The 57,671-nt window shown below is 58.9% G+C and carries 48 protein-coding genes (2 of these 48 cut by a window edge); 24 read left to right on the forward strand and 24 right to left on the reverse strand.

From position 1 onward, the window contains the following. Positions 1-101, reverse strand: the beginning of a protein-coding gene (locus GSQ81_RS14790; RefSeq protein WP_158911454.1) for a folylpolyglutamate synthase/dihydrofolate synthase family protein. It extends 1,414 nt beyond the left edge of the window; 101 of the gene's 1,515 nt are visible here — the first part of the coding sequence; its start codon is at positions 99-101; the stop codon falls past the left edge of the window. 477 nt (positions 102-578) lie between these two features. Here GSQ81_RS14790 and GSQ81_RS14795 point away from each other — a divergent pair, with 477 nt between their 5' ends. From GSQ81_RS14795 to GSQ81_RS14825, 7 genes are all read left to right on the forward strand, one after another. After that, complete coding sequence (locus tag GSQ81_RS14795) at positions 579-1,127, forward strand: PEP-CTERM sorting domain-containing protein (protein WP_254060212.1); 549 nt, start codon at positions 579-581, stop codon at positions 1,125-1,127. 164 nt (positions 1,128-1,291) lie between these two features. Next, positions 1,292-1,867 (forward strand): PEP-CTERM sorting domain-containing protein, encoded by a 576-nt coding sequence (locus GSQ81_RS14800; RefSeq protein WP_158911456.1) that lies wholly within the window; start codon positions 1,292-1,294, stop codon positions 1,865-1,867. A gap of 286 nt (positions 1,868-2,153) precedes the next feature. Continuing rightward, positions 2,154-4,193 (forward strand): threonine--tRNA ligase, encoded by a 2,040-nt coding sequence (thrS, locus tag GSQ81_RS14805; RefSeq protein WP_158911457.1) that lies wholly within the window; start codon positions 2,154-2,156, stop codon positions 4,191-4,193. Positions 4,194-4,425: 232 nt separating this feature from the next. Next, positions 4,426-4,902, forward strand: a complete 477-nt coding sequence (locus GSQ81_RS14810; protein ID WP_158912257.1) for an SRPBCC family protein — start codon at positions 4,426-4,428, stop codon at positions 4,900-4,902. 251 nt (positions 4,903-5,153) lie between these two features. Next, complete coding sequence (locus GSQ81_RS14815) at positions 5,154-6,062, forward strand: NADP-dependent oxidoreductase (RefSeq protein ID WP_158911458.1); 909 nt, start codon at positions 5,154-5,156, stop codon at positions 6,060-6,062. 331 nt (positions 6,063-6,393) lie between these two features. Then, positions 6,394-6,903 carry a cell division protein gene (locus GSQ81_RS14820; RefSeq protein WP_158911459.1) on the forward strand — a complete coding sequence of 170 codons (510 nt, stop codon included), beginning with the start codon at positions 6,394-6,396 and terminating at the stop codon, positions 6,901-6,903. A gap of 312 nt (positions 6,904-7,215) precedes the next feature. Next, positions 7,216-8,073, forward strand: coding sequence for a hypothetical protein (locus GSQ81_RS14825; protein WP_158911460.1), 858 nt, complete (start codon positions 7,216-7,218; stop codon positions 8,071-8,073). A gap of 258 nt (positions 8,074-8,331) precedes the next feature. Here the strand turns inward: GSQ81_RS14825 and GSQ81_RS14830 are convergent, their stop codons facing one another. Further along, positions 8,332-8,946 (reverse strand): R3H domain-containing nucleic acid-binding protein, encoded by a 615-nt coding sequence (locus GSQ81_RS14830; RefSeq protein WP_158911461.1) that lies wholly within the window; start codon positions 8,944-8,946, stop codon positions 8,332-8,334. A 40-nt stretch (positions 8,947-8,986) separates the two neighbouring features. Between GSQ81_RS14830 and GSQ81_RS14835 the strand changes: the two genes are divergently transcribed. Both GSQ81_RS14835 and GSQ81_RS14840 read left to right on the forward strand, forming a co-directional pair. Beyond that, on the forward strand, positions 8,987-9,175 hold the full coding sequence (locus tag GSQ81_RS14835; RefSeq protein ID WP_158911462.1) for a hypothetical protein: 189 nt from the start codon (positions 8,987-8,989) through the stop codon (positions 9,173-9,175). Between the two features lie 59 nt (positions 9,176-9,234). Continuing rightward, positions 9,235-9,594 (forward strand): GIY-YIG nuclease family protein, encoded by a 360-nt coding sequence (locus tag GSQ81_RS14840; RefSeq protein WP_158911463.1) that lies wholly within the window; start codon positions 9,235-9,237, stop codon positions 9,592-9,594. Between the two features lie 222 nt (positions 9,595-9,816). On the opposite strand, the gene yidC is transcribed toward GSQ81_RS14840, so the two are convergent. From yidC to GSQ81_RS14860, 4 genes are all read right to left on the reverse strand, one after another. Beyond that, positions 9,817-11,628, reverse strand: coding sequence for a membrane protein insertase YidC (gene yidC, locus GSQ81_RS14845; RefSeq protein WP_158911464.1), 1,812 nt, complete (start codon positions 11,626-11,628; stop codon positions 9,817-9,819). Positions 11,629-11,836: 208 nt separating this feature from the next. Further along, positions 11,837-12,106 (reverse strand): membrane protein insertion efficiency factor YidD, encoded by a 270-nt coding sequence (yidD, locus tag GSQ81_RS14850; protein ID WP_158911465.1) that lies wholly within the window; start codon positions 12,104-12,106, stop codon positions 11,837-11,839. 155 nt (positions 12,107-12,261) lie between these two features. After that, positions 12,262-14,931: an ABC transporter permease gene (locus tag GSQ81_RS14855; RefSeq protein ID WP_158911466.1), complete on the reverse strand. Its 2,670-nt coding sequence runs from the start codon at positions 14,929-14,931 to the stop codon at positions 12,262-12,264. A 1-nt stretch (position 14,932) separates the two neighbouring features. Next, positions 14,933-15,262 (reverse strand): PadR family transcriptional regulator, encoded by a 330-nt coding sequence (locus tag GSQ81_RS14860; RefSeq protein ID WP_158911467.1) that lies wholly within the window; start codon positions 15,260-15,262, stop codon positions 14,933-14,935. Positions 15,263-15,625: 363 nt separating this feature from the next. Here GSQ81_RS14860 and GSQ81_RS14865 point away from each other — a divergent pair, with 363 nt between their 5' ends. The 4 genes from GSQ81_RS14865 (at position 15,626) to GSQ81_RS14880 (ending at position 18,160) form a co-directional block, all read left to right on the forward strand. After that, positions 15,626-16,630 carry a DUF1080 domain-containing protein gene (locus GSQ81_RS14865; protein WP_254060213.1) on the forward strand — a complete coding sequence of 335 codons (1,005 nt, stop codon included), beginning with the start codon at positions 15,626-15,628 and terminating at the stop codon, positions 16,628-16,630. A 12-nt stretch (positions 16,631-16,642) separates the two neighbouring features. Then, positions 16,643-17,047, forward strand: coding sequence for a DUF1801 domain-containing protein (locus GSQ81_RS14870; protein WP_254060214.1), 405 nt, complete (start codon positions 16,643-16,645; stop codon positions 17,045-17,047). A 44-nt stretch (positions 17,048-17,091) separates the two neighbouring features. Continuing rightward, positions 17,092-17,631, forward strand: a complete 540-nt coding sequence (locus GSQ81_RS14875; protein ID WP_158911468.1) for a DUF6438 domain-containing protein — start codon at positions 17,092-17,094, stop codon at positions 17,629-17,631. A gap of 133 nt (positions 17,632-17,764) precedes the next feature. Then, on the forward strand, positions 17,765-18,160 hold the full coding sequence (locus tag GSQ81_RS14880; protein ID WP_158911469.1) for a VOC family protein: 396 nt from the start codon (positions 17,765-17,767) through the stop codon (positions 18,158-18,160). Here the strand turns inward: GSQ81_RS14880 and GSQ81_RS14885 are convergent. The 6 genes from GSQ81_RS14885 to GSQ81_RS14910 form a co-directional block, all read right to left on the reverse strand. Continuing rightward, positions 18,157-20,877, reverse strand: coding sequence for an ABC transporter permease (locus GSQ81_RS14885; protein ID WP_158911470.1), 2,721 nt, complete (start codon positions 20,875-20,877; stop codon positions 18,157-18,159). The two genes, GSQ81_RS14880 and GSQ81_RS14885, sit on opposite strands and share 4 nt — an antisense overlap. A gap of 10 nt (positions 20,878-20,887) precedes the next feature. Then, positions 20,888-21,217, reverse strand: coding sequence for a PadR family transcriptional regulator (locus GSQ81_RS14890; protein ID WP_158911471.1), 330 nt, complete (start codon positions 21,215-21,217; stop codon positions 20,888-20,890). 181 nt (positions 21,218-21,398) lie between these two features. Then, positions 21,399-21,839: a ribonuclease P protein component gene (rnpA, locus tag GSQ81_RS14895; protein ID WP_158911472.1), complete on the reverse strand. Its 441-nt coding sequence runs from the start codon at positions 21,837-21,839 to the stop codon at positions 21,399-21,401. Positions 21,840-22,269: 430 nt separating this feature from the next. After that, entirely contained in the window at positions 22,270-22,440 is a 171-nt protein-coding gene (locus GSQ81_RS14900) for a hypothetical protein (protein ID WP_158911473.1), read from the reverse strand. A 265-nt stretch (positions 22,441-22,705) separates the two neighbouring features. Next, positions 22,706-22,861, reverse strand: coding sequence for a 50S ribosomal protein L34 (rpmH, locus tag GSQ81_RS14905; protein WP_013582097.1), 156 nt, complete (start codon positions 22,859-22,861; stop codon positions 22,706-22,708). A gap of 174 nt (positions 22,862-23,035) precedes the next feature. Then, positions 23,036-23,992, reverse strand: coding sequence for a serine hydrolase (locus tag GSQ81_RS14910; protein ID WP_158911474.1), 957 nt, complete (start codon positions 23,990-23,992; stop codon positions 23,036-23,038). Positions 23,993-24,139: 147 nt separating this feature from the next. Here GSQ81_RS14910 and GSQ81_RS14915 point away from each other — a divergent pair, with 147 nt between their 5' ends. The 3 genes from GSQ81_RS14915 to GSQ81_RS14925 all read left to right on the forward strand — a co-directional run bounded on the left by GSQ81_RS14915 (position 24,140) and on the right by GSQ81_RS14925 (position 28,441). After that, complete coding sequence (locus GSQ81_RS14915; RefSeq protein ID WP_158911475.1) at positions 24,140-25,003, forward strand: aldo/keto reductase; 864 nt, start codon at positions 24,140-24,142, stop codon at positions 25,001-25,003. 670 nt (positions 25,004-25,673) lie between these two features. Continuing rightward, positions 25,674-27,113: a chromosomal replication initiator protein DnaA gene (dnaA, locus tag GSQ81_RS14920; RefSeq protein WP_158911476.1), complete on the forward strand. Its 1,440-nt coding sequence runs from the start codon at positions 25,674-25,676 to the stop codon at positions 27,111-27,113. A gap of 311 nt (positions 27,114-27,424) precedes the next feature. Continuing rightward, a complete protein-coding gene (locus tag GSQ81_RS14925) occupies positions 27,425-28,441 on the forward strand; it encodes an acetylserotonin O-methyltransferase (protein WP_254060215.1) in 1,017 nt (338 codons plus the stop codon). A gap of 142 nt (positions 28,442-28,583) precedes the next feature. On the opposite strand, the gene GSQ81_RS14930 is transcribed toward GSQ81_RS14925, so the two are convergent. Continuing rightward, on the reverse strand, positions 28,584-29,477 hold the full coding sequence (locus GSQ81_RS14930; protein ID WP_158911477.1) for an NAD(P)-dependent oxidoreductase: 894 nt from the start codon (positions 29,475-29,477) through the stop codon (positions 28,584-28,586). Positions 29,478-30,286: 809 nt separating this feature from the next. Here GSQ81_RS14930 and dnaN point away from each other — a divergent pair. Continuing rightward, the gene (gene dnaN, locus GSQ81_RS14935) at positions 30,287-31,444 is read left to right on the forward strand and encodes a DNA polymerase III subunit beta (RefSeq protein WP_158912261.1); all 1,158 of its coding nucleotides are present in this window, start codon (positions 30,287-30,289) and stop codon (positions 31,442-31,444) included. A gap of 806 nt (positions 31,445-32,250) precedes the next feature. Continuing rightward, positions 32,251-32,943 carry a hypothetical protein gene (locus GSQ81_RS14940; protein ID WP_158911478.1) on the forward strand — a complete coding sequence of 231 codons (693 nt, stop codon included), beginning with the start codon at positions 32,251-32,253 and terminating at the stop codon, positions 32,941-32,943. A gap of 521 nt (positions 32,944-33,464) precedes the next feature. Here GSQ81_RS14940 and GSQ81_RS14945 read toward each other — a convergent pair. Further along, the gene (locus GSQ81_RS14945; protein ID WP_254060216.1) at positions 33,465-34,295 is read right to left on the reverse strand and encodes a hypothetical protein; all 831 of its coding nucleotides are present in this window, start codon (positions 34,293-34,295) and stop codon (positions 33,465-33,467) included. 205 nt (positions 34,296-34,500) lie between these two features. Here GSQ81_RS14945 and GSQ81_RS14950 point away from each other — a divergent pair, with 205 nt between their 5' ends. Beyond that, entirely contained in the window at positions 34,501-35,955 is a 1,455-nt protein-coding gene (locus GSQ81_RS14950; protein ID WP_158911480.1) for a PLP-dependent aminotransferase family protein, read from the forward strand. A gap of 64 nt (positions 35,956-36,019) precedes the next feature. Here the strand turns inward: GSQ81_RS14950 and GSQ81_RS14955 are convergent, their stop codons facing one another. Further along, positions 36,020-36,610 carry a hypothetical protein gene (locus tag GSQ81_RS14955; protein ID WP_158911481.1) on the reverse strand — a complete coding sequence of 197 codons (591 nt, stop codon included), beginning with the start codon at positions 36,608-36,610 and terminating at the stop codon, positions 36,020-36,022. Positions 36,611-36,676: 66 nt separating this feature from the next. Further along, entirely contained in the window at positions 36,677-37,231 is a 555-nt protein-coding gene (locus tag GSQ81_RS14960) for a TetR/AcrR family transcriptional regulator (RefSeq protein ID WP_254060217.1), read from the reverse strand. A gap of 451 nt (positions 37,232-37,682) precedes the next feature. Here GSQ81_RS14960 and GSQ81_RS14965 point away from each other — a divergent pair, with 451 nt between their 5' ends. Next, on the forward strand, positions 37,683-40,922 hold the full coding sequence (locus GSQ81_RS14965; RefSeq protein ID WP_158911483.1) for a carboxypeptidase regulatory-like domain-containing protein: 3,240 nt from the start codon (positions 37,683-37,685) through the stop codon (positions 40,920-40,922). 31 nt (positions 40,923-40,953) lie between these two features. Next, on the forward strand, positions 40,954-42,447 hold the full coding sequence (locus tag GSQ81_RS14970) for a sulfatase (RefSeq protein ID WP_158911484.1): 1,494 nt from the start codon (positions 40,954-40,956) through the stop codon (positions 42,445-42,447). A 284-nt stretch (positions 42,448-42,731) separates the two neighbouring features. Here the strand turns inward: GSQ81_RS14970 and GSQ81_RS14975 are convergent, their stop codons facing one another. The 3 genes from GSQ81_RS14975 to GSQ81_RS14985 are packed head-to-tail and all read right to left on the reverse strand — an operon-like array spanning position 42,732 to position 43,949. Next, complete coding sequence (locus GSQ81_RS14975; RefSeq protein ID WP_158911485.1) at positions 42,732-43,148, reverse strand: DUF1801 domain-containing protein; 417 nt, start codon at positions 43,146-43,148, stop codon at positions 42,732-42,734. 55 nt (positions 43,149-43,203) lie between these two features. Continuing rightward, complete coding sequence (locus GSQ81_RS14980) at positions 43,204-43,629, reverse strand: SRPBCC domain-containing protein (RefSeq protein ID WP_158911486.1); 426 nt, start codon at positions 43,627-43,629, stop codon at positions 43,204-43,206. Then, a complete protein-coding gene (locus GSQ81_RS14985) occupies positions 43,626-43,949 on the reverse strand; it encodes a helix-turn-helix transcriptional regulator (protein ID WP_158911487.1) in 324 nt (107 codons plus the stop codon). The genes GSQ81_RS14980 and GSQ81_RS14985 overlap by 4 nt, the downstream gene beginning before the upstream one ends. 236 nt (positions 43,950-44,185) lie before the next feature. Here GSQ81_RS14985 and GSQ81_RS14990 point away from each other — a divergent pair, with 236 nt between their 5' ends. After that, positions 44,186-44,653 carry a GAF domain-containing protein gene (locus GSQ81_RS14990; RefSeq protein WP_158911488.1) on the forward strand — a complete coding sequence of 156 codons (468 nt, stop codon included), beginning with the start codon at positions 44,186-44,188 and terminating at the stop codon, positions 44,651-44,653. On the opposite strand, the gene GSQ81_RS14995 is transcribed toward GSQ81_RS14990, so the two are convergent. The 5 genes from GSQ81_RS14995 to GSQ81_RS15015 form a co-directional block, all read right to left on the reverse strand. Further along, positions 44,650-45,000, reverse strand: a complete 351-nt coding sequence (locus GSQ81_RS14995) for a CHY zinc finger protein (protein ID WP_158911489.1) — start codon at positions 44,998-45,000, stop codon at positions 44,650-44,652. The two genes, GSQ81_RS14990 and GSQ81_RS14995, sit on opposite strands and share 4 nt — an antisense overlap. 58 nt (positions 45,001-45,058) lie before the next feature. Further along, entirely contained in the window at positions 45,059-45,664 is a 606-nt protein-coding gene (gene msrB, locus GSQ81_RS15000; RefSeq protein WP_158911490.1) for a peptide-methionine (R)-S-oxide reductase MsrB, read from the reverse strand. 71 nt (positions 45,665-45,735) lie between these two features. Further along, entirely contained in the window at positions 45,736-47,472 is a 1,737-nt protein-coding gene (locus GSQ81_RS15005; protein WP_158911491.1) for a cytochrome c biogenesis protein DipZ, read from the reverse strand. Positions 47,473-47,541: 69 nt separating this feature from the next. Next, positions 47,542-49,437: an alpha-amylase family glycosyl hydrolase gene (locus tag GSQ81_RS15010; protein ID WP_158911492.1), complete on the reverse strand. Its 1,896-nt coding sequence runs from the start codon at positions 49,435-49,437 to the stop codon at positions 47,542-47,544. A gap of 93 nt (positions 49,438-49,530) precedes the next feature. Beyond that, complete coding sequence (locus GSQ81_RS15015; protein WP_158911493.1) at positions 49,531-52,998, reverse strand: TonB-dependent receptor; 3,468 nt, start codon at positions 52,996-52,998, stop codon at positions 49,531-49,533. Between the two features lie 248 nt (positions 52,999-53,246). On the opposite strand from GSQ81_RS15015, the gene GSQ81_RS15020 reads away from it, so the two are divergent. Then, the gene (locus tag GSQ81_RS15020) at positions 53,247-55,421 is read left to right on the forward strand and encodes a winged helix-turn-helix domain-containing protein (RefSeq protein ID WP_158911494.1); all 2,175 of its coding nucleotides are present in this window, start codon (positions 53,247-53,249) and stop codon (positions 55,419-55,421) included. 139 nt (positions 55,422-55,560) lie between these two features. Beyond that, positions 55,561-57,671 carry the 5' portion of a TIM-barrel domain-containing protein gene (locus tag GSQ81_RS15025; protein WP_158911495.1) on the forward strand. Its footprint extends 394 nt past the window's final position, so only the first 2,111 of its 2,505 coding nucleotides appear in the window; it begins with the start codon at positions 55,561-55,563; the stop codon falls past the right edge of the window.

A 57,671-nucleotide genomic window follows, 5' to 3' on the forward strand; every position in this document is an offset into this window, starting at 1 on the left:
ATGTGGGCGAGGTCGAACTTGCGGCGCGGCGCGGTGGGAGAGGGCTGTGTAAGCTCGTGGCCGAGCGCGTAGAGGTGATCGACCGCAGCGATGTAGGACATGGAGGTATTTTAGGCGATGAAAGGAAGGCTTAACACCGATTGCCGCCGATGATCACCGATTTAAGGCGGGCGACCATGGATGGGTGCGGATCAAGGACAAATACAGGGGTCTCTCCGCTGCGGCGTGCGGTGAAGCTGCACGCCTTCGGTCGAGATGACGTGATCTTTGCTGATCCGACCAGGATCATGTGTGTTTTTTGGAGCGAGTGGGTCTGTCGAGATGACGTGCGGTTGGGGCGAGGTCGCTCGGTTGAGAGGATGTGTCTCCTTGCCGATCAGATTGCAATGATGTGCGGGGCAGGACTTTCCATCTTTGTGTGCATGAATTTGCATCGTCATCGTTGGTACCTCCGCAGCGATGGGCAGTTATGCCGGGCTTTGCTATGTCCCTTGTATGGAAGGAAACGTGCAGCTATCTTCCGTACCTCTACGAGCTTTTATTTTAAAAGGACCTTCCCCATGCGCTTCCGCCATCTTATGGCTGCCTCAGTGCTTCTCCTGTTTCCGATTTTGGCTCGTGCCGACAGCTTTACTTACACCTTCAATGACACCTTCTCTGGCTTCAGCGTCATGGGAACGATCACGACGGATACGAACTCCGGTGTGGTGGCGACGAGCGACATTACCAGTTACGACATCATGCTGAACGACGGCACCTCCACGCTCTCTCTGACGCCTGCCGATTCTGGTTTCGCTGTCGTCGGCAACAGCGTGACGGCGACCGCCTCTGGGCTGTTCTTCAACTTTGACAACGTGAACAATGACCAATTGATCTTTCAGAGTCCTGCGGTCGGCACGGGCACGAACTATCTGTGCTATCAGGGCGTGGACGGCGGCTGCGATGATTTCCACGGCGCTCACGAGTCGGTCTCGATCGGCAATGACGGGCAGATCGTGGAGCCTCGGAGCGGGAACCTGGCGATTGCCTCGATACCGGTCGCGCAGACGCCGGAGCCGGAAAGCTTTGTCCTGCTGGGTACGGGGCTGCTGGGGCTGGCTGGCGTGGCGCGGCGCAGATTGATTTAAGCCGGGCAGGATTTTATCGACCCCGTCCTTGCGGTTTGCAGGATGGGGTCGAGAGGATTGGGTGTCGTCAGAAAACGGCCCCATTACTAAAGATCAATCGAGAGGTGACTGTAACCGCACAGGATTTGGACTAAGCTAGGTGCGCCTCTTGAAGGGGGATTCCGATGCGAATCAAGCTACTCGTCGCTGCCGTCGCTTTGCTCTCAGCCAGCCTTGCCGCCCATGCCACTACGGTTACTTACGACTTTACCTACTCTTCTACAACTGGGAGCCTGGCAGGTGAAACCGCCTCCGGAAACGGCTCCTTCGCCGTGAGCTATCCCTTCGGCACGAGAGGCGGGACACTCACCGCGTTTTCGTTCACCAATACCATCGACTCTTCCATCGGCGATTCGACCTTTGTCTATCGGTTCAATGATATTGATGCCGCTTCGAGCAACATCGTTCTCACCCTCGGCGGCGAGTCCATCGCGCTGGCAACGATTACAGCAGGAGCGCGCGGAACGAACACGAGCTGGGGTGCTGTTGACTTTGTGTTGAACATTGCTACCGATGGAGTGGTCACTGGCAGCACGTACTACGTGGGCAATGGGAATGCCCATTCTGCTGCCGACGGTACCACTGGCACAGGGACCGTCACCTTCGTAAGCACGGACGTTACCCCCGAACCTTCCAGCTTCGTTTTGCTGGGGACTGGCTTGCTTGGGATGGGCGGCCTCATCAAGCGGCGCATCGCCTGAGCGCGATGTGACTTTGATGGCGCTTCGTAAACCCACGTCCCAGAAGCGGGACGTGGGGCACCCTGGCCAGAGGGTTTTCCTCCGGATGTGGTTTTGGTGGTTCGAGCAAAACGCAGATTCCCTTCGGGAATGACAAACAAAGGATGCGTGCGGTTGGGGGTGGCGTGATGGGTGGTGGTGCCCCATGTCCCAGAAGCGGGACATGGGGCACCCGACTCAGTTGCTGGACATGCGCTGGTGTGGGTTGGTGTGGCGGGGGTAAAGCAAATATGCTGTAGATACCGATATGAGCGAGCAGATTAAGATTCAGCTTCCTGATGGTTCCGTGCGCGAGGTTCCGCGCGGTACGACTCCTTTTGATATAGCGACGAGCATCTCACCGCGGCTGGCGGCGGTGGTGGTGGTGGCGCGGGTTAAGCCGCTGCGGAAACCCACGTCTCAGAATCGAGACGTGGGGCACCCGGTTTCGGGGGAGGAGTCGGAGGCTTCGATGTATGGGGCGGCGGCTGGTGGGGAGCGGCTGGTGGATTTGTCGGCTCCGCTCGATGAGGATGTTGCGCTGGAGTTGTTGAAGGAAGGCGATGAGGCGTCACTGAAAGTCGTCCGGCACTCGGCGGCGCATGTGATGGCGACGGCGATTCTGGAGCTGTTTCCTGAGACCAAGCTGGGGCATGGACCGGCGACCGATGCCGGGTTCTTCTATGACGTCTATCGGGAGACCCCTTTTAGCGATGAAGATTTAGCCGCGATTGAGAAGCGCATGGCTGAGGTCGTGGCGCGTGACGAGAAGTTTGTGCGCGAGGAAGAGCCGCGCGAGAAGGGGCTGGACGACTACGCGAAGCAGGGCGAGTTCATGAAGGTCCACTTCATCGAGCGGTTTACGCAGCCCGGTGATGAGATCTCTTTGTATAAGAACGGCGGGTTTACGGACTTTTGCCGTGGGCCGCATGTGCCTTCGACGGGGCGGGTGAAGGCGTTCAAGGTGACGAGCGTTGCCGGTGCTTACTGGCTGGGTGATGAGAAGAACAAGCAGTTGCAGCGGATTTACGGCACCGCGTTTTTTAATGCAAAGGATTTAGATGCTCACTTCAAGCGGCTGGAAGAGATCAAGGCTCGCGACCATCGCGTGCTGGGCAAGCAGCTCGATCTTTATTCGATCCAGGAGGTGGCGGGCTCGGGTTTGATCTTCTGGCATCCGAAGGGCGGCCTAATTCGCAAGACGATGGAAGACTGGATGCGCGATGAATGTATCCGTCGCGGTTACGAATTGGTTTATACGCCACACATCATGCGGCGCGAGATGTGGAAGATCAGCGGGCACGAGGAGAACTACGGCGAGAACATGTATCCGGCCATGGAGCTGGACGACGCGGAGTATCGGCTGAAGCCGATGAACTGCCCCGGCCACATCCTTATCTATAAGAACTCGCCGAAGAGCTACCGTGATTTGCCTGTGCGTTATGCGGAGCTGGGGAACGTTTATCGGTATGAGCGCAGTGGCACGATGCATGGCCTCTTGCGCGTGCGTGGCTTTACGCAGGACGACGCGCACATCTTCTGCACGCCGGAGCAGATCGAGGGCGAGATCGCAGGCTGCATTGATTTTGCGGAGTCGGTGCTGAAGACGTTTGGATTTGAAGAGTTCAAGGTGGAGCTTTCGACGTGGGACCCGATGGACAAGAAGTTCATCGGCAGCGCGGAGCGGTGGGACGGCGCGGTGGGCTCGCTGACGAAGGTGCTCGACGCGAAGGGAATACCGTACAAGATCATTCCGGGCGAGGCTGCGTTCTATGGGCCGAAGATCGATATCAAGCTGGTGGATGTGCTGGGGCGGATGTGGCAGTTGTCGACGGTGCAGTTCGACTGGAACCTGCCAGCTCGTTTCGACCTGCACTACAAGGGCGAGGATGGCGAGCTGCATCAGCCGGTGATGGTGCATCGTGCTTTGTTTGGGAGCGTCGAGAGATTTTTCGGCGTGCTGATTGAGCACTATGCCGGTGCGTTTCCGATGTGGCTGGCTCCGGTGCAGGTGGGGCTGGTGCCGATCTCGGAGAAGCATCTGGAGTATGCGAACGCGGTGAAGGCGAAGCTTGAGGCCGCCGGGATCCGGGTGGAGCTGGATGCTCGGAATGAAAAGATGAATGCGAAGATCCGCGAGTTCACCTTGCAGAAGGTTCCGTTCGTGCTGGTGATGGGCGATAAGGAAGCGGCGAGTGAAGCAGTGAGCGTAAGGACGCGGGGCAAGGGCGATGAGGGCAGCGTTTCGCTCGATGCGTTTATCGAGCGGGCACTTGGGTTGGTGACGGGGCAGGGCGTAGCTTTGTAGATGTGCTTTTGTTGCTGGCTTCGGTCGCGAGGACTTGCGGTTGCAGCTTTGGATTGGTTGATGCGGATCATCAATAAAGGTGATGCCGTAGCCGTCCTGTAACTCTCGCGTGAGATAGTACGGTACTGATCCGATAAAGTCTGCGTCTAATCACTCATACTGCAAAGCTTCGTCGCGCAGAGCACGGATCAGGCGGGCTGGTGGTTTCTACTCCCCAGGAGGCGTGATCGGAATGTTTGTGGTCAGCGACAGGATTCATGTCAATGCGCCCATCGAGCGATGCTTTCTGCTGTCTACGAATCTGGAGCTGGTGAAGCACTCGCTGAGGATGAAGCTGGTGCCGCACCAGTCGAGCAGGGCGGGCGGGCTTGTGGAGAGCGGCGACCGGCTTATGTGGCAGGGGTGGGCGTTTGGTCTGCCGCATCAGCATGAGAGCCTGATCACACGGTACGAACGGCCCGATTTCTTTCAGGACACGATGGAGCGGGGACGGTTCAAACGGTTTCAGCACGATCATTTCTTCGCCGAGATCGGCGGACGGACGCTTCTGAGTGACAAGGTCCGGTTCTCTTTGCCGCTGGGAGGGGTGACGCGGCCGCTGGGACGGTTCCTGGTGACGCCTTATGTTTCCAAGCTGCTGCGACACCGGCTGGAACTGCTGAAGCGGGTGGCGGAGAGCGATGAGTGGAAGCAGTATCTGCCTGGATAGAGTTGAGTCTGCGGCTGGAACAACGACAAATACAGGGGTCTCTCCACTGCGCAACGGACGATAACGCTGTCCGCTGCTCCGGTCGAGATGACGTGCCTTTTGTTGTGTGCTCCGAAGAAACGAGGTGTTTTGTTACTGCGTTCCGCGTTAGTCATGCCTTGTCGCAGCTTTTATGTCTCCATCGATGTAATCTCGCCGTGGCGAAGCCATGAAGGCCGGTGCAGGCATCTCACTGAGATGAGGTGTTGCGAATGAAGGCAATCGTTCTGCATGAATACGGCGGGCCGGACAAGCTGAAGTATGAAGACGTGGACGATCCGGTGGCGGGCGAGGGCGAATTGCTGGTGCGGCTGGCGGCGACCAGCGTCAATCCGATCGATTACAAGATGCGGAGCGGAGCGGCGAGGGAACACTTTCCAGTGGAGTTTCCAGGCATTCTTGGCAGAGATATCGCCGGAATTGTGCGTGCGGTGGGGCCGGGCGTGAGCGGGTTCGCGCCGGGCGACAAGGTGATCGCACTGGGCAAGCGATCTTATGCGGAGCTGGCCGTGGTGAAGGCGCAGGACGCTACGCTTGCCCCCGAGGGACTGGACCTGGTGGAGGCGGCGGCGCTGCCGCTGGTGACGCTGACCGGGGAGCAACTGGTGACGCGCGGGACGGGGATCAAGTCGGGACAGACGATTCTGGTTTCGGGCGCCCTGGGCGGCGTGGGCCGAAGCGCGGTGTGGACGGCGAAGAAGGCTGGGGCCACCGTGATTGCCGGGGTGAGGAAGGGCCAGTTGAAAGAGGCGCAAGGCATCGGGGCCGATGAGGTGATTGCCTTGGACGATACCTCCGCGATGGAGGAGCTGGGCTTTGTGGATGCGGTGGCCGATACTGTAGGCGGCAAGACGGCAGAGATGCTGCTGGCCAAGGTGAAGCAGGGCGGCGTCTTCGGCTCGGTGCTGGGGCCTCCAGCGAATGCGAAGATGCACCCGACAGTGAAGGTGACGCCGGTGATGGCGGTGCCGGATGCGGCGGCGCTGCGGTCGATGGCGGAAGATGTTGCGGCGAAACGATTTTCGATTCCGATTGACCGGATGATTCCGCTGGAAGAGGCCGGGGAAGGGCAGGCGGCGGCGGAGAAGGGCGGGATTGGCAAGGTTTTGCTGCTGGCTTAGTGGCTGGGATTGCGCCGGAAGGGCTGGGGAAGGGAGTGCAAATACAGGACTCACTCCACTGCGCCACGGACGATAAGCTGTCCGCTCCTCCGGTCGAGATGACGTGTTTTTTTTGCTTGCTGCTCGGGTCGAGACGGCGTATTTTTGCTGCTTCCTATAGATAAGACGGGCCTTGAGGGTTGGGTTGGTTGCGAGGATGGGGTTTTAGGTATTTGATAGATTCTTCAGGGGTCAGATTGCTTTTGGGCCGTTCAAGCTGTCTAACAAGGTACGGGGACGGGCTGACAGAGCTATGGAAACAATTCGACTGACAACTTGGATGGATGCGCCGATGGAACGGTGCTTCACACTGGCGACGAGCATCGATCTTCTCCTGGCGGCAGCGGCAGAGACGCAGGAGAAGGCGATTGGCGGCGTGACGTCGGGCCTGATCGGCGAAGGCGAGTCGGTGCGGTGGCGCGGGCGGCACCTTGGCCGGTGGCGGACCCACACCTGCAAAGTCGATGGCTGGCGGCCTTTCAGCTACTTTCGCGAGGTGATGACGGACGGACCGTTCGTGCGGTTCGAGCATGAGCACCACTTCGCGGTGATGGATGACGGGACGCGGATGCGGGACGAGATCCACTTTGCCGCCTCGGGCATGATGGCGCGGATGGTGGAGAAGGTCGCGCGACGGCATTTGATCTCCATCCTGCGGAGGCGGAATGCGCTGATCAAACGCACGGCCGAGTCGGAGGAGTGGCGCAGGTATCTGGAGGGGAACGCGGTGACGCCGAGCACGGATCGCGTGCAGAACGAGAGCCGCGTTGAACGATGGGACAAGAGTGCTGTGGGCGGGTGAGTGGGGTGTGGGTTGGGTGGGAAGGACAGGCAACGACAAGGGCAAAATACAGGGGTCTCTCCACTGCGGCTTCGCCTTCGGTCGAGATGACGTGAAGTTATTGTTGCTGCCTGGGTTTTGCCTTCAATCGAGATGACGCGCGTTTCCTCTCGGCAGATGAGAGATATATCGCATTAAGCATATTTTTTATTGCTGGACCGCTGTGATCTGCTACCCTATTTCCGCACCTCGAAAACCTGCGCTAAGACTTGAGGGAGCTAGGTTTAAGCCTCGCTCAAGCCAAAATATTTTATCTTCTTCAGGAGCTAGTGAATGCTGATTCGCTCGTCGTACGTTCGTAAACTTACTCTCGGAATCTTGTCTGCTCTAACCCTCGCTTTGAGCATGGCCCCTGCCGCCGTTGCGCAGGACGACCTGGCTGCGGGACTTAAAAAGAGGTTCCGGATTACCGAGATCAATATGCAGGGAGTCGCGGCCAATCCGGGAACGGTGATGACCATCGAGGCCGACGGCATCAACGCCGAACCCTATCCTACGATGATGACGTTTGAGAACCCTGTGGTGGATGGGCAGGTGAAGCAGCGCTCCAAGGGCCTCGGCCTGCTGCGGAGCAATAATTCGCAGGTGCTGCAGCCCGGCCAGAAGGTCTATCTCACCAAGATCAACATCAGCAGCCAGAGCCATGACGACGATCTGAAGGTCACCTTCCTGACGTGCGATGCGGTGCTGGCCACGTTTACAAATGGAACCTACGGCGGCCAGTATCAGGCTGCGAAGCGGTATTCGGGGACGCTGGCGTTCAAGCTGCCTAAGGGCGCGCTGGCGGAACTGTCGGTGGACGATGCGGCAAAGATGATCGAAGCGGTTCTGTCGGAGAATGCCGCGGACCAGGTGCGGGCGCGTGACTCGGGCACGGTTGCCCGCTCGTGCGAGCCGCATTGCGCCGTTTCGACGACCACGGGCACCGTTGTAGGAAACGCAATTGTCGCTCAGCCCGGCGCGCCGGCTCAGGCTGCCGCTCCGACGATCGCACTGGGACAGACGATCGATCAGGTGACCGGGACCATGGGTGCGCCACAACAGATCATCGATCTGGGTGCGAAGAAGATTTATAAGTATCCCGATATGAAGGTTATTTTTATGAACGGCCAGGTCAGCGACGTGCAGTAGCGTTGCTGAAATGAAATCAGGACGCCCTGTCTTTTCGCGAAGTTCGTCGCGAGATGGCAGGGCGTCTTTGTTTCTCTGGCGGGATTTTGTCGTCGCGCGAAAAGCGAAATACAGGGGTCTCTCCACTCCGCTTCGCTCCGGTCGAGATGACGTGCTTTGCTTGCTGCTGCCTTTTCGCAGCGGTCGAGAGGACGTGGGTTTTGTGGTTCCCTTCCGGCTGGATAACCCGTCCGTCGCCCTGCTCCCTAAGCCCTATTTTTAGCGGCGGCGGAAGGTCTTGCGGATGGCGTGGGTGCGGTCGTTGGTGGAGGGGCGCTCTGGCTCGATGGGCTGCTGGCCTTCGGGGTAGGCGACGACGAAGCGGCGCGGGCCGTCGCTGCTGGAGGCGGTGGGCAGGCCGCTGGCGGCAAGGGCGAGGTGGAGCAGGCGGCGCTCGCGGGAGTTCATCGGCGGGAAGGCGTAGGAGCGATTGGTGGCGCGGACACGCTCGGCTCCGGTCTGGGCGATGAGTTCAAGCTCGGCGTTGCGGAGGGCCTTGAAGTTTTCGGCGTCGAAGGAGATGCGGTCGTGCTGGTCGGGCTCGAAGCGGAGGACCTTGGCGGCGAGGTGCTCGATGGAGTGGAGCAGCTCGGCGTTGCGGGCGGTGAGCAGCGGGGTGTCGGGGCCGGTGAATTCGACGGAGATCTCGGGGGAGGGTGCGGGGGGTTGCGTTTCTGTTTGTGCCGGGGTTTGCACTTCTGTTTGCACTTGGCCGTTGCAGGCTAGAATTTTAAATTCGAGGCTCAGACCGCTGGAGGTCAGGAGGGCCTGCAGGAATTCTTTTATCTTTTCGATCTGCTCGTCTGTGTGGCCTGGGTCGTTGATTGAAGTCATCTCCGTACTCTGTCGAGAATTATCGTCTCATGCCGACTGCATGGCTTGCCAGTCTTTGCGCCGCGGAGGGGACGAACAGGCAACGGCACGGGCGAAATACAGGGGTCTCTCCACTGCGCTGCGCTTCGGTCGAGATGACGTGGTTCAGGCAGGCACCCGCAAAACGCCCTCCGAGGTCCACCCCAACGGTACGTCATCTCGACCGGAGGCGGCGCACTTGCCGCTGTAGTGGAGAGACCCCTGTATTTTGTCTTTGCTGGTTGTCCGGAAGCTGGCATACTTTCTGCCATGCCGGAGATCTCTTATGTCTACATCCTTGCCAGCGGTTTTAAGCACCTCTACATTGGCGTGACAACGGAGCTTGAGGTTCGCGTTCTCCAGCACAAAAATGGCTCTTTTCCCGGCAGCTTTACTGAGAGATACAACATCAAGCAGCTTGTTTACTTTGAGCGCTTCGCCGATCTTCATGCGGCGATTGCTCGGGAGAAACAGTTGAAGCGGTGGTCACGGGTGAAGAAGATTCGGTTGATTGTGGGGAAGAATCCTGCTTGGCGCGATTTGAGCGAGGAGTGGGGTGGGCCGGTTGAACCGTTTCGGGAGGAAGAGCTCAGGGCGCCGGTTACGTTTTCTTCGGGGTCGGGTGGGTGAGGGCCAAAGGCAAGGGCGAAATACAGGGGTCTCTCCACTCCGCTTCGCTTCGGTCGAGATGACGTGCCTTTTGCTGCTTCGGTTGAGGTGACGTGCTTTTTTTGCTGTTCCGGTCGAGATGACGTGCTTTTTTGCGAGGGTGAGCGGTTGAGGTGACGTGCTTTTTTGGGGGTGCCTCGTTGCAGTGAAAGACGGCGTGGTTAGGACCACGCCGTCTTGAAACTACTGCTTGCCCTGGATGACTTTGCCGGTGCCTGCCTTGCGGCGGGCGCGCTTGGCGGCGATCTCGCGCATCTCTTTGCCGAGGCTGGTGCGGTTCATCACAGCCTGCTGGATGATGCCGATGAAGTTGCCGACCGCCCAGTAGAGGGCGAGTCCGGCGCCGTAGTACCAGGTGAACCAGCCGGAGATGGCAGGCATGGTGAAGGCCATCATCTTCTGTTGCTGGGGATCGACGCCGGGAGACGGGGTGTACCACTGCACCAGGAACTGGCTGACAACCATGAGGATTGGCAGAATGTGCCAGGGGTCCGGCGCCTGCAGGTCGGGGATCCAGAGCCAGTGAGCGTGGCGCAGCTCGACCACGCGGGGCAGCATGCCGTAGAAGGCATAGAGCAGCGGCAGGGTGATCAGCGTCGGAATACAGCCGCCGAACATGTTCACACCGTTGTCCTTCTGGAGCTTCATGATCTCGGCGTTCATCTCGGACTTTTTGGGGTCGGTGGCCTTGTACTTCTTATAGCGCTCCTTGATGACGTTCATCTGGGGCTGGATGCGCTGCATCTTCAGGCCGTTCTGCATGGTCTTGATGCGGAAGGGCAGCATGAGGATGTTGATCAGGACAGTAAGGATGATGATGGCCCAACCCCAGTTGGAAACTCCGGCAGAGTGGATGTACTGGAGGCAGATGAAGAGGGGCCTGGCGATCACGCTGAAGAAGCCGAAGTCAACGAGCGACTCCAGGTTGGGGCCGTTATTGGAGGCCTTGATGGCCTTGAGAACGCTCATGGCCTTGGGGCCGACGAAGACGCGCGTCAGCGTGTGGCCGCCGGTGTCGGCGATTCCCGCGCCGAGCACAGGGACGTTGACCGGGCCCTTGGACATGCTGATGCCGGATTTGTGGATGGTCTTGCTGACGTCGATCTCGTTCTTGGTGGTGGCGAGGACAGCGGAATCGGGCGAATCGGGCAGGAAGACGGCGGCGAAGAAGGCTTCGCTGGAACCGGCCCAGGCGATAGGCCCGGCGGCGGTGCCGCCGTTGGTGACCTTCTTCTGCGCGAGGTGCTCGGTCTTGCCGTCGATGCTGGAGTCGATCTGGGCGCTGGCGTAGCCGGTGGAGTCGACCTGGTCGCCGAAGCCGCCGGGCCACATGAGATAGGCGCGGACGGGCTGGCCGTTTTGCGTGACCTCGACATCGGCGTGGAGGACGTAGGTCTCGTCGAAGGAGAAGGTCTTGGTGACGGTGAGGTCGCCTGCGGAGTATTTGAAGGTGAGTGTGGCAGGAGCGGCGAGGTTGCCGGTGGCCGAGGGAACGTAGAGCGCGTTGGCGAGCGTCGTGGTCAGGGCCGGGTCGGAGGTGTAGAGCGAGAGCGGATAGCCGTACTTCGCGGCGGCCTGCTGGTGAACGATGTCGAGCGGCTGGCCCTTGTCGTCCTTGAAGACTCCGCCGCCGGGCTTCTTCTTGAGGATCCAGCTTGTGACCTCGCCACCCTTATTGGAGAAGGTGATGCGGTAGAGCTCGTTCTCGATGACGGTGGTGGAGGCGGCAGTGGCCTGAACGGCAGGCAGAGCGGCTTTGGCCTTGTCAGATTTGGCGGCAGCACCGGCAGCGGAGGAGGACGAGGTGGGCTGCGTTGCGGCGGGTGCGGCGGCGGCCGGGGCGCTGCTCTGGGTGGCAGCGGGAGATTCCGGTTTGGTCTTGGACGTGTGGAAGTATTGAATGCCGAAGAAGACTGCGATCAAGACGAGCATCATGAGGAGGAACGAGTTGTTGTCCTGTCCGCCCTGCTGATTGGGGTTTTTAAACTCTGCCAAGGAGATTTCCTATTCTTTTGCCGAAGCGATGGCTTGGGGCAGCGCTGAGGCTGCACCTCGCTCTATGGTAAATGGTCTGTGTGAATGGAGACGGAATTGAGCTGGCTGAAAGTTGCGGGAGTGGGCTTCGTAAACCCACGTCCCAGAATCGGGACGTGGGGCACCCGGGGTTTGGGAGGGGGAAATCCGCTGCGGCTTCGGCCTGCGGTCAGTGGGCTGAATTTGGAGGCCTGGGGTTCCGGGTGGGGACGGGATCGAGGCCTCCTTTGGCGAAGGGGTGGCAGCGGGCGAAGCGCTTGAGGGCCAGCCAGGAGCCTCGGACGGGGCCGAAACGGACCATGGCGACGTAGGCGTATTCGGAGCAGGTGGGTAGATAGAGGCACTGCGAGGGGCTGAAGGCGTGCAGGATGGGCGAGACGACGGTCTTGTAGAGGCCGAAGGCAAAGCGGATGGCGAGGCTGGGTTCGGGTTCGGGCATGGAGGAACGGCGTCTCTATCGATTTCGCCTAATTGCTATAGCGATTTTCGCCGATTTGGGGGATTCATGGCGATAAAGCTAAGGCGAGTTCGTTGAAAGGGGAGTGAGAATTCGATCACCCGCTGCAATTTTGCACATCAGTAGGACTCGGCCTCTCATTCCGCGCGCAGGACCTCGGTGGGGTCGGTCCTCAGCGCGCGAAGCACGGCGGGCAGTGTGGCAACCAGCGCGGTGAGCAGAATGGCACACGTTGGCAAAGCGATCATGTCCGCATCGGTTGCTTTGACCTGGTAGAAAAGCGACTCGACATAACGCGCCGCGCCGAGTCCGAGTGCGATGCCCGCGCAACCTCCGAGCGCGATCATCAGGAAAGCATCGACGGTCACGATGCGCACGATGCCGGCACGAGTCGAGCCAATCGCCATGCGGATACCGATCTCGCGGCGGCGCTGGAGGACGGAGTAGTTGAGCACAGCGTAGAGTCCGATGCCGGCGAGGAGCAGAGCGACGACGGCAAAGAAGGCGGCGAGCATGGCGATCAGACGCTCGCGAATGGTCTGGTCGCGGAAGAGGTCGAGCTGCGTGGTGATGTTCGAGACGCGAAGGCCGTTGTGGCGCTGGGCGATGAGCTGGCGGAGGGAACCGGCGAGGGCGAGCGGGTTCTGGGTGTCGGTGTGAATGGTGAAGGTGGCAAAGTCTACGGCCTTAGGAACGGATTGGTTGTCTACTTTATCGATTTCGGCGAAGGGAACGCAGAAGACGGGTCGGTTGGGCTCGCGCAGGTCGCGGTAGGGAACGTCAGGGGTGACGCCAACGATCTGGTTGGGAGGTTGATCGGCGGCGCCACGTGCAAAGGTGTGGCCGATGGGATTTTGGCCGGGGAAGAAGGTTTTGGCGAAGGTTTGGTTGACGATGGCGGCTCCCGGCGAGGTGTCGTCATGACTGAAGTCGCGGCCAGAGATGAGGGGGATCCTCATCGTCGAGAGCCAGCCGGGGGAGACGCTCAAAAAGAAGGCGGGAATTGGGCCGGGGAGCGCGTTGTTGATGGAGATGTTGCTGTTGATGGCGATCCGCCCGAGAAGGGGCCAGCGCGCGATGGCGACCGAGTTGACGCCGGGTACGGCACGGAGCGCCTCGGCAGTTTGATTCCAGACGACAGCGAGTTGGCCTTTACCGGCAACAGTTTCGAGCAGGAGGATGCGGTCGGTGGAGAAACCGAGGGGGCGATTTTGCAGGCGCTGGAACGATGCGACGAAGAGCGAAGACAGAAAGAGGACAAGGCAACAGAAAGCGACCTGAAGAGCGATGGCCCCGCGCAGGAGACGGCGTGGCGAGTGGGGATCTTCGCCACCTTTGAGGGCGGCGACGGGCCGGACGGCAGAGGCACGGAGAGCAGGAAGCAAGCCAAGCAATAGAACGACAAGGATCATGAGCCCGAAGCCGAAGAGGAGGACACGCCAGTCGGCGGGAAGGGCGAGGCGGGCCGGATTGTCGGGCGGATTGACGAGGCTGAGCACAAAGGGTGCGGACCATGCCGCAAACAATGCTCCCAGGACGGAAGCGAAGAGCGCGAGCAGCGCGCTCTGGGACAGGATGAGCTGGACGAGACGACGACGGCCAGCGCCGATGGAGATGCGGAGGGCCATCTCCTGGGAGCGAGCGGCGGCCTGCGCGGTCATCATGTTGGCGACGTTGACGCAGGCGATGAGCAGGACGAGAGCGACCAGGAGGCCGAGGATGCCCAGGAATCGGCGATAGTCCTTCTGGAGTTCGGAGATGCCGGCGCCGGCGGGAGAGATGGCGAGGGTCTGATTCAGATAGCGGTCAATCTCTGCCTGTGGCGCGCCGTGGAAGCTTTTGGTAAACGCGACATCGAAGACGTGGTTGACGGCAGAGAGGTGCTGGCGAAGCGGCTCGAGGGCGGTGGTCGGGTTAACGCCCGGTTTCAACATCAGGAAGATGCGGTGCCAGGGGACGTTGTCCTGGGTGGCGAAGCTGTTCATGCTGAGGGGCAGAAAGATGTCGGTGACGGTTCCTTTTTCGGTGCCGGTGAAATCGCGAGGGCCGACGCCGATGATCTCGAAGGTCTGGTTGCCGATGTGGATCGAGCGGCCAAGGACGTCGGGGTCGCGACCGAAGCGGCGATTCCAATAATCCCAGGAGAGTACCGCATAGGGACTGGCACCGAAAGCGCGGTCGTCGGTAGGGGCGAGCAGGCGGCCGAGTGAGGGCTCAAGGCCGAAGAGGGGGAACATGTTGCCGGAGGCAGAGACGACGTGGGCCTTCTCCATGTCGTCGTCGGTGGACCAGGTGATGTCGGTGCGGTCGGCGTCGCTGATGGCGATGAGGTCGGCCTGGTCCTTGACGGCGTCGCGCATGAGGTTGAAGTCCGGCGTGGCCCAGTGGTCGTCCTCGACTGGCTTGCCGTCGAAGCCGGTCATTTTGCGGGAGAGGACATAGAGGCTGCTGGAATGGGCGATGGGCAGCGGACGCCAGAGCAGAGCGTCGATGAGACGGAAGGCGGCGACGGAGGAACCGATGCCAAGCGCAAGGGAGAGCACAGCAGCCACGGTCATGACCTTGTTGCGGCAGAGCTGCCGCCAGCCGAAACGCATATCGGCGAGAAGCGACCCAAGCCATTCGACTGCACGAATGCTGTGGGCCGCCTCACGGACATGCAGTGCGGGGCCGAGTGCACGGCGCGCTTCAGTGGAGTCGCGGCCTGCGGCAATGGCTTCTTCGAGGTGTGACTGCAGCTCTTCGTCAATCTCACGATTCAAGCGCTCGCCGTGCAATGCATTCGAGATGCGCGACCACAAAGACATGTCAGGCCTCCCTTAGAACCCGGTTGATGGCCAGGCTGACTGACTGCCAGCGCGACTCTTCCGTTGCTAGTTGCTTTTTGCCTGCGGGGGTCAGTTCGTAGATCCGGGCGCGGCGGCCAGTGTCTTTCTTGATCCACTCCGCGCGAATCCAGCCCGCTTCCTCCATCCGATACAGCGCAGGATAGAGCGAACCTTCCTCTGCGCGCAGCACTTCGCCGGAGGTACTGGCGATGGCGGCCATAAGGGCGTATCCGTGAAGCCGCGGGCGCCGCGACAATATCTTGAGCACGAGCAAATCGAGTGAACCTTGCAGAGCATCTGTCCTGGCCATATTTAGATGTCTTTATATAGACATCTTAGTATGCGCGTCAATGAAAATATCTTTGACGCATTCAGGGAGATGCGATGAAGAAACCATCAGTTCAAGGAGTCGAGTCGACTGTAAATAAGTAGCGCGGTTTACTTATTCGCTACCCGGATGGAGGGGTCCAGGCCGTCGCTATTTTTGCCGCGTGCGGGGTAAGTCGTAAGGGTGTTTAGGCGTCGTACGCGAACCGGCGATGAGAATATCGACGAGGCGGCGGGCGCTTTGGTCTGATTAAGTCCCCAGTAAATTCCCTGAAAGGCTAACGCCTCTTTGCGTAAGAAGGACTTACGACGCGGCTGAGGGGCTCAAGGAGAGAGCAGGTGACATGTGTGGGTTGAAAAACTTACACTCACACGCGTGAGAATAAAGATCCTGTTTGCCGCTCTCTTTGCAGCTCTCCTGATGCCCGCGCTCGCCTCGACTGTCTTTGCGCAAGACACCAACGCGTTTCTTGGCCGTTGGGACATGACGGTTACGCCTGCCGACGGCACGCCTTATCCGCAGTGGATGGAGCTTACGGAGGTTGGCGGAAAGATTGAGGGCAAGGTTCAGCCGAGGGGCGGTGCGTGGCATCCGATCGTGGGCGCGCATGTGGAGTCGGGCAAACTGATCGTGGAAGTTGGGGAGGCGGGGTCTGGTTCCGCGATCGACTGGGAGCTGACGTCTCCCAGCGCAGGTACGCTGACCGGCGTGGAGAAGCGCGGCGACACCGATGGCCCGACGCTCGCTGGCGTGAAGGCTCCTTTGCTGGACCGGCCCGTGCCGAAGAAGTGGACCAAGCCTCGGGCAATCTTCGACGGCAAAGATCTTAAGGGTTGGGAGCCGATTGAGCATGTCGAGAACAACAAATGGGTGGCGCGCGATGGCGAGCTGGTGAATGACAATCCCGAGGTGCCCGGTCAAAGAATGCGCCCAGCGGCCAACATCATGACGACGGAGAAGTTTCAGGACTTCAAGCTGCATATCGAAGTGAACTGCCCGGAGGGCGGGAACAGCGGCATCTATCTGCGCGGCCGCTATGAGTTGCAGGTGGGCACCGAGGGCGGCAAGATTCCGTCGCATGAGATGGGCGCGATCTATAGCTGGTATGCGCCGCCTGCGGGCTCGGCAAATGATCTTGGAAGATGGACGACGTTCGATGTCACGCTGGTGGGCAGGCATGTGACGGTCTTGCGCGATGGCAAGATGTACCACGATAATGTCGAGCTTCCCGGCCCGACTGGGGGCGCTCTGGATAGCAATGAGGCCGAGCCGGGGCCGTTCTATCTGCAGGGGGACCACCACGGTGTTATCCAGTACCGCAACATCACGATTTCCGTTCCGAAGAAGTAAGACTTGGAAACGATGATGAGAACGGACTTGCTGCGCTTCAACGGTGCTGTCGAACGCGATCCCGCCATCGATGCGTGGATGAAAGAGCACAGCGGTGAATTGGGGGCCATCGCGCGGGAGTGGTTTGAAAGAATGCGAAGGTGCGGGGACGAAGTCCGGGAGATCCTGCATGACGGCTGTCCGGTCGCATGTCTGGGCGATGCGCCCTTCGGCTACGTCAATGTATTCACCTCGCATGTCAACGTGGGGTTCTTTCAGGGGGCAGCGCTGCCGGATCCGGACGGCTTGTTGCAAGGCACCGGCAAGTTTATGCGCCATGTGAAGCTGAGACCGGGAACAGCCACGGACGCCGCATCGCTCCGCAGGCTGATCGAGGCGGCGTACACGGACATCAAGGCGCGCGTAGAAAACGGCTAGCTCAGAGAGGCACATGCTGAAGCCGCTTAGAAGGAGACGCGTGAATGAAAATGAAGGCGGTTCTGATAGTCGGTGTTTCAATGACTGTTCTCTCTGCTTCAGGTCAAGTACCGAAGCCCGGCTTCGGTGATGAGGGCTGTCCTGAAACATCCTTGTTCGCTGAGAGCGCAAGCATTTCAGGCGATGACTTCATAGAAGTGCATCGGATGCACTGCTCTACCAACTGCCCCCTCTACACTGTTCGCGTGTATGGGGACGGCAGGCTGGCATGGCACGGGGACAAAGCCGTGAGTTCAATGGGGGACGCCACCGCGAGGGTAGATGCAGGACAGGCTCAAACTCTCATTGCGAATGCCCGGCAATTGGGTTTTGGAGGCCTCTGCGATGAATATGTCATGCGCGCTTTTGACGGCTCAGTCTCTATCACTTCACTGAGGATTGGAGGTCGAGTGAAGACCGTTGCCAATGCTGCTCCTAGCAATGCTCCTTCTTGGTTGTACAAGCTAGACGAGCAGATTGCAGCCTTGAACGCTGTGCAGAACCTGATTGGGGTGAAGCAGGATCATCCCCAGCCCCAGAGGTAAATTAACGCCGAAATCTTGGTTTGCGGCGAGGAAGCCCACTGCCGAATTAGTCCCGTGATGTCGGCTGCTTCTCCTGATAGTCAACTCAATGAAGCCGTGTGGAGGGTTCCTTCATCTGAAGTGAAGGACACCTATGCTTGATCACATTTTCATTTCTGTAAGCGAGGTCGAGCGTTCGATTTCGTTCTATACGGCAGCGTTAGCTCCGCTCGGCATCACCAAGCGCGTTGACTATGACGGCAAAGACGGGCCGCCTGGTCATCCCGACCTGAAAGGGTTTGGGGCAAATGGCCGCATCTTCTTTTGGCTTCGACAGGGTTCGGCCGACAGCCGTGCCGCGCACATCGGTTTTGTAGCGAAGAGCCCGAGTGAAGTCGATGCCGCCTATGCGGCCGCGATGGCCGCGGGAGCCACGGACAATGGCGCACCCGGAGCGCGGCTGTACTATGACCCGCGCTACTACGCGGCGAATGTTCTGGACCCGGACGGCTACAGCCTCGAATTCGTCTATAAGAGCTGGCAGCACTAATCTGTTCTGAGCGCGCGCACCGGATCGACTGACGCCGCACGGCGCGCGGGAATTATCCCCGCCACGCAGGCCGCCGCCAGCAGTATCCCCACCGCCGCCACCAATGCACCGTTGCTTACCGTCGTTAGTTCGTACAGTTGTGACTTGACCAGCGTGACTCCGTAGAAGGCCACAGGGATGCCGATGGCGAGCCCGAGCAGTGTCTGCAACAACGCGCTGCGAAGGATCATTGCTACGACTCCGCTGCGATCTGCACCGAGTGCCATGCGGATGCCAATCTCGCTCGTCCTCCGCGCCACTGTGTACGAAGTCACCCCATAGAGGCCAACCGTTGCCAACAGGAGCGCGAGGCCGCCGAACAGCGTCATCAAGGTCGACAACATCTGCTCGTGCGTGAATCTGCCTGCGATCTGTGCATCGAAGGTCTCGAATTTCTGCATGGCCAGATTGGGATTGATCTCCATCAGCGTCCGCCGCGCAATCGACTCCATATCGCTTATTGGATGTGCCGTCTCCACCACAATGGCGCCTGCGTATCCTGCTTCGGATGGCTGGGTCAGAGGCCCGAAATACATGGGGTGCGCCCCGTTCCAGCGCACGTCGGTATAAGACGTTCCTTGGACTACGCCTACAATCTCGTAAGGCTTGGCAGGGTCTCCTCCAGCAGTAAAGCGGTGTCCGATCGGGTTCTCTCCCGGCTTGAAGAGCGCTTTCACAAAGTCCTCGTTGACCACGGCAACATGCGGCGAAGTAGCCGTGTCCTGCACGGTGATTCCGCGTCCCATCAGCACACGCGTTCCCACCGAATCGAAGTACTCCGAATTCACGATGATGTTCGTAGCAGACTTGTGCAGGTTCGGCTGCCCCACCAATTGGATTCCGTAGCCGTCATTGTTGCCTTCCATCGGCGTATAGGTGCTTACGCCTACTTTCACCACGTCCGAAATTGCATGAAACCGCTCTTCAAGGAGGCGGTAAAGCGCGTTCACCTGCTCATCCTTATATCCCGCCGCTTGTGCGTTGATATGGACGATATAACGGTTCTTTGACTGCAGCTTCATGTCCGTATGCTGGAGCCTGCCAAGGCTCTGCGAAAACAGAGCCGCGCCCACCAGAAGCACAACCGACAACGCTGCCTGCAGCACCACCAGCCCGCGTTGCAGCAGTGAAGCGCCGCCGGTCGTCGTCCGCGTGCCGTTGCGTAAGGCATCGGCTGGCGGAGCTTTGGCGCCTATCAGCGCCGGAGCCAAGCCAAACAGTACGCCTGTCGCCATCGACACGCACATCGCAAATAACAGCACCTCCGTCGAAGGACGGGAGCTGATCGGCACATGCTGATCGCCGGGAAACGCGAGCATCAGCAACAGTCGTGCTCCGCCGTACGAAACCGCCAGGGCCGTGATGCCGCCTACCCCCGCCAGCAGCAGGTTCTCCGTGAGCAACTGCCGAACAATCCTCGAACGCATCGCGCCCAATGCCGTCCGCACGCTCATCTCCGTCTTCCGCTGCATCCCACGCACCAGCAAAAGGTTGGCAATGTTGGCGCACGCAATCATCAGCACCAGTGCGGCGATCCATATCAGCAGCTTCAGATTGGAAGCGTAGTTTTCCTGCATCGACTGCGTGCCTGCACCACCTGCGGTCAGCACTAAATGCGTCTTTGCGATATCTGCGGCGGAAAAGTCAGGGTATGTCGCGTACACGCGCTTGAGTTGCGCGCTTAACTTCTCCTGCAACGGAGCCAGCGCAACTCCCGGCTTCACCCGCCCGATGATGTCCAGCCAATTCTGCGCCGGGTCACGCATACTCTTTCCACCGGCCTCATCGGGCATGGTTGCAATCGGCAGGTAGAAATCGGGTGGCGTACTCGAGATGCGATCACCGTAGAAACCTTCGGGCGCCACACCGACCACCGTTACCGCCTTTGTATTCATCCAGAAGGTGCTGCCGACGACCGAATCATCGCCGTTGTAGACGCCCCTCCATGTCGCATAACTCATCACCGCAACCAGTGGTGCACCAGCAACATCATCCGTGTCGGAGAGGAGCCGTCCCGTTACAGGCTGCAGCCCAAACATGCGGAAGTAGTTTCCAGAGACGAACTCTCCCATCCGCGGCTTTGGAGCGTCCTGGCCTCCATCACGCCGTATGACAACGGGCCGATTCTCGAACCCCGCCTGCATCGCCGCCAGCTCTTCAAACTCCGGCGTATTCTTCTTCATCTGCTGATAGGTGTCGGTCGAAAACATGCTGTAGTCTCCGTCCTGGTTCGGCCCGGAGTTCTGGCAGCAGTCGGCACGGTCGCCAACTCGCACCAGCGCCCTGGGATCGACCACCGGCAGGTTCTTCAGCAGCACCGCTTTCACCAGCGTAAAAATGGCCGCATTCGCGCCAATCCCCAGCGCCAGGGTGAGGATCACGGTCACCGTAAATCCCGGAGCCTTCCACAACTGCCGCAGTGCGAAACGCGCATCCTGCATCAGGCCCTCCAACCATCCCCATCCCCACGCCGTATAGCTCTTCTCCTTGAGTGAGGTTGGATTGCCGAATCTGCGATACGCCGCGCGGCGTGACTCGGACGAAGCTACCCCTTCGTCTGTCTGCTCCTGCTCTCGCAGCTCCAAATGCAGACGCATCTCTTCTTCCAGATCTGCCTGAAACTGCTTCCGGTAAAACAACATGCGCAAACGGCGCAGCACTTCATGGATTTTGTTCATCGCTCGCTCCTTACGCTGCCTGGATCACGCGTCCAATAGCCCCCATCACGCGCTCGAACTGCGAGATCTCCAACGCCAATTGCCTGCTCCCCACGGCCGTCAGCCTGTAGTAGCGCGCACGCCGGTTTCCGGCTGTCGTGCCCCATTCCGCCGTCACCCAGCCTTTGATCAACATTCGCTGGAGCGCCGGATACAACGATCCCTCTTCGACCTGCAGCACCTCGTCCGAAGTGCGCTGAATCGAATTGGCAATCTCATATCCATGCAGCTCGCCATGACGCGCCAGCGTCTTCAGAATCAACAGATAAAGCGTACCCGGCGGAATCTCATCACGGTTCAAACGACACCTCTCCGACCAAACAAAAACGTTTGACATAGTCAGACTATGCCAACAACACGCTACTGCCATAGCCAAACTATGTCAAGAGAGGGAATGCTGCTGCTGCGACTCCGGCATTCATCACTCAGTTTGGTAATGACAAGCCCGGCTTGTGAGTCGTTATGCGGTCAAAAGTACTGTTTTAGGGCCTGACTTCAGGGGGCTGTTGCTTTTCGATGGCCTTTTGGATGGCGCGGAAGACGTTGGCTACCTCGCGGTCTAGAGTGGCGAAGTCGAGGTCGATGACGCTGCGGCGGGGGTGGAGGATGACGTCGACGGGAGCGTCGAGGGTGGCGAGGTTTTTACGGACGGCCTCTCTCATGCGGCGCTTGATGCGGTTGCGGTCGACGGCCTTGCCCATGACCTTGCCCACGGTGAGGCCGACGCGGGGGCTGGTGGGGTCGGCGTTGCGCAGCGGGGTACCGTCGGGGCCGAGCTGGGGGCGGAGGGTGAAGAAGTAGCTCATCTGCTTGGCGAACTGCTTGCGGCTGGCGTTGTAGACGCTCTGGTAATCGGCGTGTTTGCGCAGGCGGAAGGTGATGGCGGCTTTGGCTTTGCCGGGGTTGGCCGCGGTGGAGGGCATGGCTTGATTTTAGTGCGGATTGGGTGTGTGGGACTCAAGGCTTAACACCGATTGCCACCGATCGCACCGATTTAAAGACGATGCGACCGCGGATTGACGCGGGGGAATGCGGATATAGCGGTTCTCCTCCAGATGTAGTTTTGGTGATTCGAGCAAAACACAGATTCCCTTCGGGAATGACAAACGAAGGAAGTTACACCTGAGAGGAGATAGCTATAGAAGGAATGGCAAGGGCGAAATACAGGGGTCTCTCCACTGCGCTTCGCTTCGGTCGAGATGACATATCTTCGGGGCTGAGCTGGCTCGGTCGAGATGACGTGCCTGGGGGCACATCGCTCTGAGGCAGTTGAGATGGTGTGCGATTTTGGGCTGCGGGACGAAGCGAAGCCCGCCGGTGGGGACGGGCTTCGCGCTAGGGGGAGGGCGATTTCTATTTGTTGCCGGTGTGAGTGGGCGGTGTGCCCTTTGGCGGCGGAGCCATCTGGCCACCGGGTGGCATGGCCTGGCCGGTCTGGCCAGTCTTCGCCTGCTGTCCGCTCTGGGACGGCTGCCCGCCCTTGTGCGACATGTCGCGGGGGGACGGTGGTCTCTGTTTGTCCATGGTGCTTCTCCTTCAATACCGGCCAGCGCTCTTCTTCCGCGTACGCGGAGCCGGTATGGAGGAGTTGGATGCCGGGGCGCAACAGGAGTTGCCCCTTGCGAGCGGGCCGCTGAAGGGGGAAAGGACTCAGAATTGAAGAGTATTGATAAAGCAGGCGGTTAGACTTTGGGCGGCTTCGACGGCGTTGTGCCTTGGGTCTGGGTGGCTTTATGGCGGGACCTGAAATGGATCCAGTTCCCGCCTCTTCAAAGCAATTTCGGTAAGACTAGTCGCGGAAACCGGCGCTGACGGCGATCTTGTGACGGCCCTTGGCGCGGCGGCGATTGAGGACGGCGGCACCAGCCTTGGTCTTCATGCGGGTGAGAAAGCCGTGGGTCTTGGCGCGGTGGCGGCGGTTGGGTTGAAAGGTACGCTTCGGCATGACAAAAAACTCCTGCGGCGGGAACTACGGTTCCTGCTCAAACTTTAGGGTGTTGCAACAATCTCTGAGTATACCTGATGGGACGGGTTTTTCACAGGGGTTGGTGGGTTTACCAAAAGGACGTTTGAATTCAGAAGAAGCTGTGATTGCGGAAGCTGTGCGTGGCTTAAGTTGCTATTGTTTGCCAATACCAAGATGACTCGCAATTGCCAAGGACATGTCTCGCACCGGCGCATCATCCTCATTCGAAAGGATAATGATGAGCAGGTGTAGGTCAGGATAGCGTGCTTCAAAAGCAGCAAAACCGGGATCACCACCTTCGTGATAGATCCTACGGACAGGCCGGTCATCTACAAACCACCCAAAACCATAGTTCCCCGGAGGATGAGCGGTGAACATCTCCCTGAGAGAGTAAGCATTCAGAAATCCCGGAGCATTCAAAGCGTGGTTCCACAGAAGGAGATCGCCGGTTGTTGTGTAGATACCACCTGCGCCGATCTCCAGAGAGCGATCAAAATAGTCCCTGTGTCGTAGCGTGCCGTTTTCCCTCGTGTAGCCCTCTGTCATCTTGGGGACGATCGTGAGCGTCGGCACGAATCCTGAATGCGTCATCCCTAGTGGCTTGAAGATGTGGTCGGAAAGATATGCGCCATACGACTCACCCGATAGCTTCTCGATAATGTAGGCCAGAAGATAGTATTCGGTGTTTGTATAAGCCCATTTCGTTCCTGGCGATGCCACAAGTGGTCTGTTTCGAAACGTCTGGATCAGCTCCTCGGGGGTGTAAGGAACGGCGATGCCTTTGGTGAAATCCTCTAGCTTATTGTTCGGCAGTCCGGACGTATGGGTGAGCAGTTCCTGAATCGTAATCGCTTGCCAGGCTGCAGGGGATTGGGCGTAGTACTTGCTGACGTGGTCATCGACCGAGAGCTTGCCCGCCTCTGCAAGCTGAAGAATCGCCACAGCGGTGAACTGCTTCGTCAGAGAAGCGATTTCAAAACGACTGTCCTGGTCGTTTGGAACCTTCCAGCTCTCGTCTGCCAACCCGTAACTCTTCTCAAGAAGTACCTGCCCGTCACGTTCGACGAGTATATTCCCACGGAAATGCTGTGCTGGTGGAAGGTCTTTCAAGTAGGCGTTCGTCCAGCTTTCAAGGTCATTGGCCTGTGCTTGAAGAACCGTGCAACTAAGCAGAAAGACGCCAAGGAGCAGAGTTTTCATGCGCCCATAATATGCCAATGCGATGTACCATTCTGGGCGGTGAGGCATCCAATTTTTATGACAACTGTAAATGCGGCGGCGAGCGGGACGTTTGCGATTGGCGGGGATTTGACCGTCAACCGTTTGGGATATGGCGCGATGCGGATTACGGGCGAGGGCATCTGGGGGCCACCCAAGGATGTCGAAGGCGCGAAGGCAGTGCTGCGCCGCGCGGTCGAGCTGGGCGTGAACTTCTTCGACACGGCGGACTCGTATGGCCCGGCGGTGAGCGAGGGGCTGATTGGGGATGCGCTGGCTCCGTATGCCAAGGGCGTCGTGATCGCCACCAAGGCCGGGCTGACGCGGCAGGGGCCGAACAAGTGGTTGCCGGTGGCGCGTCCGGAGTATCTGCGGCAGCAGGTGGAGCTGAGCCTGCGCTATCTGAAGCTGGAGCGGATCGATCTGTGGCAACTGCACCGCATCGACCCGAAGACGAAGCTGGAGGATTCGCTGGGCGAGATTGCCAAGTTGCAGAAGGAAGGCAAGATTCGCCATGTGGGCCTGAGCGAGGTGAAGCCGAAGGAGATCAAGCAGGCGCAGAAGATCGTAAAGATCGTGAGCGTGCAGAACCGTTACAACCTGAGCGACCGTGGGTATGAAGATACGCTCGATTATTGCGAGAAGAATGGGATCGCGTTTATTCCATGGTTCCCGGTGGCGGCGGGTAAGCTGGCGAAGCCGGGCGGCAAGCTCGATGCGGCGGCGAAGAAACATGGGGCGACGGTGTCGCAGTTGTCGCTGGCTTGGCTGCTGCACCGGTCGCCGGTGATGCTGCCGATTCCGGGGACGACTTCGGTGGCGCACCTGGAGGAGAACGTGGCAGCGGCGGCGGTGAAGTTGAGCGATGCGGAGTGGGCGGAGATTGAAGCGGCGGCGAAGTAGGCGACGGCGAAGTAGGCGACGGCTTGTTCCGTCCCCCCGACCAATGCACGTCATCTCGACCGAAGGCGGAGTGGAGAGACCCCTGTACCTGGCTCTTTGTCTTGTCGGCACCGTGTAATGTTTGATCGCTTCGTACATCAAAAAATACAGGGGTCTCTCCACTGCGGCGACAAAAGCGCCACCTTCGGTCGAGATGACGTGCCATTGGTTGGTGGGGAAGGTGGCCAGCAGTGATGGAAAGAGAGTTGCCTTCGCGGAGCGCTTCTTTATCACACGGCACGCTCTCGTGGAATTGGATTTGAAGTTTTTATCGAGGCAATTTTTCTTTCCTGCGGGCATCTTTTTTGGTTCTTCACAAGGAATGGTGCAACTTGTTTTTTTTGGCGAACGGGCTTGAAAATCGTCTGGTTTTCCGTGCTACTATCGAACCCGTTCAGTAAGATGTTTTTCTGCAAGTCCAGCTGTTTCGCACTCTGCCTCACGTTGAACGACTGCTCCTCGCGACCCGGGATTTAACGGGCGCCGCGACGGGAATTCCGGCAACACGAAAACCTCCCCGCACTCACCTGCTAGCCGGGAAGGACTGGTGTTTCCTTTTTGATTTTTTTGAGTAGACGATGGAACAAGTGCCAGCTGGATTGGAACAGAGAAAAAGACAAGGAAGCAAAGAATGTCATTCGTTCCGACGGCCACCGCCGTATTGAATTATTGGGTCCGCATCCTCGCCGCACTTGAGAAGAAGATCAATCGCCAGTCGTACGAGACATGGCTGAAGCCGACGCGATTCTCCCATCTTGAAGGCAAGACGCTCTTTGTGCGCATCCCCTCGGCTGACTTTCAGCATGTGGGCGACCGCTACGCCGACCTGATCCAAGAGGCGATCGACAACTTGGGCCTCGATGTGGAGACGGTGACGTTTACGACGCCGGAGCAGGACCCGCGCGCTCCCAAGGTGCGCGAGGACGGCGGGTTTGCGCCGTTGCCCAGCCATAGCCCCAATGCACCGAATTCGAATTTGAGGCCGGGCGGCGCGCAGGGTTCGGGAGGGCGGCAGGCAAACGGGCCGGAGCAGTCGCGGTTCGACTGGAGCGCGGCCTCGCAGTTGAATCCTCGGTACCAGTTCGATGCGTTTGTGATCGGCAGCGGCAATCAGTTCGCCATGGCTGCGGCGCAGGCGGTAGCGGAACGACCCTCGAAGGCGTACAACCCGCTGTTTCTGTATGGCGGCGTGGGCATGGGCAAGACGCATCTGATGCACGCCATTGGTCATGATGTGAAGCGGCGACAACCCCATGCTTCGATCTGCTATGTGAGCGCGGAGAAGTTCACCAACGAGATGATCGACTCGGTGCGCTACGACAAGATGACCAGCTTCCGCGACAAGTTTCGCAGCGTGGACGTTTTGCTGATCGACGACATTCAGTTTCTTGCAGGCAAGGAGCGGACGCAGGAGCAGTTCTTCCATACGTTCAACACGCTGCACGAGAGCATGAAGCAGATCGTGATTGCGAGCGACCGTCCGCCGAAAGAGCTTTCGGATTTTGAAGACCGGCTGCGCTCACGCTTCGAGTGGGGACTGATCGCCGACATTCAGCCGCCGGACCTTGAGACCAAGGTTGCGATCCTGCAGAAAAAAGCTGAGTCCGAGCAGACGCAGTTGCCGACGGACGTGGCGCTGTTTATCGCGTCGAATGTGCGGACCAATGTGCGCGAGTTGGAGGGCGCGCTGGTGCGGCTGATCGCGTGGTGCTCGATGCATGGCGTGGAGATTACGCTGGCGGTGACGCAGCAGTGCCTGAAACAGTTCATCGACACGCAGGTGCGCAAGATTACGATTGAGGCGATCCAGCGTACCGTGGCGGAGCAGTTCGGGATGCGCGTCGCGGAGCTGAAGCAGAAGAACAACTCGCGGCAGATCGTGGTGCCGCGGCAGATTGCGATGTATCTGGCCAAGCAGTTGACCGAGGCTTCGCTGCCGGAGATCGGGCGGCAGTTCGGCGGCAAGCACCATACGACGGTGATGCATTCCATTGCCAAGATCGACGAGCAGCGACGGACGGACAAGGCGCTGAACCAGACCGTGAACAAGCTGATGGAGACGATGAGCTAGCGGATTTAGATTTGGATGGAGAGAGGCCGGCTTAAGTGCTGGCCTCTTTTTTTGGTGGATGGTGGGTGGGTGGGTGCAGAACAAGCAACGGCAAATACAGGGGTCTCTCCACTTCGCTGCGCTCCGGTCGAGATGACGTGCTTTTTTGGGGGCCGCTCGGGATGCGCCGTGGCTGAGATGTGTGCGGGTGGATGGTTCGCTGATATTTTTGGTCTTTTGATTCGACAGACTCTGACAAGGGTGGGTTTGAGGTTTAGAATCGGCTGACTGATTCGATACCTCTAAATTCCACATTCGAAAGGAGAATGTTAATGGGAACGACTGCTGCTGCGGTTACGCCGGAACGAATTATGCAATTTGCGTGGGGTTATGTTCCGCCGCTGGTGCTGGAGGCGGCGATACGGCATCGCGTGTTCGATGTGCTCGATGACGGCGCGAAGACGGTGAAGGAGACGGCCGCTGCGACGGGAGCGTCGGAACGGGGATTGCGAACGATCATGAACCTGCTGGTGGGGTTGAACTTTCTCGCCAAGGAAGATGGGGAACGCTACTCGCTGACACCGGAGAGCGCGGCGTTTCTGGTCAGCACCAAGCCCAGCTTTCAGGGCGGGTTTCTTAAGCATGTGAGTACGCAACTGATGCCGAAGTGGCTGCAGTTGAACGAGGTGGTCAGGAGCGGCAAGCCTGCGACGGCGGTCAACCAGGAGGGAGATGGCAGCGACTTCTTCCAGCAGTTTGTGGTCGATATCTTTCCGCTGAGCTATCCGGCGGCTCAGGTGCTGGCGAGAGAGCTGGCTCTGGGTGAGAAGGGCGAGGCGGTGCGGGTGCTGGATCTGGCGGCCGGATCGGGCGTGTGGGGGATTGCGCTGGCCGAGAGTTCGCCGCGGGTCACGGTGACGGCGGTGGATTGGGCTAATGTGCTTCCGGTGACGGAGAAGACGGTGGCGCGGTTCGGGCTGACGGAGCGGTATGCGTTCGTTGGCGGAGACCTGGATACGGTCGACTTCGGCAGCGGCCACCATGTGGCGACGCTGGGCCATATTCTGCACAGCGAGGGAGAGGCGCGCAGCAGGGGCCTGTTGCGCAAGACATTCGCGGCGCTGGCACCGGGCGGGACGATTGCGATTGGCGAGTTTCTGGTGAATGCGGACCGAACCGGGCCGGTGAATGGGCTGATCTTTGCCGCGAATATGCTGGTGAATACCGACGACGGAGATACCTATTCGTTTGAAGAGATCGGCGGCTGGCTGAGGGAGGCTGGCTTTATCGATGCGCGGCTGCTGGAGTCTCCGGGGCCTTCGCCGTTGGTGCTGGCGACGAAGAGGTAGGGGCTTGAGGGGCGTTTGTGGTGGTGCGTAAACCCACGTCCCAGAATCGGGACGTGGGGCAACCGGCTTTGGCGGTTCGAGCAAAACGCAGATTCCCTTCGGGAATGACAAACAAGGGATGCGGCGTGTGCGAGCGTTTTATTTACCAGGAGAGGTAGACGGCCTTGCCGATCCATTGCGGGGTGGTGATCTGCTGCGTCATGAAGCGGGCTACGTCTTCGCGGGAGATGTGGCTGGCGTTGGGCGGCAGGGCGTCGGGGTCAATGCGCCATTTGCCGCGGCCGTGGCTGTTGGTGAGCATGGGCGGCATTGCCATGGTCCAGTCGAGGCCACTTGCGGAGAGCGTCGCGTACTGGCTGCGCTGCGAGGCCACGGGCCACTTCAGAAACGTCTTGTAGACCAGGTGCTCCACGATCCAGCGGCGCCAGGCGGGCTGCTTGTCGAGCGCGCCGGGCCGGGCCCCGGCTGAGCCGAGGGCGATGATGCGGCGCACGCCTTGCCGATCCATTGCGGCGACGATCTGCGGCACGGCACGCTCCAGCACATCTTCTTTAGCAAGCGAGTTTGCGCCCAGCGCGGAGAGGACCACGTCGGCGCCTTCGATGGTCCGGGCGACGGCGGAGGGGTCAAAGACGCTGCCGTGTACGCCGCGGACGATCATGCGCAGAGGGAAGGTCTCGGGGTGGCGTAGCAGCGCGGTGACGTGGTGGCCCGCATCGAAGCAGCGTTTGGTCAGCAGGCGTCCGGTTGCTCCACTGGCTCCGAAGATGGCTACATTCATGGGCGGGTCCTTTTGGGTGCTGTGCGGTGGTGAGGGCAAAAGCGAAATACAGGGGTCTCTCCACTCCGCTGCGCTCCGGTCGAGATGACGTGCCTTTATGACTACTTCGGTCGAGATGACGTACGTTGATTGCCCGGTCCGGGTCGAGATGGCGTGCTTTGTTGCTCTTTCGATGAGTGCTTTATTTGTTGCTTCTATTTTTTGCTGCTTCGAGGACTTTTTCCGTCGAGATCGGGTGTGGCTTTGTTGCTCCATTTCTAGTGCATGGGGTTTGCTGCTCCGGCGGTGTAGGCGCGGTCGGAGGTATTGCAGTTTGGATCGAGTTTTCCTCTATTGGGTTGGATGCATGTGAAAAACGTGTGCATGGCAACTGCCTCATTTTGTTTTGGTTGGTTAGTATTCCCACGCTGGGGACAGGTCTTCTCAGAATTGTTGGCGGCGGCCTGTGGAGAAAACGGATAACCGGACGCTTATGGCGCGGCGGGTATCCAGTCTTCCTCGGGATGCGTTTTTCGCTGTCCGTTTTTCTAAAACCGGGACGTGCCTCAAGTCAATGACTGGTAAGTAGATAGGAAGGATATCCACTTTTCCAGCGACAATGATTATTAGTATGAGTATTTGTACTGTTTAAGTCTTGTTTCATAACAACACTCGCGCCCCAGGCAGCAGTTTGTGCACGGGCATCGGCGTTGCGGCGAGGTGCGAAGGCTAGAGCGGTTCTCCTCCTGATGTGGTTTGGTGATTCGAGCAAAACGCAGATTCCCTTCGGGAATGACAAACAAAGGAATCTACACCTGAGAGGAAATATCTACAGTCCCCGGCTCTCACACAAAGGCGCTGCTTTCCACAAAGAAAGTTGTCGCGGTGGAAGGGGTTCGCCCCTAGAATCGAGCCAATGCCGGAGCGTGGACCGAGTGGGGAATGCACGCGGGCTGCGATTCGGTGTAAAGTTTTTGCAAGCGCCGTCTGGCTGAAATCTGGCGACTGAAATTGAATTTGACGACTGAACCTACGGAGAATCGACAGTGACGACCGCGACCACCAGTGCGACCCAGGAGCCCCCGATGGACGAGACGACCGCAGCAGCCCCGACGGGCAACCTCGAAATCACCGTGTCCCGCGCCGAACTGTTGCGCGAACTGACGGCGGCGCAGTCGGTGGTCGAGCGCAAGACGACGATCCCGATCCTGTCGAATTTTCTGTTCGAGGCAGCAGACGACAAGCTGACGATCACGGCCACCGATCTCGACCAGAGCCTGCGCACGAGCTGCACGGCAAAGGTGAAGAAGCCGGGCGCCTGCACCATTCCGGCGCGCAAGCTGTACGACTACATCAAGCTGCTGCCCGAGGGCGAGATCTCCATCAAGCTGATGGACAACCACTGGGTGCAGATTCGTGCTGGCCGCTCGAACACGAAGATGGTGGGTATGGCGCGGGCGAACTTTCCGCAGGTGCCGGAGTTCCCTGCTTCTTCGGCGGTAAAAATTTCGGTGCCTTCGCTGAAAAATATGGTGTCGAAGACGATCTTCGCCATCTCGAACGAGGAGTCGCGCTACACGCTGAATGGCGCGCTGCTGGTGCTGAAGGCGGAGTCGATGGCGATGGTGGCGACGGACGGCCACCGGCTGGCGCACATTGAAAAGCTGGGCGAGACGCTCGAAGGCATCTCGGGCGAGAAGAAGACGCTGATTCCGCGCAAGGCGCTGGCGGAGATCTCGAGCCTGCTGGGAAGCACGGACGCGGACACGCTGGAGTTTGCCGACGACGACCAGACGCTGTTCTTCAAGATCGGCGGGCGCGTGCTGACCAGCCGCAAGCTGACTGGGCAGTTCCCCAACTACGAGGCTGTGCTGCCGCGCGACAACACTAAGTTTGTGATCGTGCGCTCGGAAGATCTGATGAGTTCGATTCAGCGCGTGGCGCAGTTTGCCGACGAGCGCAGTGGCGCGATCAAGATTCGGTTGGAGCAGAATGAACTGAAGCTGTCTTCGTCGTCGACGGATGCGGGCGAGTCGGAGGACACCATCGAGACTCCGTACAACTACGATCCTCTGGTGGTGGGCTTCAACAGCCAGTACCTGATCGATTTCCTGAAGGCGATTGGCAACACCGGCGAGGTGCGGCTGGAGTTCAAGGACGCGCAGAGCGCCGGCCAGATGCGTCCCGAGGATGCGAACGAGGATGTGAAGTACCGCTACATCCTGATGCCGATGCGCATCTGAGATTGTGCGGTCTTGCGATGTTGTGCGAAAAAAACCATAAGTTGGCCATTTGGCCAACTTATGGTTATAAAGCTGTCATTCTTGTTATTCCTAGCGTAACGTGACCACTTGGCCACATTACGCTAGGAATTTTCTGTTCTGTGAGATGTGTAGAGCTGCTCGGTGCCGCGTCGTCGATCTGCCCCACATCGACGGAGAGAATCGAGGCTTCAGGATGCTGACTCAATTCTCTAGCCCAGATCAAGACTTAATACCCAAGCTTTTTCCTGGAGTAGCTGAGCGCCAAAACAACATCATCGTGTGCCCAACTAGCGACAAGGTCCATTTCATTCAGCTTGCCGACTTGGATGCTAACGGACTGGCAGAGTAGGGAGGCCGCGTTCATGACCCTAGAGACCAGCCCTGGCAGCCACCAGGCTTGGATCGTGATATTCCGGGCTACCCCACCCCTCAGGAAGCTAAAGAGCTTCGCCAGGAGGCTTATAAAAGGGGCCGGGGCGGACCTCACTGCTTCGTCAAGAAAATGCCGACGACACCTTCAGAGATTTGGAAATAGCGAAGCGGCGAATTAGGGAGGTTACATAATGACGAAGAGGAACAAGCATATCGGATCGCTCCTCGATGGCTTCTCAAGGAAGAGGGGGTCCTCGAAGAAACCGCGCCATCGCTCTGAAAGATGTCGATGCCTGGCAGGTTCAGCAGGCGATAGACAAGGAAAATATCACCAAAGTTGAGATGGCAAAGCGCATGCACACGAGTCATGCTGCTTTAGATCGTCTCCTCACGCCCGGGCGGAGTTCGAAGCCTTGCAGGCGATCGCGGGCTACGCCTTCGAGCAACCGGGTACTATCTTTCCTGAACTTGTCGATGGAGACCCGGTCTTCGAGGCCGTTCGGCTGGGACATCCATTGCTGGATTCGAAGCGCTGCGTCTGCAATGACATCGTGTTGAATGCTCAGTCACGCTTCTACCTGATCACTGGCTCGAATATGGCCGGCAAAAGCACCATGCTCAGGACCGTTGGATTGAATACAGTGATGGCTCTTGCGGGCGGCCCTGTTCGGGCCTCCGGTGCCCGGCTTTCACACCTGACAGTGTGTGCGTCGCTCGCAGTGACGGATTCTTTGCTGGAGGGAAAGTCTAAGTTTCTGGCAGAGGTTGCCCGGCTCAGCGAGTCCATCGCGCTAAGTCGCTCGGGAGAGCCTGTCCTGTTCCTGATCGATGAGATACTCAGCGGGACCAATTCCAAAGATCGTATCGATGCCGCAGAGGCGGTGGTTAAGATCTTGATCTTAGGAGGTGCAGTGGGTGCCGTTTCGACTCATGACCTTGCCTTATCTCGCATCCTCGACGATGCAACCCTGGCTGGTGCCCTCGTGCATATGGAAAGCGATAACCCGGACGATCCGCTGGACTTTGACTATCTTCTGAAGCCGGGAGTATCAAGAAAATCAAATGCATTGGCGATCGTTCGGATGATGGGGATCGACAATCTTTGAGATGCCTACATAGGAGCTGAAGTCTCATGTAACCCAGTTCTGAGTAAGCCGCTCCGGACGAGAAGCCGTAGGCATCGCCCTCTATTAGATCTCCATCCACCCCTCGGATGCAGGGAGAAATTCTCGGCCAACTTTTGTTATCAAGAGTACATTTCGGCCAACTTATGGTCTCAAAGATTACGAGCGATGTCGCAGAGCGGTATTTATAATAAAGGAGTTGTGTTGGCCACTTTATGGTCTCAATTGGCCATGATCTGAGTTATTTTTCATGTTGTGACAAATAACCCATAAGCTGGCCAAAAGGTCACTTTATGGGTTATTTACTTTGATAGATAAATCTCGATAAGTGCATTGGGCTGAAGTCATCAACCGAGACGGAGGCGACCCTAGAGCGGATTAGCTGTTGGCGTGGAGGAAGGCAACCGCAGATTCCCTTCGGGAATGACAAACAAAAGGCTCGGCAGACTCTACACCAACTCCTACTTTGCTCTAGTACTCGTCGACGACCACGCGTTACTGAATTACGCAACCACAGGATCGGGGCGTGACATGGTGACATTCTCCGCGGGGCCAATTCGTTCTCGATCTGCGCGGCTTGCGAGAAACTCGGCGAATATTAGGCATGCCCCTATCGCAGCCAGGTTGTAGACGGCGGCACCCCATGTCCTCTGATTGTGCAGTCGGATAAAAATAGGAGGAATTTCTACAAGAAATTCAAACAGCAACAGCATCAACGCAAGAAGCCTCGCGGCCAGGACATCTTTAATTCCCGAGCAAATGGCGACTCCTGCCAGGATGAAGGCGATTCCGGTTGAGGCCGCCCAAAAATCTCCAAACCCCATCCAGTGCGGGACGATGCTCGCGAAGACGCGAAGGCCGATGAGGTGAAATATGCCGAAGAGGACAGGAGGCAATCCCAGCATCCAACGTGCGGCGATAGCTGCTCTCTTTTGCAACAGGGAATCCGGTGAGGCGGTGGAGACGTAAACGATGGCTGCCGGAGCGACCAGCATTAGCTGTTGGGCGAGCCCGAAAGAGACGCCGAATAAGACGTCGATTCGCCAGCCACGCGCGTGAATCCCGGCATAGTACCGAGCCAACCAAAGCGCCGCAAAGATCAAGTAGGCGATGGCGGATGCCGCGGCGCCAATCCTTGCGCTGCGCCGCCACAAAATTGCAAGACCCGCTGCGACCAGCCAGATGCCCGCGACGTAGGCCAGTATGTATTCAGCGGGAAGACTGATGCCCAGAGCCTGGATCGGCTGATGAGAGGCATCGAATGCACCCCAGGCGATATTCAGAATGCCGGTGAGAACAGTACCTGAGCCGTAGAACCAAATTCCAACTTTCATCTGCCGATCTCCCATGAATTGCTTAGAGCGGTTCTTCTCAAGATGCAGTCGTGGCAGCCCGGGCTAAACGTAGCTTCCCTTCGGGAATGACAAACAAAGAGGACCACACCTGAGATACATGCATTCTCGATTTCAGAACTGATAGTATGGCCGCATTGGCACATCGAACAGAGCCATTTTCTTAAAACCTATTGGACCATTTGAGATGCCCAAAGCCATTAGCTCGTTCGAACTCACTCTCAAAAGCCGGCCGCGCCATCAGACCCTGACCAATTGGTTGTATGGCGAACTGCGCTCTGCCATTCTGGAAGGTCGGCTCGCAGCGGGCGCCAGACTGCCATCATCCAGAGATTTTTCCAGCCAGTATGCACTCTCCCGGGGCACAGTCGTCAGCGTTCTGGAGCGTTTACAAGCCGAGGGGTATATCACCTCTCGGGTCGGATTCGGTACGTGGGTCAATCGTGTAGAGGCTCCTCGTCCGGCCCGCCAGGCGACTGCGACACCGGCATATATTCGTCGCGTGATTTCGAACTATAAACGGCCGCAACCGTGGGTCGACCAGGCTTTTGTTGACGGGATCCGCCCCTTTCGGATCGGAGCTCCAGCCATCAACGAATTCCCGTCCGAGGTTTGGGGACGTATTGCCGCAGACCGAGCCCGTAATTTCAGGTCATGGCTAAAGACAGAGTCTGATCGGCGCGGGTATCGGCCATTGCGCGATGCAATCGCCGAGTATTTGCGCACGTCCCGTGGGGTGCGATGCACTGCGGAACAAATCGTCCTCGTCTCCGGAATACAACAGGCGCTCGACCTGTTGGCGCGGCTGCTCTTGAAAAAGAGCGATCCGATATGGATGGAGGACCCTGGATATTTCGGAGCCAGAATCGCGTTCGACAATGTCGGAGCCAGGATGATTGCTGTACCAGTGAATGAGGAAGGGCTGTCTGTTTCCGCCGGAATTAGTATCTGTCCGGATGCGAAGGGTGTGTATGTCACGCCGGCCCATCAATTCCCGCTGGGGGTAACGATGTCGCTGGAGCGGCGGATGGCCCTTCTTCGCTGGGCCGCACGCGCTGGCGCTTTTGTTATCGAAGACGACTATGACAGCGAGTACAGGTTTGAGGGACCGCCTGTGCCTGCCGTGCAAAGTCTCGATAATCACTCAAGCGTTATCTTCATCGGATCGTTCAGCAAGACGCTGTTCCCAGCCTTACGCGTGGGCTACGTGGTATTGCCTGCGCCGTTAATAGGTCCCTTCCTGAGTTTCCGTTACCGAACCGATTTCCGGAATTCATCCTTTGACCAGGCGGTGCTCTCGGACTTCATCGTCGATGGGCATTTGGCGCGTCATCTGCGGAGGATGCGGAATCTGTATGCGGAGCGCCTCGGAGCACTCACGGAGGGAGCCAGGCAACATCTGGGTGGGCTGCTTGAGATCTCTGACGTCAGGGCAGGCCTCTACACGATCGGGTACCTCAAAAATGGAATGACGTCACGACAGGCGGAAAAGTTGGCGGCGGCCCGGGGTGTTGAAGTTCTTGCCGTCGATCGATGCACCCTGAGACGTCCTGATCCGAATGCGTTGCTCCTCGGCTTTGGCGGATTTGACGAGCCTGCGATACGGCAAGGACTCATTCGACTCGCAAAGGCATTGAGCTAACCAGAGCTCAGGACCTGAGACCCGTTCTCGACGAGACTGGTGGACAGAAGCGCATGGGCGATATTTATGAATGAGTAGACACTGCGGCCCCTGCCTGCGAGGAAGAAAGCCGAGAGAGCTTTCGGCTGAGTAGGATTCCGCCGACGAGGAAGTAGACTGCGCCGAAGACGGCGTATCCGCCCAAGTCTTTGGTATGAAACTTGCCCGTAAGGCCACCCAGCGTAAAGGCCAGCCCCGCAGCGGTCGATTGTGCACCGCTCACGATCATCGCCCATTGACCACCCAACTGCCTGCGTCGGATCAGGCCGGTAACAAGCTGAAGCAGACCTGCCCCCAGGGCCCACGCACCAAAGATCGCAATGGCGTATGCGGAGTGATGGAAGACGGTGAGCGCAATGCCCAGTGCGGTCGCGCAACCTAACCCCGCATTGATGAGGAGCGACGTCCTCACGCTCCCGGTTTGTTCTGATCTTTTAAGGTCGTAGAGCGTACAGGCAACGTCCCAGAGAGGGTACAGGACGAGCAAAATCGCGGCCCATCGCGGATGCGTCATCGCGGTTGAGAGAATGCCGGCTGCCCATATCAGTTGGAACAGGGTTCGGGTGAAATAGAGAGTACGCAGGGAGCGGGCGAATGGTACGGAGATGGTTTGCATGATTTCCTTTGACCTACTAGTAGGTAGTTTCGGTGAATGTGCAAGGCGACAGGAGCGGTCCCTCGATTACGTCTTTGAAGGGGTGATCCGTTGTATCGCCGCAGCGCTGACTGTATGGAACACATCACAATTTCCGGTTGCGCGTGCGGAGAGCATAGCGCCGTGTACGGTCGCCAGCAGTAATTCGGCCTCGATTGCCGATGATCTCTGAAGTTTGATGACGCGTTTTTTGACGCCGGCCTTCAAGGTCCGTTCGAACCATTCACGCAACGCGGTGAAATAGAGCCGGATCTCCGCCTGTACTTGTTCCGGCAAAGAGGGCATCTCGGCACCAAGCAAGGCTGCTATGCAAAACGGCACGGTGCGGCCCCGAATACAGCCTTCCCAATACGCGACATAGGCCTGAATGCGTTTCAACGGATCTTCGATCTGTTGATCGAGCAGCTCTGTTCCTTGTACAAGGCTCTCTCTGTGGGCCTTAAGGACCGCCGCTACGAGGTCGGCCTTGGTAGGGAAATGATGGTGGATACTCGCTTTTCTAATCTCGACGGCCTCTGAGATGTCCGCATAGCTGAAGGCCGAATACCCGCGTTCGACCATAAGGTCCTTCGCCGCCTTCAAAATCCGTTCTGCTGTCTCACCTTGCATACCAATGAGACTACCTACTAGTAGGTTCGGATGCAAATCTTTCTTGGGGGAACGAACAGAGGAGCGATTGCTTCAACGGACAGATGTTGTTGTAAAGAAACCGTAGGCTGGCCATCTGGCCAATTTATGTTTTTTTGTTCTTGAAGGATTTTTTTCTGCAAGGAGACTCGAACGAAGCTGTTGGTGCAGCGAGTTTTCTTTATGTTAGTCTTTTGCTTGTATGCAATTCATTCATACCCAATTAGTGCTTTGTTGTTGCTGTTGACCCTCTCTGCGGTCCGGCGAGAACGATGTGCTGTTCGTTTCTTTCTTTCTGATTTACCTCGATAAATAGCTAGTATTGGCGGCACTTTATGTGCTTCTACACGTTCCATTGCGCGCAGGGTTCCTGCGCTTTCGCGACACATGTCGCAGGTGAGGCTTTATGTTTATATTTTCCAGGCGATCGATTCTGCTCGCATTGATTTTTCTGCTTTCTCTCCCATCGATGTCTGCCCTTGCTCAAAGCTCTGGAACCGGAACTCTGAACGGAACCATCAGCGACAGTTCGGGTGCCGTGATTCCAAATGCGGAGGTGACGGTTCGCCAGACGTCAACGGGGCTCGGACGTACTACAAAGACAAACTCCACCGGCTTTTACTCTCTACCGGCACTTCGCGCGGGAGAGTATGTTGTCGGCGCGCAGGCGTCGGGCTTTCAGCGTATCGAGCAGCACGGAGTTGTTCTGCAATCGGACACAACTCGCACGATCAATCTTCAACTGACAGTGGGTGCATCGGATGTGGCGACCGTGACGACCGCTGCTCCTGCAATCGAGACCTCTGAAGGCTCCCTGAACACGATCATCACGGGAACGCAGCTCAGCGAACTTGCGACCAATGGCCGTAACTTCACGCAACTGCTCTCGCTCGGCACAGGCGTAAGCAGTTCGCAGACCGGGCAGCGCATGGGCGTGGGGCAGGAAGGCAATCCGCTCACATCGGTGAACGGCGGCCGCATCAACTCCAATGCATTCACTTATGACGGCATCCTGGCGATGGATACCGGCGGCAATCGCGGGCTCAATCTCTTTCCTCCGATGGAAGCGATCCAGGAGATCCAGGTCCACAAGAGCAACTACACGGCGGACATCGGGTCGTTCGGCTACAGTCAGGTAAATGTCGTGACGCGGTCTGGCGGCGAGAAGTATCACGGCGATCTGTACGAGGTCTTTTCGAACGATGCACTGAATGCGCGCAATTATTTCAACACGTCGAAGCCGCCTCTGCATGACAACAACTTCGGATATGACGTGGGCGGCCGCTTGCTTCCTGGAGCAAAAGGTAAATTCACGCAGAACATCTTCTTCTTCTGGTCGCAGGCATTTGACCGTCGCTCCGGCCCGGAGCTTACCAGCTTCACGTCAGCGCCGCAGAGCACCTTCACCGCGACGACACCCACTGCTCTGCAAAGAACGGGAAACTTTGCTGGCTCTGCACCCATCAAGAATCCTGATACTGGGTTGCCCTACGCGAATAACCAGATTACAAATATCGATCCCAACGCGGCGCTTCTTTTGAACGCGTACTTTCCCCTGCCTAACAGCACCAGCTCTTCGAACTACGTGATCAGTCCGAAGAGCCAAACGAGCTGGCGCGAGGAGTTGATACGCGTCGACGCGACGCTGACCCCAAGCGATACGGTCACCGCGCGCTATGCTCATGATGCGTGGAGCCAGCAGCAAGCGATTTTGAAGCCTTCCAATCAGTCCTTCGCAACGATCGGTGGTTACTTCGCAAAGCCGGGACAGAGCGGTGTGCTGCAGTGGACCCATATCTTTTCGCCGACATTGCTGAACCAGGCGACGATTGGCTACTCGCGCAATCAGATCACCCAGTCGCCGGATAGCAGTGGTCAACGGCCAGAGGGACTTACGATTCCAAGTCTGTATAACGCGAATATCTATAACCTGATTCCGACGATTACGATCAGCGGATTCTCATCGATCGGCGCGCAGGGGCTTACGAATAATGCGAACAATGTCTACACCTGGCGGGACGACTTGACGAAGCAGTTGCATAATCAGTCGCTGAAGGCCGGCTTCAATATCCTTCGCATTCAGAAGTTCGATCGCTACCCATACGGTGGCCAGGCTGGATCGTTCAGCTTCACGGGTTCTGCGACCGGCAATCCGCTGGCCGATTTTCTTACCGGTCATGCCTTCAGCTACGTCGAGCAGAGCAATGTGCCGAATGACTACCTCTTCGCAAATATGTTTGAAGGGTATGTGCAAGACGATTGGAAGGTCACTCGCAACCTCACGCTCAATCTGGGAGTGCGCGATACGATCTTCCAGGGCGCGCCCAATGGCTACGAAAAATACAATCGCATCTCAGATTTTGTCCCCAGCCTGTACTCCGCCACGAACGCGCCCACCGTTACCTCGACTGGAACTTTAGTTGCCGGCACCGGAGATCCGCTGAATGGAATTATTACGCCGACCAATCTCAAAGGGCTTAATCTTCCCCGTTCCCTCACGGGCGCGCGGAACAATATTGGACCACGCGTTGGCTTTGCCTGGGCACCATTTGGTTCTTCTACGACCTCGGTCCGCGGTGGTTACGGTATCTTTTATCACTGGGACAATGACAACCACGAAAATCTGAGCGGCAACCCTCCGTACTCGCAATCTGCAACTATCTACAACACTACCCTTACGGGCTTCGCTTCTGATGCGCAGACGTTGTTCCCCCCGACGCTCGCAGCCTTCGATCCTCGCAAGATGTACCCAACGGTAAGCCAATATTCTCTTACGGTAGAGAGACAGCTTCCGGGATCGACCGTTCTCTCGGTGAGCTATGTGGGCAACAGCGCCCGCCATCTCGATCAGGCACCCAACATCAACCAGGCCCAGCCTAACGCTGCCGTCGCAGCGGGAACGGTAAACGTCAACACGGTTCGTCCTTACAAGGGCTATGCCGCGATCAACTATGATCTCCGCTCTGCCTCGGCGGGCTATAACTCGGTGCAGGTGGATGCGCGTCGCCACTTCAAGAATGGGTTCCTCTTTGAAGCGGCTTACACTTACTCGCGTTCCCTCGGTTCGCAGGTAGGGCAAAGCCAGTTCTTTAATGAAAATGGCCCCACGGCCTACGACCGGCCACAGAGCTTCACCATTAACTATGTTTATGATTTGCCATTCTTCCATGGCAGTCGCAGCCTCGAGGCCTACACGCTTGGCGGTTGGGAGGTCAGTGGAGTCTCTACCTTCCAGGGCGGTACGCCGGTGACGGCAACGATCTCCGCGGACCGCGCCGGCGTTGGCAATACGGGGGAACGGCCTAACATCACGGGGCCTGTGACCTATCAACATGGCAACATCAACAATTATTTTTCGACAGCGAACTTCAGCCAGCCCGCGCTGGGAGCCTTCGGCGACCTGGGTCTTAACACCATTCGTCAGCCTGGTTTGAACAGCACGCAATTCAACCTCTCCAAGAAGGCGACCTTCCATCTCATTGGGGACACTCCTATTACAGCGAAGTTCGAAGGCGAGTTCTTCAATCTCTTCAACCACCCGGCCTTCAATGGTGTTGGAACAACTGTTGGCTCTGCGACCTTCGGTAAGATCACTTCTGCGCTCGATCCGCGTAATATCGCTTTCAAGTTGAAGTTCTCTTTCTAAACAAACCCGATCGATGGATGAAAGGATTTTTATGTCAGATGCAAATGAACAAAGCTCCAGGCCTCTAGCTTCCGCACCGGGCACGACGACCCGGCGCGACTTTCTGCAGGCATCGCTTGCGATTGCAGGCACGGCAGCGGTCTCGACCGTAGCGCCAGCGTTGGCAGGTGCCCAGACGAAATCGAAGCGCCCGAATCTGGTCTTCTTCCTGGGCGAAGGGCAACGGGCTGACGCGCTCTCTATCGCTGGAAATCCAGTCCTCAAGACGCCGAACCACGATCGTATCGGGCACGAAGGCATTCGTTTCACAAACGCATTTTGCACCAATGCACTCTGCGCTCCGGCACGCGCGACTGCGCTCACTGGTTTGTACTCGCGTTCCACCGGCGCTCTGGACAATACCAAAGCCAGCATTCCTCTGGCTGCCGATATCCCTCTCTTCACCGAGATACTGCAGAAGGAAGGATATGAGGTCGCCATCGTAGGCAAAATCCATACCCGCAATGGAGTGGAGGATCGAAATTGGGATTACTACTTTGGCCATAATAATCCCGGCAACGATTATGAGAATCCTATTTTTAAAGAAGGTCGCAAGGGAAAAGTCGGGCCAAGCAAGCAGTACAAAGCGGTTTATCCGGACGATCTCTCGACCGACCGCGCGATCTCATGGATCAATGAAGACCGTGGGGACAAGCCCTTCTGCATCCTGATCTGGTTTGTTGCGCCGCACGAGCCGTTCTTCCGTCCGCGCCGCCTTGCCGACCTCTATAACGGCACGCCCATCGCGAAGCCTGCAAGCTTTGATGATGATCTCAAGGGTTATCCGGGTAAGCCGAAGAGTTTTGTCGATGCAGAAAATAAGCTGGGCACAACATCGAGCCACACTGCCTGCGGCTCTCTTGAAGGCGTCGCGAAGGATTACTACGCAGGTCTCGTCGCTGTCGATGAGAACATCGGCCGCGTGATCGACACGCTCGAAAAGAAAAACATTCTCGATGACACGGCCATCCTGCAAACTTCGGACCATGGATTTTTCCTCGGAGAATGGCGGCTTTTCGACAAGCGGCTGATGCATGAGCCGTCGATTCGCGTTCCCTTTCAGGTGCGCTATCCCAAGCGCATTCCGGCCGGCATCGTGCGTGAAGAGATGATTTTGGATACGGACATCGCACCAACGCTTCTGGACCTCGCGGGCGTTCCTGCGCCAGCGAACCTGCAGGGCAAGAGTATTTTGCCGCTTGTAAAGAAGACGGATCCGGACTTCCGAAAAGAGTGGTACTACGAGTATTACGAGTGGCCTAATCCAGAGAAAGTCGCGCCGCATCGCGGCATTCGGACCGAGCAGTACAAGCTGATTCAGTATGTCCTCGATCCGTCGGAGGGAGAACTCTACGATCTCCGCGCCGATCCCGGTGAGCGTAACAATCTCTACGGCAAGCCCCAGTATGCCGCTCTTCAGGCCCATCTTGCAGAACGGCTGACTGTCTTGCGCGAAAAGATTCCTGAACATAAAGAAGCAAGTTAGATCTTCAGGTCGAGTAGGTCCTGCGGCCGCCTCTCATCAATGGCGCCGCAGGACAACGCATCCTGTTCATGAAAAACTTACCTGTTTAGAGATGCCTGGCGTCGTGCGTTCTCAGCTCTTGCAAACCGCCCGAGTCACTCATCGAGCGAGAGTGAGATCTGAGCGGGTTCAACAGCTCGGTCTGAAATTTCAGTCTGAGAAAGGCGAAGTCCATGTAATTGAACTGGACCACATCGACCACTTGAGTGCGAACTGAAGGTTCTCAATCTCGCTGAGGCCCCGACTTACTTCTTTTTTGCTGCCCGCTGAGCGTGCACCGCGGAGTTGACTGCTACCGCCTCGCGGATCAGTTGCTTGAAGGCAGCTTCGTTGATCTTCTCTCCTTCGCGAAGGTCGATCGCACGCCGCGTGTTCCCTTCCAGGCTGGAATTGAAGAGCTTCTTCGGATCTGCGAGCGAGGCTCCGCGAGCGAAGGTGAGCTTGACCACCTGCTTGTACGATTCGCCGGTGCAGACGATGCCGTCATGAGACCAGATGGGGGTTCCCATCCACTTCCACTCTTCAACGATGTCGGGATCGGCCTTGTGGATGATCTCCCGCACCTTCGCCAGCGTCTCTCCGCGCCAGTCTGCCAGCTCTTGAATGCGCCGGGTGATATTCGCTGAAGCGTCCTCGACCTTCGCACTGGTTGCTGTTTTCATGTTCTCTCCGATCTTGATTTTTATTTCGGATTTCGCCAACTGACCCATGCCGACGTTATTGAAGCCCGGCGACCACGCGTTCGAGGTTGCCGAGGAATCCCTGCCAGCCGTAGGTCGCGCCCTTGTAGGCGGCGTCCTGATCTGGCCCGAAGCCGGAGTGCTCCATGCGCAGATGGGTCCCTGCATCGGTCGGCGTCAGCGTAAAGGTGACGACGCTCTCAAGCCCTAACGTGCCCCAGGTATAGGAGAGCGTCTTGCCGGGCTCTACCGCGAGGACGCGGCAGTCGATGACGCCGTTCCAGTTGGGCACCGGGTCCATGCGCAGTTGGAACGACTGCTCCGCGACAGGTTGAAAGTCATTCTTCATCAGCCACTGCTCGATCAAAGAGCTCTCGGTGAGGGCCCGCCACACCTTCTCTGGCGGATGAGGAAACTCCTTCTCCACGATTACGGAACGGGTTGAAGTATCAGGTGTCATCATTTATCCATCCTTTCCAAAACATCTCCGAGCCGATCTATTTTGTTTTGCCAGAAGGCACCGTAGTTGCCGACCCAATCCACGAGCGGCGCAAGGGCTTCCTGCCGGGCGCTGTAGTGGGTCTCGCGCCCCTTGCGGCGATTGCGAACCAATTTGGCACGCTTCAGCGCGGACAGGTGTTTCGAGACCATGGGCTGAGAGACGCCGGCGCGCTCCGTCAATGCATGAACGGTCTGGTCGCCGTCGCGGGTCAGCCGTTCGAAGATGGCCCGGCGGGTGGGATCGGCGAGGGCCTTGAAGAGACGGTCTGCGTTGCTCGGCATGTCGCAACCATAACCATACGGTTATTGATTGTCAATGGAAATATTTGCGCGATTTTGCGGTCGAAGCTGACTGGTCCTTCGGATGAAGATGTGTCTCTTCCAGGACGCGTCGACGAACCAGAGCTTCATGGATGACTCCGCCGCGTTTAGGGCGCGCGAAGTGGGCGCCGCGATCTGAAACAGCTTTGCATGAGAAAGGGGCGACAATGGGCCCACTTACGCTAGACAATAGATTCATGTTCCGCGAAATCATCTTCGATATCGAGCGATTTGTGGCGACGACGACTGACCTGACTGCAGTGCAGCGGTTCGTGGTCGATGCACTCGCAACCAGGTTGCCGCACTACGACTGGGTGGGCTTCTACATGCTGGCCCCCGACGACTCGACCGTGCTGGTGCTGGGGCCGTTTCACGGCGCGCCTACAGAGCACGTCCGCATTCCTGTCGCGCAGGGAATCTGCGGGGCCGCGGTGGCGCAGGGCGAGACCATCGTCGTCGACGACGTCGCTGCGGACCCGCGCTATCTCTCCTGCTCCATCGAGACGCGGTCGGAGATTGTTGTGCCCATTCGCGTGCATGGCGAGATCGTCGGCGAGATCGACATCGACAGCCACGCTCCGGCAGCGTTCGGTGCAAAAGACCGTAGCTTTGTGGAAGAGTGCGCGACGCTGGTGGGCCGGTTCATCGAGCGCTCGGCTGCCTAGTCTCTGTCAGTCTGAGCTTCGCTCTCAAAGTAGAGATGGTAATGATTGCGGCAGCCGGGGTTGAAGGCGGCCTCGCAGATGGGGCACTGGTAGCCGCTATGCATGTATTCGTTGATCGTCAGCTCGTGGCCGCAGGCTCCGCAGAAAATGGCCCGCTGGTCCCATTCGGCGCGCGGCCAGACCTCGATGGGATGGTCTGCCAATGTCTCATGACAATCCTTGCAGGCATAGTAGACGCCGCAGCACTTCATCTTAATTGCGATGATGTCGGACGGCTTGCGGTAGTGGATGCAGCGCGTCTGGGCGTCGAGATCGATCCCGCGCACTTCCGGGTGAGGCATAGGCATAGGTTACCGGATCGCGATGGTCATTCGCAGCGTCCCTTGTGGGGTTCAGGATAGCGGCTCAGGCAAATTTCACAAAGCGCAACGAGAGCGAGTTCATGCAATAGCGAAGACCGGTTGGCTGTGGGCCGTCGTCGAAGACATGGCCAAGATGCGCATCGCAGCGGCGGCAGTTGACAGCGGTGCGCACCATTCCCAGCGTGCTGTCGGAGATTTCGCGCACGTTCTCTTTGGCGATTGGCTGCCAGAAGCTGGGCCAGCCAGTGCCCGACTCGAACTTCGTGTCCGAGTTGAAGAGAGCGGTGTCGCAGCAGATGCAGCGATAGAGCCCCTTATCGTGATTGTTCCAATACTGGCCTGAGAAGGGGCGTTCCGTATCGGCCTGGCGGGTAACGCCGAAGGCGTCGGGCGTGAGTTGCTGCCGCCATTCGGCATCGCTCTTCGCGACCATGGGCACGGTAACGGTCTCCTGCCGTTGACCTGTATCCGAAAACATCACGATCTTGACCTGCTTCGGAGAGTGGTTGGAGTCTTTGGCCTCGACCGTGCGAGAGCCGCGTGTGGACCATGCCACCGCACCCACTGCCGCCGCTGCGACCGCTGCGACGAACTCCCTGCGGCTGAGCGTCGTTGTTGTCTTCTGTGTGCTGCTCTCATCGTTGTCCATGGCAACCCTCCTGTGGCTTCAAATGCTAGTCCTAATCTCCAAGTAAAAATAGCAGCCCGTGAAGCGTGCCGTCAGCCGAAGGTGAAGGCGAACGCCTGCACGCCGGGGTCAAGAAACTCGATCTCGAAGGTATGGTCTGCAATCGAGCCTTTTTGCCGGACGAGTTGATAGAGACGATCTTCTTTCACCACACCATTTCCCTGCTCGTCGGCATCGATTCCATGGTTCTCGCCCGGTGCTCGTCCGTCGATCTTGATACGGAAGCGAACCGGCTTGCCGTCGGCGGTGGGGCCAAGGACGAGGTGCAGATCGCGAGCTTGGAAGCGGAACAGGATCTTTCCCGGCGTCGAGTTCAGGACGGCGATCTGTCCATGATCTGTCCAATTGCCGGAGAGCGCCCATTGGTTGAGTTGTAGATGCTTCGGTGCGGTATAGAGTTGAGCGTCGTCCTGATTGAGGCCGCCCGCTGAGGCAAAGTGCTGCGCTCTTTCGTAGCCGAGATAGGTCTCGGGAGAGGCTATCGCCTCGGTGTCTGGCGCGGCCTCGGCTCCGGTTGCGCTTACCGCGACGATGCCCTGCGGCAGAGACTGCTGACCATTGCGCTCCTTCAACAAATCCTGAATCCACTTCTCGGACTCGTCATAGCCTCCCTCGCCAAAATGGTGGAAGCGTATCTTTCCTGTTGCATCGATGAAGTAATGCGCGGGCCAGTACTCGTTGCTGAATCCGTTCCAGATCTTATAGTTGTTGTCGAGCGCGACCGGATAGGTGATGCCGAGTTCGCGCATGGCCTTCTGCACGTTACCCAGATCCTTCTCAAAGGGAAACTCTGGTGTATGCACGCCGATCACGACGAGGCCGCTGTCCTTATACTTCTGCGCCCACGCGTTAACGTAGGGCAGCGTGCGCAGGCAGTTGATGCAGGAGTAAGTCCAGAAGTCGATCAGTACAACTTTTCCCTTGAGCTGATCGCGATTGAGCGGAGGCGAGTTGATCCACGCGGTCGCGCCGGAGAGGTCGGGCAGCCTCTGTCCACCGGCAGCATCGGGCGATGTGGCCGTCGCTGTCGTCGGCTGACCCGGCCGCTGCGGATGAAGATCATCGATAAGCTTCTGCTCGATGCCCGAGGTGCTGGCGAGCGAGAGGCGAGTCAACACGCCGCGATCCACGCCAAAGGCAACAGCAGCTACGCCGATCAGAACCGCGACCCCCAGCACTCGCCGTATCCAGACCTCCGCGCCAAGAGAGCGCTTCATGGCGGCAAAGACGCGTCCGCCTGCAAGCAGAGCCACGGCAAGCGAGGTCGCCGCTCCAGCGGCATAGGCGAACAACAGCAACGAGGTGTGCGCGCTGGCTCCCTGAATGGCTGCGCCAGTCAAGACAAGACCTAGAATCGGTCCGGCGCAGGGCGCCCAGAGAAGTCCGGTAGCGATGCCGAGAAGAAAGGATTGCAGCGCGCCAGAGCCAGCATCGGTCGACGAAGACTGCGTGAGCCGGTTGCCCAACCGCACCAGAGGGCGCGCGAGCCGTTCCGCAAGAGACGAAGAGAGAAGCGTAAGTCCAAAGAGCGCGAGAATGATCAGCGCCGCGATGCGGCCATACTGGTTGGCGCGAACCACCCAGCTTCCACCGAGAACGGCGATGCTGGCGACTCCGGCGAAGGTCAGCGCCATGCCCGCGAGCAAGGGAAGGCCGCTCCTGCGAAACGGCCTGTCGGCGCGCGCGAAGACGAAAGGAAGCACCGGCAGAATGCAGGGGCTGACAATCGTGAGAACACCGCCCAGATACGCCAGAACGAGCAAGACCATCGAACAACTCTCCGTGAATGAGACTACGCACTCACTGAGTAGGTTACGAGTTTTTGCGAGATTGGATTCTCAATCGAAGGAGGCGATAGCCGATGCATTGGCGGGGATAACGATGCGGACGGTGTCTCCTTCGATGCCTCGCTCGGCACCTCGTTCAACCTTGAACGAAGCGCCTGTTCCGCGGAGAGGCTCTTTCACGCTGCATTGCTCCAGCGCGGTGAGAGCTTCGGGAAGTGTGATCGTCTGGGGCTGGTCCGCTTTGTTCACCACCACAAGGACGCGCTCGCCGGAGTTCTTCGCCGCGCAGCCCTGCTGCAATTGATCGCCGCGAACGTAGATCAGCAGATTCGTGTCTGCGCGCAGCACCTGCTCCTCTCCCGTTTGCAGAACTGTGTGGGAGTGGCGGAGGTCGAGCAGACCCTTTACCCAGTCATGCATCTCTTTCTGCGCGGCAGTTCGTGTGGCAGCGTCGAAGGCGCTGGGCTGCGTGCTGTCGGCAAACCCGCCAGGGAAGTCGTGCCGGTTGTCGGGGTCTGCTCCTCCGGTCATGGCGATCTCGTCGCCGGAGTAGATCTCGGGCATGCCGCGCATGGTGAGAAGCACGGTAAACGCCAGCTTCAACTTCGCGGGCGTCGCTCCGGGCTCGCTCATAAACCGCGTGGTGTCATGGTTGCCGAGAAATGGAACCAGCCGCTCGGGATGCGGGTACAACGCGTCGAGCCGCCACACGTCGGCGAGCTTCGACATGGGCGCGTCTTGCAGGAAGACATCGCGCAGCGCGAAGTAGCTGGGGAAGTCGAAGGGGGTGTCGAGGCCGGTATCGACGCCGTTGCGCGTGACTCCGCCAGCAAAGGCGGAGGTGATAGTGGGATCGGGATTGAAGACCTCGCCCACTGTTGTCAGACGAGGATAGAGCGCGTGAAGCTGTGCGTCGTATCCGTGCCAGAATGCGCGGCCCACGTAGGGAAACGTATCGATTCGCAGGCCATCGATGCCCGCCTCTTCGATCCACCAGACGGCATTCTGCGTGAGGTACTGCGCTACGGCGGGGTCTTCCTGATTGAGGTCGGGGAGGATGTTGGCAAACCAGCCCTCGGTGACATCGCGCTGCGTGCTCCATGGTGCATGGGGATCGGTGAGCGGCTTGAAGTCGCCCTGTGCGAGGCGATGATGCTGCTTGGTTCCGTGAAACCAGCCCGGCTCGGGCGGATCGTTGACCCATGGATGCGCGGGGCCGACGTGGTTGGGAACCGTGTCGAGCACCAGCTTCATGCCGCGCTGGTGCAACGCGGTGGCCAGCGTCTTCAAGTCTGCAAGAGAACCGTAGTGCTCATCGACGGCGTACATATCGGTCGCGCCGTAGCCGTGATAGCTCCCGTCTTCGTGGTTCTGATAGACCGGTGTGATCCATACCGTGGTGACGCCGAGCTTCTGCAAGTAGTCGAGATGCTGCGTGATGCCGCGCAGGTCGCCACCGTGCCAGCCGCGCGTCTTTGCGCGATCGACGTCTCCATTGTTGGAGAGATCGCCGTCGGCGAAGCGGTCGGTCATGATGAGATACATCACGTCCTTCGAAGAGAAACCTGCAAAGCCGTCTCGCGTCTCGCGCCGTGCTGCAAAGGTAAAGGGCAACGTCGAGCTGCCAGCGATGTTTCGCGCTACAACGGAGATCGTCTCCGGCTTCGCGGGCGATGCGCTCAGCCACAGTTCAGCCCAGTGACCGTTCTTCGAAATATAAATTTGCTGAATCCGCAGAGCGTTGTCGCTCACATGAAACTGCGCGCCTTCGAGATGCTCTCCGCGCACCAGCAGCATGGGCTTCGGCATCGCGGCCCACCAGTTTGGCGGATCGATCTTCGTCATAACAGGCGCTTGTGAGCTTTGCTGCGACGGCTCTTCCGCACGCGCGAAGGGGTGCATTGACAGGACTAGAAGCGCAAGAACGGCAGCGACCAGCATCTTCATAGAAGGCTCACAGTATCAGGAATAAATAAGAGGAATGAAAAAGTGCCGCAGCGATGATCTGCCGCGGCACCCGGGAGCAAGCCATGACGCCGGTTAGAAGGTGAAGCGCAGAGCAAACTGCACCTCGCGCTCGGTGAAGTCGCGTGTCGCGTTCACCACGCCAAAGCCGCCGCTGCTGCTGGGCGCATCGCTGATGTTGCCATCAGGACTGGTGAACTGCGGCGTATTGGTCAGGTTGAATGCCTCGGCACGGAACTGCCCCAGAACGCGCTCGGTCACGTTGAAGTTCTTGAACGCGGAGACGTTCAGCGACTTGTGTCCGGGCCCGTAGAACTGGTACGGCTCCACCGTTCCTGGCCGGTAGTAGACGCCTGCCGTATTCACAGGAGGCGCTACAAAAGCTGCGGGGTTGATGTACTGGAAGCCATGCGCAAAGTTGATGCGCTGGCCAACGTTGGGCGTACCGACGAGGTCGGGACGGTTGCCCGGCGAGATCGATCCGCTGGGCGCGTTGACGCTTAGATAGATCGGCGTACCCGTGCCGAGGCTCACGAGCGGATTGATCTGCCATCCGCCGATGAGGTAGTTCAGCGCGGGGTTGACCTTGCTTCCGAACATCTTGCCACGGCCAAACGGCAGCTCGTAGAGCGCGGACGCCGTGAAGGAGTGCCGCTGATCGTTGACGGAGTTGCCGCGATTGAGGTCGAGGCGCGGCCCGCTGGCGTCGATGAAGACGTTCGAGGTCGTCGTCTCCGACGGGCTGCCCGCGGAGTTATCGATGGCGTGCGACCAGGTGTAGGCGACCGTGAACTGCAGGCCGTTCTGCAGGCGGCGATTCACTCGCGTCTGCAGACCGTTGTAGTGGGCGGTGCTGCCGTCGGCGTTCAGCGTGACGTTCAAGCCCTGCGGCTGAAAGAACTTCGCGCCGGTACCGAGCTGGTTGTTGGTGTAGTTGATGGCGTTGGCAAGATGGTCCGACTTGGTGCCGACGTAGGCGATATCCATCACTGTGTTGGAATCGAGCTGCTGCTCCACCTGCATGTTCCACTCCTGAATCATGGAGGTGGGATTGTTCTTCGGATAGGAGATGACATTGGCGTTGGTGGGTGCGGCCTCGTTGATGTTGACGATTTGCTCGGGCAGCGCCGTGGTGGCATCGAGGCTGTTGTTGTCGCAGACGCTCGCGTCGTTGATGCAGTTGGACGCAGGCGGCAGGTTGGCGGTGTTCTGCCCGGTGAAGGTGATGCGATAGCCGTTCTGTGCGTTATAGGTGGAAGTGCCGTTGAACTCGGGGTTGTTGCTCAGCTCGTTGCCGACGCCGCCGCGGTCGAGGAAGTAGAAGATGCCATAGCCGCCGCGAACGACCGTGCGCCCGTTGTTGCCCACGTCATAGGCAAAGCCGAGACGCGGTGCGAAGTTGTTGAAGTTGGTGTTGACCAGGCTGCGCGAGTTGCCGTTGACTCCGGCACGCAGCAACTGACCGCTTGCTATGTCAAAGTTCGATTGCAGGTTGTGCGTCTCGTACGGGTGAGTGTAGAGGTCGTAGCGAACGCCGAGGTTCAGCACAAGCTTGCTGCTGATCTTCCAGTCGTCCTGGGCGAAGTAGCCGGTCTCGTAGCTGGCGGTGTGGAAGTATGAGCTTGAGTTCGAGATTGAATACGAGTTGACAAATCCTGCGAGCAGATCGGTCACTTCGTAGCCGGTGAACTCGCCGGTGCCGGGGCCGATGTCGAAGAAGCCCTTGGCGTCGTTGCCCTGGAAGAAGTCGACCTCGCGCTTCATGACGCTGCCGCCAAAGCGGAAGTTGTGTCTTCCATGCGCCCACGAGAGCGTGTCGAGATACTGAAACGACTTCTGCGGAACTTCATACGGGCCACCGTCGCCGGTGTAGCTGATCTCGGAGTTGAAGCCGCCGATCAGAGCGCCGCCACCGAGAAGCGCGTTGCGGTTCGCGTTCTGGATGCCGAGGTTTTGCGAGAAGGGCACGCCTTCAAACGGATTGATGTAGCCGAAGAAGGGGCGCGAGTAGCCGAAGCGGAAGTCGTTGACGATGTTGGCGGTGAAGGTGTGGGTGTAACCGGCGGCCATGCCACGCGGATGGGTGATGTTATTTCCCGACGCGAAGCCTGAAGGCACGCCGGCCACGCTGACGGTCTTGTCATACTCGTCCTGGCCATAGCTGTAGCGGGCGAAGAGAAGGTTCTTCGCGCTCAGCGTGTAGTCGAGGCGAACGTCGAAGTCGTTGAAGTGGCGAATGTCATCCTGCACATTGGTGTAGTTGTTCTCGATGTTGTTGTTCGCATTGGGCAGCGGAAACGCATTGAGATAGGCGAGACCGGCCTTGTTGATGCGGCCCGGATCAATCACGTTGGGCTGGCCGTTGTAGTTCCACTGCTTGCAGGTGGTGGGGTCGTAGATCGCGCCGACAACCTTGGTGACTCCGGTGCAGGCGGTGTAGCCGGGTCCATTAACCGGCAGCGTGGTGAAGTCGGTCGACTGCGTAAGCAGCTCGGAGAAGTCGCCGGTGCGCATCTTTGCCGTGGGTACGGTGTTGGTGGCGACGCCCAGCGGACGATCCTGCCGCAGGCCCTGATAGTCGCCGAAGAGGAAGAGGCGGTCCTTAAGAATAGGCAGTCCCAGCGTAGCGCCGAACTGGTTCCGCTTGAAGGACGACTTCGGCGTGGTGGGTGAGAAGTAGTTGGGGTTGGCGTCGAAGACGCTGTTGCGGATGAAGTCGAACACCGAGCCGTGAATGCTGTTGGTGCCGGACTTGAGCGAGGTCTGGATGACGGCGCCGCCCGCGCGGCCAAACTCCGCCGGGGCCACGCTGGTGTTGATGCGGAACTCTTCCATCGCCTCGACCGGCGGGAAGAAGTTGATGGTGTTGACCAGCGACTCGTTGTTGTCGACGCCATCGAGGATGAAGTTATTGGCCTGCGGGCGAAGTCCGTTGACCACGAGTGCTGCGCCGCCGGTCTCGCCGTTGCGGAAGGTCTCGGAGTTGCCGCCGACTCCGCTGGCCGCGCTACCGTAGGCTCCTTGGGTGACACCAGGAGAGAGCAGGGCGAGCTGCGCGAAGTTGCGTCCGTTCAGGGGCAGTTCAGAGAGCTGGCGTCCCTGTACGACCATGCCGGTCGAGGAGGTCTCGGTGTCCACCAGCGGGGCCGCGCTTGAGACTTCGACCGTGGTGGTGGCCGCGCCGACGGCCATCCTGAAGTTGAGCGCCTGCACCTGCGAGACCGTCAACTGGAAGTTCACGGTCTGGGCCGCGAAGCCATTGGCGGCAGCCGAAGCCTGGTAGCTGCCGCGGGGGAGGACGGGAATGCTGAAGATGCCCGACGGGTCAGAGGTCGCCTTGTAGACCGCTCCGGTTGCTGTGTTGGTCACCGTCACTACGGCTGCGGGGATGACGGCGTTCTCCTGATCGGTGACGGTACCTTCGACGCGGCCGGTATCGGTCTGCGCCTTCATCACGCTGGCCATCCCAAATATCAGGCCAACCGCCAGAAGTGTCTTCGAGAGCTTTCCTGCCATCGAGCTTGAATTGAAAATTCGCTTCATACTGCCTCCCAAATAGGTTCATCCCTCGCCTGTCTCTGTTGAGATCAGGCTGCAGTCCGAGCTGCGGGGAGAACCATCGTCGGTTCGAAGCGATCACCGCAATGCTCCTCTCCCCATTTTTCGCTCAATTCTTTGTCCTCCAACAAACGCCTTCATTTCATGAACATAACTTGGCCTCATCAACTCCTTCGCCGTCAGGACGAGGCTTGTGACGACGTGGTAAATTCGTCCCAAGAGGTATTGGGCCGATGGTTCCGTCAATCGAGAGTCCGTCCAGAGTTACCTTTGGGCTCTTCGAGGCCGATCTGCAGACCGGCGAGCTGTGGAAGGCTGGCAAGCGGATCAAGATCCAGAGCCAGCCCTTCAAAGTGCTCTCCGCGCTGCTCGAACATCCCGGCGAGGTCGTCTCCCGCGAAGACCTGCAACTGCGTCTCTGGGGTAAAGACACCATCGTCGACTTCGAGCACTCGCTCGGCACCGCGATCAATAAGATCCGCGAAGCGCTCGGCGACGCCGCCGAAAATCCTCGCTTCATCGAGACGCTGGCTCGACGGGGCTATCGCTTCATCGCTCCGGTCAGCTATTCGGCGGCGGTCACTGCGTTGGCGAACCCGGCCGTGCTGGCTCCGTCCACGTCCGTAGAGCTGCAAGGCGTCTCCTTCGCCACGCCGGTGAAAGGCCAACATCCCCGATTGCGCAGCGTGCTCTATATAGTTGCGGGAGCAGCCGCGCTTGCCGCTGCCGTGGGCATAGGCATCTTCATCGGCAGCTCTCACGGCTCCATCACTCCGGCGCGGATCACGCAGATCACGCACAACGGCCGCATCGCCCCCGGCGCTCCCTCGATGGAGAGCCTGCCCGCCACCGCGACCGACGGCGTTCACATCTTCTCTTCGGTGATCGAAAATGGCCGCGCCGTGCTGTCGCAGGTCTCGATTGCGAATGGCGATGTGCTTCCGCTCTCCATCCCCAGCGATATCCCGGCTCCCTCGATGGGCGACCTCTCGCCCGATGGATCCCGGCTGCTGCTGCGCAACCATCTCTCGCCCGAGTCCGAACAGCCGCTGTGGGTCGTACCCGTCGATGGCGGCAGCGCGCTGCGCGTGGCCAACATTCTGGCCCACGATGCGACGTGGATGCCCGACGGCGACGGCATCCTCTACGCCGCTGGCAACCAGCTCTTTGTGACGCATCTTAAAGATGGGGTCTCGACTGTTCTTGCTACGCTACCAGGACGCGCCTTCTGGCTGCGCTGGTCGCCCGACCATAAGCTGCTGCACTTCACCATCATCGATCCTCTGGAGCACACGACATCGTTGTGGGAGCTTGCCGCCGGAGGCCACATCGCGCAGCCGATGCTGCCAAAGTGGAGCAGTCCGGCCTCCGACTGCTGCGGCACCTGGACTGCCGACGGCAAATACTTTGTCTTTCAGTCTGCGCACGACGGCAGCGACGACCTGTGGCGGCTGAACGGCAAATCCACCTCCAACCCGGTAAAGATCACCAACGGCCCGCTGCGTTACGAGGCTCCGCTGGCAGCGCGCAACGGGCATCGCATCTTCTTTCTTGGCCTCGATACACAGTCCGAGCTGCTGCGCTATGCCGCGGACCGCAAGGAGTTCGTGCCCGAGAGCAACTTCCTTTCGTTGGCTAATCGCGTGGACTTCTCGCGTGATCATCAATGGGTCGCATGGACCGATGCGCAGGGCCGCTTGTGGCGCGCCCGCACCGATGGCACGGAAGAGTTGCAGCTTACACCCGACGCCATGCAGGTCTTTCTCGCCCACTGGTCGCCGGACGGCAAGCAGCTTGCGCTGATGGCGCGTGAGCCGGGCAAGGCATGGCATCTCTACTCCGTGCCTGCCGACGGTGGCAGCCCGCAGCTTCTGCTGAAGGAAGAACGCAACGCCGCCGATCCCGGCTGGTCGCCCGATGGCAACTCGCTGGTCTTTGGCCGCGTGCCCGACCTGATGGGCAAGGAGAGCGGCCCCCGCGCCATCCAGCTTCTCGACCTTCGCACCCATGCCGTCACCATGCTGCCGGGGTCGGAGGGCCTGTTCAGTCCGCGCTGGTCGCCCGACGGCCGCTTCATCGCCGCCATCTCGTTCGATCAGCGCAAGCTGATGCTCTATGACGTTGCCGCGAAGACGTGGCGGCTGCTCACCGAGACCAGCGCCGCCGATCCGGTGTGGAGCGCCACCAGCGACGCTATCTATATCCATGCCTTCATGGCTCCCACCCAGCCCATCTATCGCGTCGAGGTGCCCAGCGGCAAGCTCGACGAGGTCGCCAACCTGGCCAGCTTCCACAGCGGCGAGGCGGCGGACTACTTCTTCTGCGGCATCACGCCGGATAACGTCCCGTTGGTGCGCGCACGCTCGTCCACGGGCAACCTGTACTCGCTCGATCTGGACGCGAAATAGTGCCCGGCCTGCGCGGGGACGATTCAAACGAAACGCTATATAGTTCATTCGCAGCATCTTATGGGTTGATCGAGAAATGATGGAGAGAGTACCACTCTTGCATTGCGACAATCACCGCCGATGCGGTTCCCTGTCTCTCATGAGCCTGCATTCTACGAGCTTCGCCCGCCTGCGCCTTTTGCTGTCTCTCGCACTCATCGCCTTCAGCCCATGCGCCTTTGCCCAGACTGCCGCCACGCCGAGTCTTCAGGTCGAGCCGCTGCCGAACGGCATCCGCGTCTCGAGCGGTGGCACCATTTTGCAGATCACCGCCCTACGCGACGACGTGCTCCGCGTCCGCGAGAGCCACGACGCTCCGTTGCCCGAGGACGCATCATGGGCTGTCCTCCCCGCTGCGCGAACCGCCTCGGTCGCGGTGACGCCTGAGAGCGACGGCTTCCAGACCAGCGAGCTTCGCATCAGCATCAGCCCCGATCTCCGCATCACCGTCAGCGACCTGGCCGGAAAAATTCTCCAGAGCGACAGCCGCCCCGCCGAGTGGCACGGCACCGCCTTCCACGTCTACAAGCAGAAGTATGGAGACTCGCACTTCTTCGGCCTCGGCGACAAGCCCGGCCCACTCGACCGCGCCGGCGAGTCCTTTACCATGTGGAACACCGACTCCTTCGGCTGGCAGGAGTCCACCGACCCCATCTATAAGAGCATCCCCTACTTCATCGACGACCGCGAAGGCCGCGCGCTCGGCGTCCTGTTCGACAACACCTGGCGCACCTTCTTCGACTTCGGCAAAGAGGTGCCCGATCAATACTCCTTCGGCGCTCCCGATGGCCCACTGGACTACTACCTGATGTACGGCCCCGCTCCCAAACAGGTGGTCGAAACCTACGCGTGGCTCACCGGACCCACGCCGCTGCCGCCGATGTGGACGCTCGGTTTCCAGCAGTCGCGCTACAGCTACTATCCGCAGTCGCAGGTCATGGAGATCGCCGACCGCCTGCGCAAAGACCGCATCCCCGCCGACGCCATCTATCTCGACATCGACTTTCAGGACCACAACCGTCCCTTCACCGTGGACAAGCAACGTTTCCCACACTTTGCACAGATGATCCACGAGCTTGCAGAGAAGAACTTCCATGTCGTCGCGATCACCGACCTGCACATCGCGAAGCTGCCCAATGCGGGCTACGCCCCGTATGACTCCGGCACCGCGGGCGATCACTTCGTGAAGAACACAGACGGCACCGTCTACACCGGTATCGTGTGGCCGGGTCCGTCGGTCTTTCCCGACTTCACGCGCGAGATCACGCGGCAGTGGTGGGGCACGCTCTACAAAGGCTTCGTCGATGAAGGCGTCTCCGGCTTCTGGAACGACATGAACGAGCCCGCCGTCTTCACCTACCCCTCGAAGACCATGCCCGACGACGTGCAGCATCGCATCGCCGAGCCCGGCTTTGCGCCGCGCACGGCGATTCATCTGGAGATCCACAACGTCTACGGCATGGAGAACTCGCGCGGCACGCACGACGGTCTGATCGCGCTGCGTCCTAACGAGCGTCCCTTCGTGCTGACGCGTGCGAGCTACGCCGGTGGCCAGCGCTACGCGGCGACGTGGACCGGCGACAACAGTTCCACGTGGAACCACCTGCGCATGACCGTGCCGCAGATTCTGAACCTCGGACTCAGTGGCTTCGCGATGTCGGGCGCCGACGTGGGCGGCTTTGCCGGATCGCCTTCGCCTGACCTGCTCACGCGCTGGCTCCAGCTCGCGGCCTTCCAGCCTATAGACCGCGACCATGCCGCCAAAGGCACGCGACCGCACGAGCCATGGGTCGATGGGCCGATGCACGAAGATATTCGCCGCCGCTTTATTAATGAGCGCTATCGCCTGATGCCCTACCTCTACACCGTCGCCGAAGAGATGTCGCGCACCGGCCTGCCCATCGACCGTCCGCTGTTCCTCGAATTTCCTCATGCCACCGCCGATGGTCATCCCATCGACCTCGACGCAGGCAACGAGTTTCTGCTCGGCCCCGACCTGCTGATCGCGCCTGCACCTTCGCCCGACGAGGTCGCGCAGTACGAAGTCAATCTGCCCCCCGGTATCTGGTACGACTACTGGAGCGGCCAGCGCCTCGACCGCCGCGCACAGACTGTCGCGCGCGATCTCGAACAGCGCGATGCTGCCCAACCCAACAAGCCGCTGCTCATCACGCCGAAGCTGGCCGAGCTGCCGGTCTATGTTCGCGAAGG

Source organism: Granulicella sp. L56, assembly GCF_009765835.1.
GTDB lineage: Bacteria > Acidobacteriota > Terriglobia > Terriglobales > Acidobacteriaceae > Edaphobacter.

What these genes read in the sequence shown, in the direction of transcription:
- GSQ81_RS14875 (WP_158911468.1), top strand. Translation starts at nt 17,092, where the DNA reads ATGAAAATGAAGGCGGTTCTGATAGTCGGTGTTTCAATGACTGTTCTC.
- GSQ81_RS14915 (WP_158911475.1), top strand. Translation starts at nt 24,140, where the DNA reads ATGACAACTGTAAATGCGGCGGCGAGCGGGACGTTTGCGATTGGCGGG.
- GSQ81_RS14830 (WP_158911461.1), bottom strand. Translation starts at nt 8,946, where the DNA reads ATGACTTCAATCAACGACCCAGGCCACACAGACGAGCAGATCGAAAAG.
- GSQ81_RS14860 (WP_158911467.1), bottom strand. Translation starts at nt 15,262, where the DNA reads ATGGCCAGGACAGATGCTCTGCAAGGTTCACTCGATTTGCTCGTGCTC.
- thrS (WP_158911457.1), top strand. Translation starts at nt 2,154, where the DNA reads ATGAGCGAGCAGATTAAGATTCAGCTTCCTGATGGTTCCGTGCGCGAG.
- rpmH (WP_013582097.1), bottom strand. Translation starts at nt 22,861, where the DNA reads ATGCCGAAGCGTACCTTTCAACCCAACCGCCGCCACCGCGCCAAGACC.
- GSQ81_RS14990 (WP_158911488.1), top strand. Translation starts at nt 44,186, where the DNA reads ATGTTCCGCGAAATCATCTTCGATATCGAGCGATTTGTGGCGACGACG.
- GSQ81_RS14825 (WP_158911460.1), top strand. Translation starts at nt 7,216, where the DNA reads ATGCTGATTCGCTCGTCGTACGTTCGTAAACTTACTCTCGGAATCTTG.
- GSQ81_RS14855 (WP_158911466.1), bottom strand. Translation starts at nt 14,931, where the DNA reads ATGTCTTTGTGGTCGCGCATCTCGAATGCATTGCACGGCGAGCGCTTG.
- GSQ81_RS14795 (WP_254060212.1), top strand. Translation starts at nt 579, where the DNA reads ATGGCTGCCTCAGTGCTTCTCCTGTTTCCGATTTTGGCTCGTGCCGAC.
- msrB (WP_158911490.1), bottom strand. Translation starts at nt 45,664, where the DNA reads ATGGACAACGATGAGAGCAGCACACAGAAGACAACAACGACGCTCAGC.
- GSQ81_RS14930 (WP_158911477.1), bottom strand. Translation starts at nt 29,477, where the DNA reads ATGGAGCAACAAAGCCACACCCGATCTCGACGGAAAAAGTCCTCGAAG.
- GSQ81_RS14835 (WP_158911462.1), top strand. Translation starts at nt 8,987, where the DNA reads ATGGCTTGCCAGTCTTTGCGCCGCGGAGGGGACGAACAGGCAACGGCA.
- GSQ81_RS15010 (WP_158911492.1), bottom strand. Translation starts at nt 49,437, where the DNA reads ATGAAGATGCTGGTCGCTGCCGTTCTTGCGCTTCTAGTCCTGTCAATG.
- GSQ81_RS14820 (WP_158911459.1), top strand. Translation starts at nt 6,394, where the DNA reads ATGGAACGGTGCTTCACACTGGCGACGAGCATCGATCTTCTCCTGGCG.
- GSQ81_RS14985 (WP_158911487.1), bottom strand. Translation starts at nt 43,949, where the DNA reads ATGCCGAGCAACGCAGACCGTCTCTTCAAGGCCCTCGCCGATCCCACC.
- GSQ81_RS14945 (WP_254060216.1), bottom strand. Translation starts at nt 34,295, where the DNA reads ATGAAAGTTGGAATTTGGTTCTACGGCTCAGGTACTGTTCTCACCGGC.
- GSQ81_RS15005 (WP_158911491.1), bottom strand. Translation starts at nt 47,472, where the DNA reads ATGGTCTTGCTCGTTCTGGCGTATCTGGGCGGTGTTCTCACGATTGTC.
- GSQ81_RS14925 (WP_254060215.1), top strand. Translation starts at nt 27,425, where the DNA reads ATGGGAACGACTGCTGCTGCGGTTACGCCGGAACGAATTATGCAATTT.
- GSQ81_RS14965 (WP_158911483.1), top strand. Translation starts at nt 37,683, where the DNA reads ATGTTTATATTTTCCAGGCGATCGATTCTGCTCGCATTGATTTTTCTG.
- yidD (WP_158911465.1), bottom strand. Translation starts at nt 12,106, where the DNA reads ATGCCCGAACCCGAACCCAGCCTCGCCATCCGCTTTGCCTTCGGCCTC.
- GSQ81_RS14840 (WP_158911463.1), top strand. Translation starts at nt 9,235, where the DNA reads ATGCCGGAGATCTCTTATGTCTACATCCTTGCCAGCGGTTTTAAGCAC.
- GSQ81_RS14900 (WP_158911473.1), bottom strand. Translation starts at nt 22,440, where the DNA reads ATGGACAAACAGAGACCACCGTCCCCCCGCGACATGTCGCACAAGGGC.
- GSQ81_RS14980 (WP_158911486.1), bottom strand. Translation starts at nt 43,629, where the DNA reads ATGATGACACCTGATACTTCAACCCGTTCCGTAATCGTGGAGAAGGAG.
- GSQ81_RS15020 (WP_158911494.1), top strand. Translation starts at nt 53,247, where the DNA reads ATGGTTCCGTCAATCGAGAGTCCGTCCAGAGTTACCTTTGGGCTCTTC.
- GSQ81_RS15015 (WP_158911493.1), bottom strand. Translation starts at nt 52,998, where the DNA reads ATGAAGCGAATTTTCAATTCAAGCTCGATGGCAGGAAAGCTCTCGAAG.
- GSQ81_RS14870 (WP_254060214.1), top strand. Translation starts at nt 16,643, where the DNA reads ATGATGAGAACGGACTTGCTGCGCTTCAACGGTGCTGTCGAACGCGAT.
- GSQ81_RS14810 (WP_158912257.1), top strand. Translation starts at nt 4,426, where the DNA reads ATGTTTGTGGTCAGCGACAGGATTCATGTCAATGCGCCCATCGAGCGA.
- GSQ81_RS14995 (WP_158911489.1), bottom strand. Translation starts at nt 45,000, where the DNA reads ATGCCTATGCCTCACCCGGAAGTGCGCGGGATCGATCTCGACGCCCAG.
- rnpA (WP_158911472.1), bottom strand. Translation starts at nt 21,839, where the DNA reads ATGCCCTCCACCGCGGCCAACCCCGGCAAAGCCAAAGCCGCCATCACC.
- GSQ81_RS14975 (WP_158911485.1), bottom strand. Translation starts at nt 43,148, where the DNA reads ATGAAAACAGCAACCAGTGCGAAGGTCGAGGACGCTTCAGCGAATATC.
- GSQ81_RS14955 (WP_158911481.1), bottom strand. Translation starts at nt 36,610, where the DNA reads ATGCAAACCATCTCCGTACCATTCGCCCGCTCCCTGCGTACTCTCTAT.
- GSQ81_RS14800 (WP_158911456.1), top strand. Translation starts at nt 1,292, where the DNA reads ATGCGAATCAAGCTACTCGTCGCTGCCGTCGCTTTGCTCTCAGCCAGC.
- dnaN (WP_158912261.1), top strand. Translation starts at nt 30,287, where the DNA reads ATGGACGAGACGACCGCAGCAGCCCCGACGGGCAACCTCGAAATCACC.
- GSQ81_RS14815 (WP_158911458.1), top strand. Translation starts at nt 5,154, where the DNA reads ATGAAGGCAATCGTTCTGCATGAATACGGCGGGCCGGACAAGCTGAAG.
- dnaA (WP_158911476.1), top strand. Translation starts at nt 25,674, where the DNA reads ATGTCATTCGTTCCGACGGCCACCGCCGTATTGAATTATTGGGTCCGC.
- GSQ81_RS14950 (WP_158911480.1), top strand. Translation starts at nt 34,501, where the DNA reads ATGCCCAAAGCCATTAGCTCGTTCGAACTCACTCTCAAAAGCCGGCCG.
- GSQ81_RS14885 (WP_158911470.1), bottom strand. Translation starts at nt 20,877, where the DNA reads ATGAACAAAATCCATGAAGTGCTGCGCCGTTTGCGCATGTTGTTTTAC.
- GSQ81_RS14970 (WP_158911484.1), top strand. Translation starts at nt 40,954, where the DNA reads ATGTCAGATGCAAATGAACAAAGCTCCAGGCCTCTAGCTTCCGCACCG.
- GSQ81_RS14880 (WP_158911469.1), top strand. Translation starts at nt 17,765, where the DNA reads ATGCTTGATCACATTTTCATTTCTGTAAGCGAGGTCGAGCGTTCGATT.